The organism is Pseudomonas sp. St316 (genome assembly GCF_018325905.1).
Lineage (GTDB): Bacteria > Pseudomonadota > Gammaproteobacteria > Pseudomonadales > Pseudomonadaceae > Aquipseudomonas.
Map to the genome: position 1 here is coordinate 5,087,920 of NZ_AP021901.1, position 54,752 is coordinate 5,142,671.

58 protein-coding genes, 1 tRNA gene, 3 pseudogenes and 1 riboswitch (2 of these 63 only partly in view) are annotated in these 54,752 nt (G+C 60.5%); of the genes and pseudogenes, 26 read left to right on the plus strand and 36 right to left on the minus strand.

Going from position 1 to position 54,752, the window contains the following annotated elements; translation table 11 throughout:
- Positions 1-206: pseudogene (locus KI237_RS30630) on the minus strand (hypothetical protein) (it extends 99 nt beyond the left edge of the window).
- A 72-nt stretch (positions 207-278) separates the two neighbouring features.
- Between KI237_RS30630 and KI237_RS22610 the strand changes: the two are divergent.
- From KI237_RS22610 to KI237_RS22625, 4 genes are all read left to right on the plus strand, one after another.
- On the plus strand, positions 279-965 hold the full coding sequence (locus KI237_RS22610) for a spermidine synthase (RefSeq protein ID WP_212797135.1): 687 nt from the start codon (positions 279-281) through the stop codon (positions 963-965).
- A 48-nt stretch (positions 966-1,013) separates the two neighbouring features.
- Positions 1,014-1,388, plus strand: a complete 375-nt coding sequence (locus KI237_RS22615; protein WP_003184246.1) for a YajD family HNH nuclease — start codon at positions 1,014-1,016, stop codon at positions 1,386-1,388.
- 197 nt (positions 1,389-1,585) lie between these two features.
- The gene (locus tag KI237_RS22620; RefSeq protein WP_003198862.1) at positions 1,586-2,056 is read left to right on the plus strand and encodes an RNA methyltransferase; all 471 of its coding nucleotides are present in this window, start codon (positions 1,586-1,588) and stop codon (positions 2,054-2,056) included.
- A 77-nt stretch (positions 2,057-2,133) separates the two neighbouring features.
- Positions 2,134-2,511: a YgaP family membrane protein gene (locus KI237_RS22625; RefSeq protein WP_212797136.1), complete on the plus strand. Its 378-nt coding sequence runs from the start codon at positions 2,134-2,136 to the stop codon at positions 2,509-2,511.
- 111 nt (positions 2,512-2,622) lie between these two features.
- Here the strand turns inward: KI237_RS22625 and KI237_RS22630 are convergent, their stop codons facing one another.
- Together KI237_RS22630 and KI237_RS22635 are read right to left on the minus strand one after the other, a co-directional pair.
- A complete protein-coding gene (locus KI237_RS22630; protein ID WP_212797137.1) occupies positions 2,623-3,852 on the minus strand; it encodes a hypothetical protein in 1,230 nt (409 codons plus the stop codon).
- 31 nt (positions 3,853-3,883) lie between these two features.
- Entirely contained in the window at positions 3,884-4,333 is a 450-nt protein-coding gene (locus tag KI237_RS22635; RefSeq protein WP_018607524.1) for a YcgN family cysteine cluster protein, read from the minus strand.
- A gap of 160 nt (positions 4,334-4,493) precedes the next feature.
- Here KI237_RS22635 and KI237_RS22640 point away from each other — a divergent pair, with 160 nt between their 5' ends.
- Positions 4,494-5,087, plus strand: coding sequence for a nitroreductase family protein (locus KI237_RS22640; protein WP_212797138.1), 594 nt, complete (start codon positions 4,494-4,496; stop codon positions 5,085-5,087).
- A 221-nt stretch (positions 5,088-5,308) separates the two neighbouring features.
- On the opposite strand, the gene KI237_RS22645 is transcribed toward KI237_RS22640, so the two are convergent.
- From KI237_RS22645 to KI237_RS22670, 6 genes are all read right to left on the minus strand, one after another.
- Positions 5,309-6,241, minus strand: coding sequence for a D-2-hydroxyacid dehydrogenase (locus KI237_RS22645; RefSeq protein WP_212797139.1), 933 nt, complete (start codon positions 6,239-6,241; stop codon positions 5,309-5,311).
- A gap of 126 nt (positions 6,242-6,367) precedes the next feature.
- Positions 6,368-6,661 carry a YcgL domain-containing protein gene (locus KI237_RS22650; RefSeq protein ID WP_003198853.1) on the minus strand — a complete coding sequence of 98 codons (294 nt, stop codon included), beginning with the start codon at positions 6,659-6,661 and terminating at the stop codon, positions 6,368-6,370.
- A complete protein-coding gene (gene rnd, locus KI237_RS22655) occupies positions 6,658-7,791 on the minus strand; it encodes a ribonuclease D (protein WP_058543827.1) in 1,134 nt (377 codons plus the stop codon). Before rnd ends, KI237_RS22650 begins: the two co-directional genes overlap by 4 nt.
- A gap of 121 nt (positions 7,792-7,912) precedes the next feature.
- Complete coding sequence (locus KI237_RS22660; protein WP_212797140.1) at positions 7,913-8,554, minus strand: class I SAM-dependent methyltransferase; 642 nt, start codon at positions 8,552-8,554, stop codon at positions 7,913-7,915.
- Positions 8,555-8,622: 68 nt separating this feature from the next.
- A complete protein-coding gene (locus tag KI237_RS22665; RefSeq protein WP_212797141.1) occupies positions 8,623-10,272 on the minus strand; it encodes a phosphoethanolamine transferase in 1,650 nt (549 codons plus the stop codon).
- A 166-nt stretch (positions 10,273-10,438) separates the two neighbouring features.
- The gene (locus tag KI237_RS22670) at positions 10,439-11,806 is read right to left on the minus strand and encodes a glutamine synthetase family protein (protein WP_212800679.1); all 1,368 of its coding nucleotides are present in this window, start codon (positions 11,804-11,806) and stop codon (positions 10,439-10,441) included.
- A 536-nt stretch (positions 11,807-12,342) separates the two neighbouring features.
- On the opposite strand from KI237_RS22670, the gene KI237_RS22675 reads away from it, so the two are divergent.
- Positions 12,343-13,275 carry a LysR family transcriptional regulator gene (locus KI237_RS22675; RefSeq protein WP_212797142.1) on the plus strand — a complete coding sequence of 311 codons (933 nt, stop codon included), beginning with the start codon at positions 12,343-12,345 and terminating at the stop codon, positions 13,273-13,275.
- Positions 13,276-13,281: 6 nt separating this feature from the next.
- Here KI237_RS22675 and KI237_RS22680 read toward each other — a convergent pair whose 3' ends face one another.
- The 6 genes and pseudogenes from KI237_RS22680 to KI237_RS22705 form a co-directional block, all read right to left on the minus strand.
- Positions 13,282-13,644 (minus strand): 5-carboxymethyl-2-hydroxymuconate Delta-isomerase, encoded by a 363-nt coding sequence (locus KI237_RS22680; protein WP_212797143.1) that lies wholly within the window; start codon positions 13,642-13,644, stop codon positions 13,282-13,284.
- Between the two features lie 103 nt (positions 13,645-13,747).
- On the minus strand, positions 13,748-14,671 hold the full coding sequence (locus KI237_RS22685; RefSeq protein WP_212797144.1) for a LysR family transcriptional regulator: 924 nt from the start codon (positions 14,669-14,671) through the stop codon (positions 13,748-13,750).
- Between the two features lie 186 nt (positions 14,672-14,857).
- A pseudogene (locus KI237_RS22690) lies at positions 14,858-16,941 on the minus strand (DUF6311 domain-containing protein).
- Positions 16,938-17,273: a GtrA family protein gene (locus tag KI237_RS22695; RefSeq protein WP_212800680.1), complete on the minus strand. Its 336-nt coding sequence runs from the start codon at positions 17,271-17,273 to the stop codon at positions 16,938-16,940. The pseudogene KI237_RS22690 and the gene KI237_RS22695 overlap by 4 nt, the downstream one beginning before the upstream one ends.
- 44 nt (positions 17,274-17,317) lie before the next feature.
- Complete coding sequence (locus KI237_RS22700; protein WP_212797145.1) at positions 17,318-18,028, minus strand: class I SAM-dependent methyltransferase; 711 nt, start codon at positions 18,026-18,028, stop codon at positions 17,318-17,320.
- A 2-nt stretch (positions 18,029-18,030) separates the two neighbouring features.
- Entirely contained in the window at positions 18,031-18,999 is a 969-nt protein-coding gene (locus KI237_RS22705; protein WP_212797146.1) for a glycosyltransferase family 2 protein, read from the minus strand.
- 302 nt (positions 19,000-19,301) lie between these two features.
- Between KI237_RS22705 and KI237_RS22710 the strand changes: the two genes are divergently transcribed.
- The 3 genes from KI237_RS22710 (at position 19,302) to KI237_RS22720 (ending at position 21,026) form a co-directional block, all read left to right on the plus strand.
- The gene (locus tag KI237_RS22710) at positions 19,302-19,493 is read left to right on the plus strand and encodes a YegP family protein (protein ID WP_212797147.1); all 192 of its coding nucleotides are present in this window, start codon (positions 19,302-19,304) and stop codon (positions 19,491-19,493) included.
- Positions 19,494-19,748: 255 nt separating this feature from the next.
- Positions 19,749-20,555, plus strand: coding sequence for a helix-turn-helix domain-containing protein (locus tag KI237_RS22715; RefSeq protein ID WP_212797148.1), 807 nt, complete (start codon positions 19,749-19,751; stop codon positions 20,553-20,555).
- Between the two features lie 102 nt (positions 20,556-20,657).
- Positions 20,658-21,026: a cupin domain-containing protein gene (locus KI237_RS22720; RefSeq protein WP_212797149.1), complete on the plus strand. Its 369-nt coding sequence runs from the start codon at positions 20,658-20,660 to the stop codon at positions 21,024-21,026.
- Positions 21,027-21,037: 11 nt separating this feature from the next.
- Here KI237_RS22720 and KI237_RS22725 read toward each other — a convergent pair whose 3' ends face one another.
- The 3 genes and pseudogenes from KI237_RS22725 to KI237_RS31125 form a co-directional block, all read right to left on the minus strand.
- Positions 21,038-21,784 carry a phytanoyl-CoA dioxygenase family protein gene (locus KI237_RS22725; RefSeq protein ID WP_212797150.1) on the minus strand — a complete coding sequence of 249 codons (747 nt, stop codon included), beginning with the start codon at positions 21,782-21,784 and terminating at the stop codon, positions 21,038-21,040.
- A 13-nt stretch (positions 21,785-21,797) separates the two neighbouring features.
- The gene (locus KI237_RS31120) at positions 21,798-22,586 is read right to left on the minus strand and encodes a methyl-accepting chemotaxis protein (protein WP_502937136.1); all 789 of its coding nucleotides are present in this window, start codon (positions 22,584-22,586) and stop codon (positions 21,798-21,800) included.
- Positions 22,587-22,655: 69 nt separating this feature from the next.
- A pseudogene (locus KI237_RS31125) lies at positions 22,656-23,432 on the minus strand (HAMP domain-containing protein); the annotation flags it as partial.
- A 342-nt stretch (positions 23,433-23,774) separates the two neighbouring features.
- Here KI237_RS31125 and KI237_RS22735 point away from each other — a divergent pair.
- The 3 genes from KI237_RS22735 (at position 23,775) to KI237_RS22745 (ending at position 25,386) form a co-directional block, all read left to right on the plus strand.
- The gene (locus KI237_RS22735; protein ID WP_212797152.1) at positions 23,775-24,041 is read left to right on the plus strand and encodes a short-chain dehydrogenase; all 267 of its coding nucleotides are present in this window, start codon (positions 23,775-23,777) and stop codon (positions 24,039-24,041) included.
- A 459-nt stretch (positions 24,042-24,500) separates the two neighbouring features.
- Complete coding sequence (locus KI237_RS22740) at positions 24,501-24,917, plus strand: type II toxin-antitoxin system YafO family toxin (RefSeq protein ID WP_212797153.1); 417 nt, start codon at positions 24,501-24,503, stop codon at positions 24,915-24,917.
- Between the two features lie 178 nt (positions 24,918-25,095).
- Positions 25,096-25,386, plus strand: a complete 291-nt coding sequence (locus KI237_RS22745; RefSeq protein WP_212797154.1) for a type II toxin-antitoxin system Phd/YefM family antitoxin — start codon at positions 25,096-25,098, stop codon at positions 25,384-25,386.
- A gap of 209 nt (positions 25,387-25,595) precedes the next feature.
- On the opposite strand, the gene KI237_RS22750 is transcribed toward KI237_RS22745, so the two are convergent.
- The 6 genes from KI237_RS22750 to dapA form a co-directional block, all read right to left on the minus strand.
- Complete coding sequence (locus KI237_RS22750) at positions 25,596-26,192, minus strand: hypothetical protein (RefSeq protein WP_212797155.1); 597 nt, start codon at positions 26,190-26,192, stop codon at positions 25,596-25,598.
- A gap of 179 nt (positions 26,193-26,371) precedes the next feature.
- Positions 26,372-26,461 (minus strand) — tRNA-Ser (locus tag KI237_RS22755).
- 83 nt (positions 26,462-26,544) lie between these two features.
- Entirely contained in the window at positions 26,545-27,258 is a 714-nt protein-coding gene (gene purC / locus KI237_RS22760; RefSeq protein WP_025212375.1) for a phosphoribosylaminoimidazolesuccinocarboxamide synthase, read from the minus strand.
- 27 nt (positions 27,259-27,285) lie between these two features.
- Positions 27,286-28,044, minus strand: coding sequence for an MBL fold metallo-hydrolase (locus KI237_RS22765; RefSeq protein ID WP_212797156.1), 759 nt, complete (start codon positions 28,042-28,044; stop codon positions 27,286-27,288).
- Between the two features lie 4 nt (positions 28,045-28,048).
- Positions 28,049-29,164 carry an NlpB/DapX family lipoprotein gene (gene bamC, locus KI237_RS22770; RefSeq protein ID WP_212797157.1) on the minus strand — a complete coding sequence of 372 codons (1,116 nt, stop codon included), beginning with the start codon at positions 29,162-29,164 and terminating at the stop codon, positions 28,049-28,051.
- Positions 29,165-29,181: 17 nt separating this feature from the next.
- The gene (gene dapA / locus KI237_RS22775) at positions 29,182-30,060 is read right to left on the minus strand and encodes a 4-hydroxy-tetrahydrodipicolinate synthase (protein ID WP_212797158.1); all 879 of its coding nucleotides are present in this window, start codon (positions 30,058-30,060) and stop codon (positions 29,182-29,184) included.
- Positions 30,061-30,373: 313 nt separating this feature from the next.
- Between dapA and KI237_RS22780 the strand changes: the two genes are divergently transcribed.
- Positions 30,374-30,934, plus strand: coding sequence for a glycine cleavage system transcriptional repressor (locus KI237_RS22780; protein WP_003184325.1), 561 nt, complete (start codon positions 30,374-30,376; stop codon positions 30,932-30,934).
- A gap of 10 nt (positions 30,935-30,944) precedes the next feature.
- Positions 30,945-31,418, plus strand: coding sequence for a peroxiredoxin (locus KI237_RS22785; RefSeq protein ID WP_212797159.1), 474 nt, complete (start codon positions 30,945-30,947; stop codon positions 31,416-31,418).
- Between the two features lie 130 nt (positions 31,419-31,548).
- On the opposite strand, the gene KI237_RS22790 is transcribed toward KI237_RS22785, so the two are convergent.
- Positions 31,549-32,619: an AI-2E family transporter gene (locus tag KI237_RS22790; RefSeq protein WP_212797160.1), complete on the minus strand. Its 1,071-nt coding sequence runs from the start codon at positions 32,617-32,619 to the stop codon at positions 31,549-31,551.
- Between the two features lie 29 nt (positions 32,620-32,648).
- A complete protein-coding gene (locus KI237_RS22795; RefSeq protein WP_014337032.1) occupies positions 32,649-32,888 on the minus strand; it encodes a sulfurtransferase TusA family protein in 240 nt (79 codons plus the stop codon).
- Between the two features lie 98 nt (positions 32,889-32,986).
- Between KI237_RS22795 and KI237_RS22800 the strand changes: the two genes are divergently transcribed.
- A complete protein-coding gene (locus KI237_RS22800) occupies positions 32,987-34,420 on the plus strand; it encodes a M48 family metalloprotease (RefSeq protein WP_212797161.1) in 1,434 nt (477 codons plus the stop codon).
- A 62-nt stretch (positions 34,421-34,482) separates the two neighbouring features.
- Here the strand turns inward: KI237_RS22800 and KI237_RS22805 are convergent, their stop codons facing one another.
- The 4 genes from KI237_RS22805 to rpoE form a co-directional block, all read right to left on the minus strand.
- Entirely contained in the window at positions 34,483-35,913 is a 1,431-nt protein-coding gene (locus KI237_RS22805) for a DegQ family serine endoprotease (protein ID WP_212797162.1), read from the minus strand.
- A 233-nt stretch (positions 35,914-36,146) separates the two neighbouring features.
- The gene (locus tag KI237_RS22810) at positions 36,147-37,094 is read right to left on the minus strand and encodes a MucB/RseB C-terminal domain-containing protein (RefSeq protein WP_212797163.1); all 948 of its coding nucleotides are present in this window, start codon (positions 37,092-37,094) and stop codon (positions 36,147-36,149) included.
- 12 nt (positions 37,095-37,106) lie between these two features.
- A complete protein-coding gene (locus tag KI237_RS22815) occupies positions 37,107-37,694 on the minus strand; it encodes a sigma-E factor negative regulatory protein (protein WP_046065129.1) in 588 nt (195 codons plus the stop codon).
- A gap of 31 nt (positions 37,695-37,725) precedes the next feature.
- Positions 37,726-38,307, minus strand: coding sequence for an RNA polymerase sigma factor RpoE/AlgU (gene rpoE / locus KI237_RS22820; RefSeq protein ID WP_003172477.1), 582 nt, complete (start codon positions 38,305-38,307; stop codon positions 37,726-37,728).
- A 558-nt stretch (positions 38,308-38,865) separates the two neighbouring features.
- Here rpoE and nadB point away from each other — a divergent pair.
- Positions 38,866-40,482 (plus strand): L-aspartate oxidase, encoded by a 1,617-nt coding sequence (gene nadB / locus KI237_RS22825; RefSeq protein WP_063322532.1) that lies wholly within the window; start codon positions 38,866-38,868, stop codon positions 40,480-40,482.
- On the opposite strand, the gene KI237_RS22830 is transcribed toward nadB, so the two are convergent.
- Positions 40,451-40,903: a protein YgfX gene (locus KI237_RS22830; protein WP_212797164.1), complete on the minus strand. Its 453-nt coding sequence runs from the start codon at positions 40,901-40,903 to the stop codon at positions 40,451-40,453. The two genes, nadB and KI237_RS22830, sit on opposite strands and share 32 nt — an antisense overlap.
- Entirely contained in the window at positions 40,887-41,141 is a 255-nt protein-coding gene (locus tag KI237_RS22835) for an FAD assembly factor SdhE (RefSeq protein ID WP_003184348.1), read from the minus strand. The genes KI237_RS22830 and KI237_RS22835 overlap by 17 nt, the downstream gene beginning before the upstream one ends.
- Positions 41,142-41,290: 149 nt before the next feature.
- Here KI237_RS22835 and ygfZ point away from each other — a divergent pair, with 149 nt between their 5' ends.
- Together ygfZ and KI237_RS22845 are read left to right on the plus strand one after the other, a co-directional pair.
- Positions 41,291-42,232 (plus strand): CAF17-like 4Fe-4S cluster assembly/insertion protein YgfZ, encoded by a 942-nt coding sequence (gene ygfZ / locus KI237_RS22840; RefSeq protein WP_212797165.1) that lies wholly within the window; start codon positions 41,291-41,293, stop codon positions 42,230-42,232.
- A 35-nt stretch (positions 42,233-42,267) separates the two neighbouring features.
- A complete protein-coding gene (locus tag KI237_RS22845) occupies positions 42,268-43,089 on the plus strand; it encodes an HDOD domain-containing protein (RefSeq protein ID WP_212797166.1) in 822 nt (273 codons plus the stop codon).
- Positions 43,090-43,264: 175 nt separating this feature from the next.
- Here the strand turns inward: KI237_RS22845 and tctE are convergent, their stop codons facing one another.
- Together tctE and tctD are read right to left on the minus strand one after the other, a co-directional pair.
- Positions 43,265-44,656, minus strand: a complete 1,392-nt coding sequence (gene tctE / locus KI237_RS22850; RefSeq protein WP_212797167.1) for a two-component system sensor histidine kinase TctE — start codon at positions 44,654-44,656, stop codon at positions 43,265-43,267.
- Positions 44,649-45,320 (minus strand): two-component system response regulator TctD, encoded by a 672-nt coding sequence (tctD, locus tag KI237_RS22855; protein ID WP_003198779.1) that lies wholly within the window; start codon positions 45,318-45,320, stop codon positions 44,649-44,651. Before tctD ends, tctE begins: the two co-directional genes overlap by 8 nt.
- A 237-nt stretch (positions 45,321-45,557) precedes the next feature.
- Here tctD and KI237_RS22860 point away from each other — a divergent pair, with 237 nt between their 5' ends.
- The 5 genes from KI237_RS22860 to KI237_RS22880 all read left to right on the plus strand — a co-directional run bounded on the left by KI237_RS22860 (position 45,558) and on the right by KI237_RS22880 (position 49,881).
- On the plus strand, positions 45,558-45,740 hold the full coding sequence (locus KI237_RS22860) for a hypothetical protein (RefSeq protein ID WP_212797168.1): 183 nt from the start codon (positions 45,558-45,560) through the stop codon (positions 45,738-45,740).
- 82 nt (positions 45,741-45,822) lie between these two features.
- The gene (locus KI237_RS22865; protein ID WP_212797169.1) at positions 45,823-46,815 is read left to right on the plus strand and encodes a Bug family tripartite tricarboxylate transporter substrate binding protein; all 993 of its coding nucleotides are present in this window, start codon (positions 45,823-45,825) and stop codon (positions 46,813-46,815) included.
- 55 nt (positions 46,816-46,870) lie between these two features.
- Positions 46,871-47,332 carry a tripartite tricarboxylate transporter TctB family protein gene (locus KI237_RS22870; RefSeq protein ID WP_212797170.1) on the plus strand — a complete coding sequence of 154 codons (462 nt, stop codon included), beginning with the start codon at positions 46,871-46,873 and terminating at the stop codon, positions 47,330-47,332.
- A gap of 1 nt (position 47,333) precedes the next feature.
- Entirely contained in the window at positions 47,334-48,848 is a 1,515-nt protein-coding gene (locus tag KI237_RS22875; protein WP_212797171.1) for a tripartite tricarboxylate transporter permease, read from the plus strand.
- The gene (locus KI237_RS22880; protein ID WP_212797172.1) at positions 48,841-49,881 is read left to right on the plus strand and encodes an AbrB family transcriptional regulator; all 1,041 of its coding nucleotides are present in this window, start codon (positions 48,841-48,843) and stop codon (positions 49,879-49,881) included. The genes KI237_RS22875 and KI237_RS22880 overlap by 8 nt, the downstream gene beginning before the upstream one ends.
- A 110-nt stretch (positions 49,882-49,991) precedes the next feature.
- Here the strand turns inward: KI237_RS22880 and ung are convergent, their stop codons facing one another.
- Positions 49,992-50,684: a uracil-DNA glycosylase gene (gene ung, locus KI237_RS22885; RefSeq protein WP_212797173.1), complete on the minus strand. Its 693-nt coding sequence runs from the start codon at positions 50,682-50,684 to the stop codon at positions 49,992-49,994.
- A 131-nt stretch (positions 50,685-50,815) separates the two neighbouring features.
- Here ung and dspII point away from each other — a divergent pair, with 131 nt between their 5' ends.
- Complete coding sequence (gene dspII, locus KI237_RS22890) at positions 50,816-51,928, plus strand: enoyl-CoA hydratase/isomerase DspII (protein ID WP_212797174.1); 1,113 nt, start codon at positions 50,816-50,818, stop codon at positions 51,926-51,928.
- Between the two features lie 196 nt (positions 51,929-52,124).
- On the opposite strand, the gene KI237_RS22895 is transcribed toward dspII, so the two are convergent.
- A complete protein-coding gene (locus KI237_RS22895; protein ID WP_212797175.1) occupies positions 52,125-52,514 on the minus strand; it encodes a hypothetical protein in 390 nt (129 codons plus the stop codon).
- 304 nt (positions 52,515-52,818) lie between these two features.
- A riboswitch (guanidine-I (ykkC/yxkD leader) is annotated at positions 52,819-52,920 on the plus strand.
- Positions 52,921-52,980: 60 nt separating this feature from the next.
- Between KI237_RS22895 and KI237_RS22900 the strand changes: the two genes are divergently transcribed.
- Together KI237_RS22900 and KI237_RS22905 are read left to right on the plus strand one after the other, a co-directional pair.
- Complete coding sequence (locus tag KI237_RS22900) at positions 52,981-54,048, plus strand: putative urea ABC transporter substrate-binding protein (protein WP_212797176.1); 1,068 nt, start codon at positions 52,981-52,983, stop codon at positions 54,046-54,048.
- Between the two features lie 15 nt (positions 54,049-54,063).
- Positions 54,064-54,752: the 5' portion of an ABC transporter permease gene (locus KI237_RS22905; protein WP_212797177.1), read on the plus strand. Its footprint extends 127 nt past the window's final position; only the first 689 of its 816 coding nucleotides appear in the window; it begins with the start codon at positions 54,064-54,066; its stop codon lies beyond the right edge, outside the window.

The window sequence follows — 54,752 nt, forward strand, 5'->3', positions numbered from 1 at the left end:
GATGGGGGCAGCAGGGGCGGCCCGCCGCTTCCGGGGGCAACCTTGGGCACACCGCTGGGGGTGACCGGCGGATAGGGCATGGGGGTGGCGGTGCCAGGCGACCCGGGAATGCTCGGTGGGTTGACCGGAATCGTCGGTTGTTGAGCCTGTGCGTCACTTATAGAGAGCGCCGCCAGGGCAATGGCCGTTAGAATGATGCACTTCATCAATGGCTCCGTGGCTATTGTCTGCTTTAAGGCTAGTCGTTACCGCGCGGTTTGCCCTCCTACGAGATTTCCATGAAACGTTTCGTTCTGCTCGACACCACGCCCATCCCTGATAACGGCGGTGCCCTGTGCCTGTTCGAGTACGGCGAAGACTTCGTCATCAAGATCCAGGGCGGCGACGGCGGGCAGTTGATGAACACCCGCATGCACGGTTCCGAAGATGCCCTGGCAGAGATTCCCTGCCGCAAGGTGGCCGGTCGTCCTGGCTCGCGCGTGCTGATCGGTGGCCTCGGCATGGGCTTCACCCTCGCCTCGGCACTCAAGCACCTGGGCAAGACCGCCGAAGTGGTGGTGGCCGAGCTGGTGCCCGGTGTCGTGGAGTGGAACCGTGGCCCCCTGGGAGAAAAGGCCGGGCGGCCGCTGTCGGACCCGCGCACAGTGATCCGCATGGAGGACGTGGCCAAGGTGCTGCAAACCGAACCCCAGGGTTTCGACGCGATCATGCTCGATGTCGACAACGGCCCCGAAGGCCTGACCCAGAAAGCCAACAGTTGGCTGTATTCGGCCGGTGGCCTGGCCGCCTGCGCCAAGGCCCTGCGGCCCAAGGGCGTGCTGGCGGTGTGGTCGGCCAGCGCCGACCGACAGTTTTCCGACAAGCTGAAGAAAGCCGGTTTCAAGGCCGAAGAAGTGCAAGTGTTCGCCCATGGCAACAAAGGCACCCGCCACACCATCTGGATTGCCGAGAAGCTCAAGGGCTGAGCTAAACTCTGTCCAACCGTCATCCGTCTTGTCTACAAAGGTGAACCCATGAGTTCGTCAACACCACCGTCCAACACCGCCAAATTGGACCGCATCCTCGCCGACGCCCAGCGCGATCGGGAGATGGGCTACCGCGACAAAGCCCTGAAAATGTACCCCCATGTCTGTGGCCGCTGCGCCCGTGAATTTTCCGGCAAGCGCCTGAGCGAACTGACCGTTCACCACCGCGACCACAACCACGACAACAACCCGCAGGACGGTTCCAACTGGGAACTGCTGTGCCTGTACTGCCACGACAACGAGCACTCGCGCTACACCGACCAGCAATATTTCGGCGACGGCTCCCTGAGCACCCCGAAAATCGCCAAGGCGACCCACAACCCCTTCGCCGCACTGGCCGGGTTGATGAAAAAAGACGAGTAATCCAGCGTTGTGGCGAGCCCCGTTTTGTGGGAGCAAGGCTTGCCCGCGATGAAGCCGATGCGGTCTTTCAGAAACCGAGGTGCCTAGTTCGCGAGCAAGCTTTGCTCCCACAGATTGTGTGAGCCATACATCTCGAACCTGACCACCCTCCCCCATTCCCCGTATAATCGCGCCTTTTCCCCAAAGGCACCCCGCCCGTGGCCAACAAACGCTATAGCTGCATCGGTCTGTTCAACCCCAAGTCACCGGAAAACGTCGGTTCGGTCATGCGTGCCGCCGGCTGCTACGGCGTGGCGTCGGTGTTCTACACCGGCAAGCGCTATGAGCGTGCCGCCGACTTCGTCACCGACACCAAGAAAGTCCACTACGACATCCCGCTGATTGGTATCGACGACCTGAAGAAAATCCTGCCCCTGGGCTGTGTGCCCGTGGCCGTGGAACTGGTGGAAGGCGCCCGTCCGTTGCCCGAATACACCCACCCGGACCGGGCGCTGTACATCTTCGGCCCCGAAGACGGCTCGCTGGACAAGGACATCCGCGATTGGTGCGAAGACGTGGTGTACATCCCCACTACCGGCTGCATGAACCTGGCCGCCACGGTCAACGTCGTGCTGTACGACCGCATGGCCAAAGGCAACAACACCCGTTCGGGGCCACAATTCCGCTGATCGGCGCAACATTCGATTGAACAAGGCAATCGCTCGGGCAGTCAGCTTTATACCAATCCCCACACCGGAGACAGATCATGAGCGATAACAACCCGTTCGAGCCGATTGAGACCACCCCTTTCCAATCCCATCCGCCACAAAACGTGCATGGCTGGGAACGCATTGGCTCACTGGCCGGCGGTGTGCTGATGATGGGCAAGGGCTTGCGCCGTGGCGGTGTGCTCGGCCTGGCTCAACTGGCGATCGGTGGCATGGCGCTGGCGCGGGGGATCACCGGGCATTGCTCGGCCAAGGCCTTGCTGGAAAAGAACCGTCAGAACTTCAACAGCGCCCGCGCCCGCATCGAGCAGGCCGGTGAGGAGCTGGGTCGCCTGAAGGCCAATGCCGAGGCGGCAACCAGTACCGCTACGGTGACGGGGAATGATTCGTTGGATTCGCCGAAGGCTGGGCTCTGATTTTGCAGTGCCGCTGATGGCCTCATCGCGAGCAAGCTCGCTCCCACAGGGGACCGCATTCCAGTGTGGAAGCGAGCTTGTGTGGGAGCGAGCTTGCTCGCGATAGCGGTGTCACTGAAGTAACCGAGTATCCAGCACAGTAGAGCTCCCCTCCAGGATGCTTTCGCTGAGCTGCACAAATTCCTGGGTGTCGACCGTTTCCAAGCGCATCGCCCCCTGCAACACATCATCCAGCGAACGCTTGTTACGGGTTTTCAGGCGAATCTCGCGGTCCAGCTCCTGCAGCAGCAACACCGCCTTGGCCACTGCCGCGGGGCTGATCTGTTCGCCGCGCAAGGTGGTGACGCCCTTGCTGTCGCGGGCAAGCCGGTCATTGAGGGTCTGATAGCGCTCATCACTCACGCCACCGGCGCGGCGCAGCAATTCGATGGCGTAGTACTCGGTCAGCCCCTCGCTGATCCAGTCGCTACGATCATGATCATTGACCCGGGCCAGCGCCTGCACCAACTCCCGCAACAACGGGCTACTACCGCGCTCGCTGACCAGCGGCGGACGGCTGTGCAGGTAGATCGAGTCGTGGCCGGCCTGGGCCCCACGCCACAACGGATCACCGGCGCCGACAATCAGCAACTTGGCCGGATGGCGCGGCACCAGCGCTTGTACCTGCGGCCAGACGAATGTCAGCAGCGTCAGCACATCCATCCGGCGCATGCCTTGGCCTTGGGGCGAAGCCACCGTCACCTCGGTTTCGCCCAGACGGGTACGGCGGCTACCCAGTTTGCCGGCGAGCATCCAGCCCGTGGGGCGGTCGAACAGGCGCGAGGGGTTGTCGATGCGAAAGCGTTGCTTGCCGATGCGCGGCCAAGGCGTCTCGATGCTTTTCCAACCATCAGGCAATTCAACCTCAAGACGGGCCACCAGTTCGACGCCGTCCTGCTGGTCGAGCTTGGCCGACGGCACCAGCTCATCGCCCCGCAGCAATGCCCACGTCGGGGTCATGCGGGTTTCGTAGGTACCCGTCTTGCGCGCATGGCTGATGCGCACCCGGTAGCTCAGGCTGGCCTTGTCGGCTGACGGGCGCCAGACACCTCGCGCCTCTTGGCCAGGAGTGAGTTGCCATTGGCCGTCGGCCTTGAAATCGCTGTAGCGACTGCCGTCGCCGAGGTCGAAATCCAGGCTGCGCACCGCCGAACCCCGGGCCAGCGTCAGGCGCACTTCGGCCTGATCGCTCTTGGGCAACAGGTGCACGTGATAATCCAGATCGACTTTCTGCGCCGCCCACAGCGGCCCGCACATCGCCAGCAGCCCGGCGGCCAGCATCCGTTTCAATCCTGCTGCCATGGGTTCTCCCTGAAGTGCGCCGCCCGATGGCTCAGCCGGCACGGAAAATCAGATGATCTTCCCAATCGTCTTCCGGCACGCTGCCTTCGGCCAGCATACGCCCGGACTGGGAAATGCGTTCGTGGTGCACGGCATCGCGATCACCGCAGACCAGGTGGTGCCACAACGGCAAGTCCTTGCCCTCGCTGACCAGCCGATAGCCACAGGTCGGCGGCAGCCACTTGAACTCATCGGCCTTGCCCGGTGTGAGCTGGATGCAGTCGGGGACAAAGTCGCGACGGTTGGGATAGTCGGTGCACTGGCAGGTTTTCAGGTCCAGCAGTTTGCAGGCGATGCGCGTGTAGTAGACGCTGTTGTCGTCTTCGTCTTCGAGTTTTTGCAGGCAGCACAGGCCACAGCCGTCGCACAGCGATTCCCACTCCTGCAGATCGAGCTGATCGAGGGTTTTGCGTTTCCAGAACGGTTCGACTTTGGCGGCCATGGCTCAAGCATCAACATCAGGTGGTGAGAAGGCCGACAGTCTAGTGCCCGGACCTCGCCAGGCCAAGCATTGGCGACTGTCGGTATGCAGGGGCTTGTCAGGTCGCGTGGCGGGACGTAGGTTGCTTCATTTATCTTCCCGAACCCAGTCAGGTAAGCCCATGAGCACCAACCCTCGCATCGCCGACTACGCCATTGACCCCCAGTTCATCGAACGCTGGTCGCCGCGCGCCTTTACCGGCCAGAGCATTGCCGAAGAAACCCTGCTGGGCTTTTTCGAAGCCGCACGCTGGGCACCGTCGGCCTACAACTCCCAGCCGTGGCGTTTCCTGTATGCGCGCCGCGACACGCCGAATTGGGAGCGTTTCCTGGGCCTGCTCAATGAATTCAACCGCGGTTGGGCCCAACACGCCTCGGCACTGGTGATCATTGTTTCGAAAACCACTTTCGCGGTGCCCGGCGCCACTGAGGAAACCCCGGCGCAGTCCCACACCTTCGATACGGGCGCGGCCTGGGGCCACCTGGCGCTGCAAGCCAGCCTCAGCGGCTGGCACACCCACGGCATGGCCGGTTTCGACCAGGAGTTGACCCGCAAGGAACTGAAGATCCCGCAAGGCTACGCCCTGCACGCCGCCGTGGCGATCGGCAAGCTGGGGGACAAATCGACGCTGGCCGAATACCTCCAGGCCCGTGAAGTCCCGAGCCCGCGTCGGCCGTTAAGCGAACTGGTGGCAGAAGGCAATTTCAGCCTCTGATGCGACACAGGCCTTATGTGGGAGCGAGCTTGCTCGCGATGGCGGCGTGTCAGTCACATTGATATCTACTGACGCACCGCTATCGCGAGCAAGCTCGCCCCCACAGTGGGTCTCCAGCGCCTACAAATCCACGGTCACCCACAATTCCTTGCTCGCGATGGCGGTCTTTCAGGCACATCCATACCGGCTGGCCCGCCCCAAAAGGGGCATCGCAGCAGGTTTCAGTAGCCCCGGCTGAAGTCCACTTCACCGCGCAACGCTTCACCCGCCTGGTAGGCCCGCAGGTTTTCCAGGAACAACTGCACCATCATCGGTGGCGAGGTCGGTGCCGAGCTGTGGCCGGTCAGCAGCAGGCCCCAGGCGGTCCAGAAGGGGTGGCGCTGTGGCAGCGGCTCCTGGCGACAGACGTCGATCACCGCACCGGCCAAGTGCCCTTCCTTCAGGGCTTGCACCAGGTCCGCGTCCACCACCGCTACGCCACGGCCGACGTTGATGAACAACCCCGTCGGCTTGAATTGCTTGAACAACGCCGCGTCATAGATGTCATGGGTATCCGGCGTATTGGGCAGCAGATTGATCACGTAATCCACTTCGCCGACCAGGCGTGGCAAGTCCTTCAACGCTCCGACTTCGATAAACGGTGCCAACGCCCTCGCTTCGCTGGCGATGCCATACAACTGCACGCCGAACGGCGCCAGGAACTGCGCCACGCGTTGGCCGATGTCTCCGGTCCCGACGATCAACACCTTGCGTCCGGCCAGGCCTTGTCCCTGGCGATTGTCCCACTTGCGCTCGACCTGGCTGACCAACCGTGCCAGCACCTCACGCTCATGGCCGAGCATGTAGGTCAGCACGTACTCAGCCATCACCTGGCCGAAAATGCCCACCGCACGGGTCAGGCGGTAATTGCGCGTCAAGCCTTCGGCCAGCAACGGCGTGATACCCGCCCAGGTCGATTGCAGCCAGCTGGGTCTATGGCCTTGACGCAACAGGGTCGCCAGCAGATCGGGCTGGCCGAGCCAGACCGGACAATCGGTGGCCAGTCGCGACAACTCGGCGGAGTCGCCGCTGGTCAGGACTTCAATATCGGGTGCCGCTTGACGCAAAAGCTGGGCGTACACCGGGTGGTCGTGTTCGGCAATCAGAACGCGCATGAATCAAACCTTTCAAAAACAGTGCAGACAACCGCCGACAGAGTGTCGCTCCATCCCTGCGATCGTCGTCAATAAACCCTTCCAGTGTTTTTCCAAAGGCCCCCAGAACAGGCGCCTCAGAGACCGTCAGACCGGGTCGTTGCGGCGCAACAACTCTTCGGGCAAATGCTCGATGTATTCATCTTCGGCCGGCGGCATTTGCAAGTGATAGCCCTGGGTATCGAGGTTTTCCAGCACCTTGTTGATGTCCTCCCGGGACAGCGCCCGCTCGGGGCTCAGCACCAGGTCGAAGGCATGGATCGCCTTGCCAAAAGCCGCCATCAACGGCTCAGGTACACGCTCCAAGGCATCACTTTTGAGCACATACAGGTACATCTCGTTTTTCTTCGAGCTTCGGTAGATGGAGCAAATACGTTTCAAGGCTGTTCTCCGGCAGTGGCCAGGCTGTCGAGCAGCGCCTGGCCCATCAATTCGCGGCGCCAGCCACGCAGCGAATCAGGCAATTGGTAAGGGCCCTCGGGGAAGCCGCTCTTGATCAGCGCTTCGAGGGTTTTCTTGCGCAGCATCAGCTCCGGGGCAATTTCCAGGCGCTCGGCTTCTGCCTGCCCCAGCGCCCGCAGACGCTTGACCAGCGCCGAGGCCTCGATGGGCAATGGCTCGGCCACGGCCGGCGGCCATTGCTCGGGCGGCACGCTGGCGGCGCGCTGGATCAGGTCCAGCAGAAACTGGCCGTCCTGGCGCACGGTGCGCGGGTGCATGTCTTCGATTTTCGCCAACGCGCCGAGATTATCCGGCTGGGTACGGGCCAAGGGCCACAGCGAATGCTCGCGAATGATGCGATTGCGCGGCAGGTCACGGGCCCGCGCCTCACGTTCGCGCCAGGCGCACAGTTCGCGCAGCACGGCCAATTGGGCACGGGACAGCTTCCAGGCGAGCTTGGCCTCGCGGTAGACCTCGTACGGGTCGACCTCGCGACGCAGGTTGGCCACCAGTTCGGCGCCGTCCTCCAGGACCCAGCGGTATTTTTCGTCGCAAAGCTTCGGGCGCAACAGTACGAAAACTTCTGCCAGGTGCACAGCATCCTCTGCCGCGTAGCTGATCTGCGTCTCGGACAGCGGCCGTTGCAACCAGTCGGAACGGGTCTCGCCCTTGGGCAACTCGATACCCAGCACTTCCTGTACCAGCCGCGAATAACCCATGGAGAAACCCAGGTTCAGGTAGGCGGCGGCCAATTGAGTATCGAACAGCGGCGCAGGCAGGCTGCCGGTCAGGCGCAGCAGCACTTCAAGGTCTTCGCTGCAGGCGTGCAACACCTTGAGCACCGCCGGGTTTTCCAGCAGTGCGGCCAAGGGTTGCCAATTGTCGATGGTCAAGGGGTCGATCAGGTAGGCACGCTTGCCGTCGCCGATCTGCAATAAACCGGCAATAGGGTAAAAGGTGTCGACCCGCATGAATTCGGTGTCGAGGGCGACGAATGGCAACTGCTGCCACTCGGCGCAAAACTGACCGAGGCTATCGTTGTCGCGAATCCAGTGAATATCGATGGCCACACGGCTCTCCCTTGAAGAATGGCGCGCAGTATATATCGCCGCTGGCGATTGCGAGCATCCATAGAGCAGCAGCCTAAGAGAAATCGCCTGCGAAAAAGCAAGAATAGTCCTACATCAGGACTTAACCGGTCTTACGCAATACATAAACACGCGTCAGTGCGAAACCGGGCAGGAAATCCTGATGCCAGAGCACGCTAAACCCCGCCTGGCGAAACTCGGCTTCGAGACTGGCCTTGTCGGCCAGGCTCCGTTGCGGCGCCTGGCCGATCTTGAGGCGTCCTTCGATTTGCACCGAAACGATCACCGTGTCGCGACTGACCCGATGAAATTCGCGCAACAGCGCCAGGCGATGCTCGCTGGCGCTGACGTGGCGAAACAGTTGCAGACAACAAATACAATCGACCGCGTTGGCCGACAGCCCGATGGTGAATGCTGAACTCGGGAAGGTCTTGACCCGTTGGAGCAACGCGCCGCCATGGTGGGTGAGCGCATGTTCGAGCATGTCCCGCGATGGGTCCGCTGCCAGGATGACCCGATTGGCGTGCTCGGCCAGCACCGGCCAGAACCGCCCCGCGCCACAGGCCACATCCAGCACCAACCCGGGCTCGCCCGCCACCTTCAAAGCGTTGCGCACCATGTGCTCGTCGCGCCAGAACGCCAGGCGCAAGCGTCGAGACGCCGGCCGACAGCAAACCTGTGCATGTTCCTGGTCATGCTGCCTGGCGAACTCAAGCTCGACGGTGGATGGGGGTAGCCCGGACATACGAACGGCTCTTGGAATTGGATGGATGACAGGTTAAACAACGCTGCGTGAAAAAAAGGTCCAGGCCATCACTCCCGGGCCAGGACACCGTCAATCACCGCACCGCGGCAGCTGGCGAACAGGTCCAGGTCCCGGTTGTAGACCTGGCTGTTGACTTCCAGCAGCCCGAGCATCGAGTGAAACAGGTTGTCCTGGCTCAACGGCTTTTGCCGACTCAGTTGCAGGCAATGGGTGTCGACCGAAAAAGACTTCTGATAGCTGTCGGAAAACCAGGCCAGCATCGCCACGTGTTTCTGTTGCTCCGGAGCGAGCATGTAGGGCGTGCCATGGAGAAACAGGTTGTACTCGCCCAAGGACTCGCCATGGTCCGACAGGTACAGCATGGCCGTATCGACCTTGTCCTGGTTGGCCCGCAGCAGATCGATCAGGGTCGAGAGCACATGATCGGTGTACACAAGCGTGTTGTCATAGCCGTTGACGATGCTCTCGCGGCTGCAATTGTTCAGCGCGTTGCTTTCGCACACCGGGGTGAAATGCTCGTATTCCTTGGGATAGCGCTTGAAGTATTCCGGCCCGTGGCTGCCCATCTGGTGCAGCACCAGCACGGTGTCCTTATCGAGCGTGTCGATGAAATGCTGCAGCCCCTGGAGCAGAATCTCGTCGCGGCACTCGCTGTTGGCACACAGGTTTGGATCCTTCAGATTGCTCACATCCTGCACGGTGACCCGATCACAGGTGCCCTTGCAGCCAGACTGGTTGTCCCGCCAGATCACCTCCAGCCCGGCGCGCTTGAGCACATCCAGCAAGCCCTCTTCATTCTTGGCGATGCTGGCGTCGTAGTTCTTGCGCCCCATGTTGGAAAACATGCAGGGCACCGACACGGCGGTTTCGGTGCCGCAGGAATGCACGTCGGTGAAGGCGATCAGGCCGGCCTCTTTGTCCAGTTTTGGTGTGGTATCGCGGTTATAGCCGAGGATGCCGAAGTTCTCGGCCCGGGCACTCTCACCCACCACCAGCACGGTCAGGGATTTGCGGCCGTGGGTTTGCCAGGCGGGATTGCGGCTCGCGTCCTCGCCCAGCGCGATGAACGGTTGCTTGGCCGACGCGACCTGCTCACGCAAGTAGCCGAGCGAAGCACCGATGTAATTGCTCGGCACGACCATCAAGCGCAACTCGTGGTGGTTGCGAAACAACGAAGACAGGCCTTGGTAGTTGGCCAGGGCGACCACGCCGATCACCGCGGCCGAGGCCACACCGACCAGCAATTTACTTAATAACTCTTTGGGCCAGCGACGGTAGCTGATCGGGGTCTTGAACAATAACCAGCAAGGCAGCACCCCCAATAACCCGAGGTAGATAAATAACTTCAGCGACAACAGATCGCGGACTTCCGTGGCATTGGTTTCAGCAAAATTGCGCAACATGCCGGCGTCGATCAATACGCCGTATTGGGCCATGAAATAGGCGACACCGGCACTGATCAGGAACAACAGCATCAGCACGGGCTTGAGCAGCGGACGGAAGGCCACGAGCGTCAACACCAGGTTGAACGCGCTGAAAATCATCAGGCCAAACGCCGCGCACATCAGCAGGCCACGAGCGTCAGCCGTGGTGATCGCCAGCAAGTGTTGCCAGAGAACGATATTGAAGCCCACTAACAAAAAGGCACTGGCGGCCAGTGTCACCCACTCGGGGCGCACGGCTTTAATAGTCAGCATGATGGTTGGCGGCTTCCTGAAAGTTGCTCTTTGAAAAAGACGTGCCGCAGGAAAATGTGAAAAATTCGTTTCCTACGGCAGCACAAACTTTAGGTAGCTCACCATCAATTTTTCGTGAAAAAGTTGCGACTAAATAATTATTTAAGAAACCGGTCGCCAGCCGGTTTCACGCCTGATTCAGGTACCAGCGCCAGTCCTGCTCCCCGACTTCCCCCATGAATTGACGGTATTCGGCGCGTTTGACCGCCAGATAAACGCCAAGAAACTCATCGCCAAACGCTTCCCGCGCCCAGGCCGATGCCTCAAGGGCACGCAGGGTGGTGAGCCAGTCAGTGGGCAGCAGCTCGGTCGCCTGGGCGTAGCCGTTGCCTTCGACAGGTTTCCCCGGATCGCACTGTTCACGTAGGCCGTGATGAATGCCGGCCAATATCGCCGCCGCAGCCAGGTAAGGGTTGGCATCGGCACCGCAGATACGATGCTCGATGTGCCGCGAGAACGCCGGACCGCCCGGCACCCTCAGGCTCACGGTGCGGTTGTCCACGCCCCAGGTCGCCGCCAGCGGTGCGTAGCTGTTGCTTTGGAATCGCCGGTAGGAGTTGGCGTTCGGACAAAACATCAACAGCGAATCGAGCAAGGTGTCGAGCATCCCACCCACCGCCTGGCGCAACAGCGGCGTGCCGTCGGCGGCTTCACTGGCAAACAAATTGTGACCATCACGGTCCGCCAGGCTGACATGCATGTGCATGCCGGAGCCCGCCAGGTGATCGAACGGCTTGGCCATGAAACAGGCCTGCATGCCGTGCTTGTGGGCAACGCCCTTGACCAGTCGCTTGTAGCGCACCGCTTCATCCATGGCTTGCAAGGCATCGCTGCGATGTTCGAGGGTGATCTCCACTTGTCCCGGTGCGTATTCGGAAATGGCCGTCCGGGCCGCAATGCCTTGCAGCTTGCACGCAGCGTACAGGTCAGCCAGGAACGGCTCGATCTGCTCCAGCTCGCGCAAACCGTAGACCTGGGTGGCGCGCGGTCGGCCACCGTCGGCATCCCGCGCCGGTTGTGGCCGGCCTTGGTTGTCGCGTTGCGCGTCCAGCAGATAAAACTCCAGCTCCGCCGCCATCACCGGGTAATAACCGTCGGCCTGCAAGGCCTCGATCACCCGGCTGAGCAGATAACGCGGATCGGCGATGGTCGCCGGCATTCCTTCCTGGGGATGCATGCTGACCTGCACGGCGGCCGTGGGAATCAATCGCCACGGCATGCGCTGCAAGCTGCCGCTGAGGGGATAGGCGCGGCAATCGATGTCACCGACGTCCCACACCAGCCCGGAATTGTCCACATCATCGCCATTGACGGTCAGCCCGAGAATCGTACTGGGCAGTGGCCGGCCGCTTTCGAAAACCGCCAGCAATTCGTCCCGATGCAACAACTTGCCCCGGGGCACGCCGTTGTTGTCGAGGATGAACAACTCGAACAGTTCGATATCAGGGTTCTGCGCAAGAAACGCCTCGGCGTGTTGCACGGGCGCGAAAGAAATTTTGGCAAGGCTCATGAGAAGGCTCGTATTTCCATGTCGGACGGGCGACAAGGCACCGTCAGTCCGTGCTCGCCATTAAGCGAGCACTGCGAATGATCAACAGGTAATGCGAGTATCTGGAGGACGGGCATGACGACAATGCCAGAGCGCCCAAAAGGCCAGCTCGGAGGGCAACGCACAGAGGATTGGGGCCGTGGCAGGCGTGAATCGACCGACCGGATCGACCGCGGCAGATGAAGGGTATTGGAATGCCAGGGGCCAACGGTCCATGAGCGCATCACAAGAAACACATCGGGCAAGCGTCCCACAGCACCCTGGGAGGTTAAACCTGGATTTGATGGAACTAGGATCGCAGCCAACTAAACATAGGCAAACCAAACAGTCGTTGATCGACACGTCGTGTTCGCTACATTATCTGTCCCGTTCCCGACCATGAAAGCGCCTGCCTGGCATTCTCTTGGCACGATCGTTCCGTTAGGATCGTCAGCCTGGTTTGCGCAAAATCCGCGCAAGGAGCACAGCGAGAGACAGAACGGATGCTGAACAGTAACTCCCTCAGAAAGCTCGACATGCAAGACCTCATGGTGTTTAGCGCCGTGTACGAACAAAGCAGTGTCACCGGCGTGTCCGAGGCATTGTGCGTCAGTCAGTCAACCGTCAGTTATTGCCTCAAGAAACTGCGAACCTGCTTCGAAGACGAGCTATTCATCAACACCCGCACCGGCATGCTTCCGACCTATAAGGCCGAGGGCATGTACGACCATGTGCGTGCCATTTTGCAAAGCATCAACCGGTGCCATGCCGGCACACCCACCTTCGATCCAACCCGGCAAGCCACTACCTTCAATATTTGCGCGCCGGAATACTTCGAACAGCTGATCCTGCCGCAACTGCTGCAAGGTTTCGATTACGCCAATCTGCCGCTGGTGGTGAACGTACACAAGCTCGAAGCCGACATTCCCGCCGAAGAGTTGCGCGACGGCAGCCTGGACCTGGTGATCTGCTTCGGCCCGAACTTGCACAGCAACCATGCCGATTTCAAATCCCGACCGTTGCTGGAGGAGGACCTGGTTTGTGTCGTGGATAAACGGGCGACGCCACTTGAGCCGCAATTGAGCCTTCAGTCTTTCGTACGGCGCCGACACGTGTTTCCGACGCCCTGGTCGTCAGCGACCAACATGGTGGACGGTTGGCTGTCGCAGCAGGCGCAACAACGCCAGATTGCCGCACGCGCCAACAGCTACAGTGCCGCACTGAAGATGATCACCGGCACCGACTTCATCCTGACCCTGCCCCGCCGCATCCAGAAACTGCTGGCCAACGAGGCGATCTTCAATCATCACGAAGCGCCCCAAGGCCTGCCGGGGTTCACCCTGAACATGCAGTGGAGCCTGGCCGTCGATCAGGACAGTGCCAACGCCTGGCTGCGCGAACAGATCATCAAGGCCTGCGCCGCACGCGACACCTGATCGTCATTAACCGATCAAGGCCTTGGCATACGGGACTCGATCGATGTCGAGGATTTCCACGCACAGTTGCACGCTAACGTCGGCCGGCCATGGCCCCAGCTCCTGGATCACGGCCAGCAGGCTATCGGCCAGTTGCTTCTTGATTTCCGGCGAGCGACCGCTCAGCAAGGCCAGCTTCACGTGCACGAAACCCCGCTCGCCCAGCCCAGTCCCCACCCGGAAAGTCTCGAGCTTCACGGCCCGGCTCTTGATATCCAGCTCGGCAGCGAATTGACCGGAAGCCACTAGCGCATTGTTCAGGCGCAGCAGTGCAACATCGGCCTTCAGCTCGGGCAGGTTGGCGGTGTACTCCATGTGCAGGTGAGGCATGCGTTCGACTCCGATTCGAAAATATGACGAGGTGGTTTCAGCCGTCACAACCTTACCTCGACTTTCTTCATTGAGGCAGGTTTTGTTTCGCCACAGGCCAGTGTCAAGCGTGCGTCGAGGCCCCGCGCTCGCCCATGAAGGCCTCCAACCGCGACCGCAACCAGCGCTCGGCCGGGTCACTGTCGACATGGCTAAGCCAGACCATGGACAAATCCAAGGTCGGAGTCTTGAAGGGGAAGGGTTCATTGAATAGCTGCCCCGAGGCGGCCATGGCGGCGGCGGTGTAGTCCGGCAGGCTGGCGATCAAGTCGGTGCCGGCCAGCAACGCCGGTAATGCGCTGTATTGCGGCACTGACAACACGACCTGGCGCGTGCGTCCGATCTCGGCCAGCCATTCGTCAACAAAACCGGCGACATTCGCGGTATGGGACACCAGCACGTGAGGTCGCGCGCAATACTCGTCCAGGGTCAACGGGGTGTCCGACGCATCGGCGCGCAGCACGCGGGGCTGGATATGTCGTAACAGCTTGCGCTTGGCATTGGCCGGCAGCCCGCGAGTCTGGCTGATACCCACGGTGATGTCGCCCGATGCCAGCAAATCGGGGATGCGCCAGTAATCGACGTGCTGGACCACGAACACGATTTGCGGCGCCTCTTGCCGCAGGCTGCTCAACAGGGGCGGCAGCAGGCCGAACTCGACGTCGTCCGACAGACCGATGCGAAACGTCATGGTGCTGCTGGTGGGGTCGAAATCGTGGGTCAGGCTCAAGGCCATCGACAGCGAATCGAGCGCGGGTGACAGATGCAGGATGATTTCCTCGGCCCTTGCCGTCGGCTCCATGCGGTGGCCGACGCGAATGAACAACGGGTCGTTGAACATCTTGCGCAAACGATTGAGTGCCGAGCTGATGGTCGGTTGGCCCAGGAACAGTTTTTCCGCCACCCGTGTCACGTTACGCTCAAGCATCAGCGTTTCGAAAACCACCATCAGGTTGATGTCGGCCTTGCGCAATTCGTTGCGGTTCATCCACTGTCCCCGATCTCTTGATGGGATGCAGTGTAGGAACGCCAGGGGCTGCGCGTCTATGCGCAAAAAGACTGGGTGCCTGCGTAATACCATCCATTCAAAGGATTGGAAGAGGTCCCTTGTTTTGTCGCGAGGCTCTTGTGGCGCCTGGTAACAAGGGGCATGTCCAGCAGGCCCCTTTAAAAACTACTTAACCGTCAGCGATTTCAACCCCAGCGCCATGACTCGCTCATCTCCCCCAACCCCAGCGTCTTGGGGCTAATGGCATCGGGTAAACGAAAATGCACGCGCAACTGCCCTTGCGCGCCAATCGCTTCACGAATGGCCGGAGTCAACGGCCATTCAAGGGTGTTGTCCTGCAGGCGCGTGAACTGCGTCGACAGCACCTCAACCCCGTTGATCGAGACGTCCACTCGCTGGCGCGCGTGCTGGGGTTGTACGAACGCCGCCGCTTCGATCGAAATGGCGCGCGCTTCTGGCGGTATGCGCAACACAATCTCAGCCTCGGTCCCTTCCGACCAGGTGCCCCAATCCTCGACACGCCCCCAGCCGCTGGCCAACATCGGGTTGATTCGGCTGAACACCTGGCGCTCGCCGATCTTCACCTGCAGGTCCAGCGTCTCAACGGCAAACGGTGGGCATTGGGCACATGACTTCCAACCCGGCGCCAGCACCACGAGGCCATCGATACGGGTCAACAGGTCGGTCTGGCGATTGACGGTCTTCGCTGCCTGGAGCGCGGCGCCAGGGTCGAGGATGAACAGCGAATCCGCTGCATACTCGCCGCTGGCAAGCATCTGCGCGGCGCGGCGCTGGGCTTGCTCGATCTCCCGGGTGCCCATGCGCCCCAGGTACACGCCATCGGTTTTCAACCCGTGCTTCAGAGCGTATTGGCTGGTCAGCAGCCAATTTTCCGGCTGGTTCTGCGGCAGCAGCGTCCGGACTTTCGAATAATGGCTGGCCGCACTGGACCAGAACGGATCATTCATGGACGTAGGCCAACTGGAGGCGACCGGCATCATCCGGCTCTGGCGCAGGCCGGCCCATCCGGCGCGGGTATCCAGGACTTGTACCACCAAGGCGATGGCCAGCAGACACACCGCCACCCGAGGCTTGTTGCCGCGGATCACCAGGAAAACCACGACAAACACAATGGCGTAGAACACCGGCCAGAACATCCGACCGGCCGCGCGAAACACGTTCGCCAGCATTTCAAGACTGTTGGGCAGCCAGTAATGCACATTCAGCATGCCGATACCGAGGGTGTTGGTCAGCGAAAAAAGTGTCAGGCCAATCAACGCCCACAGTAACAGTCGTCGGTGACGCACGGCGCTGACCACACCGGTATTGCCTTGCAGCAAGGCTACGCCAGCGCAGATCGCCAGCATCAAAACGCCCAAGCCCAGGTAATTGAAGCCCTCGTAATCGCCCGGCCCCTGAGGCATGTCACGCAACAGGTACGACCAGCCACTGGGATTGACCAGCGACATGACGTTCAGGCGATACAACCCATAACCACCCGCTATAGTCCCGCCGCCCACGCTGAAATAACCTGCCTGCCAGCAGCAGAACGCGACGAGCAGGAACAAGCCACACAGCTCGACCAAGGCATCGCGCCGGGATAGCCGGGCCTTGACGACCCTGCTGGCAAGATCGGCCAGCCAGATCAACGCAACCATGGCCAGCAGATACGCATGCACCAGCGCGGTGACGGCCAACAGCCCGCCCCAGGCCAGCCGACGCTTCTCCAGGCCAGGTCGCAGTGCCAGGTACAGGGCCGCCAGGATCAGAAAGTGCCCGGACAGCGACAGGTGCCCGCCCATGCGCAGAAACATCGGCGGCGAAAACACAAACAGGGCCGCCCCCAACAACCTGATCCACACCGACGGCGTCAGCAGGCCGACGAGTTTCCAGGCGAACCAGGCTTGCAGGATGAAACAGGCCAGCAACCACAGGCCGAAATACTGGAACGTCTCGGGAAGCCAGGCGTTGAAGGGCTTGAACAGAAATGCCAGCAGCGGATTGGAGTCGGAGAAAATGATGCCGTTGCCCAACTCCAAACCGTAGGAAGGGTTCATGCCCAATGGAAAGGTCCAGGGCGAACTGCGGAAAAACGCCCAGCCCATGTAATGGGTCGCCGCATCGCCCTCCCCCAACCAGGCGATGTTCGTCGGGTCCAGGACCCGCGGGCCGATCACCAGCAGGAATGCCAGCGCGCCCAACAGGATGGGTAACAGGCAAACCCAGTAACGCTCACCACGAACGGTCATCGATACGTCCAGAAATTATGCAGAATGAAGGTGAACACCGGGATGATCAGCGCCACGGCTGCGATGCCCGCCAGGTAATCCAGGCCGACACGTTGGGCTACCCAGGCAACCAGCATCGCCAGCCCGAGCCCGCCGATCGATACCACGACGAAACGGCCGAGGGTGCGGCCATGCAAGCGGCTGGAAAAACTCCAGAGGGTGTTGATCAGGTACGACACCACGGTCGCCACGACGAAGGCGAAACCATTGGCCAGCGGAGGGTTCGCCAGGATCAGGTGCACAAAAAGCACAGCAGCCACCACATGGACTGCGGTGACGAGCAGGCCGGTCATGGCAAAGCGCAAGGCACGTCGCAGCAGCGGCGAGTGCGTCCAGGTCACGGCTTCTGCGCCAAGCAGAACACCGTCAGGCCGGCCATACGATTGGCGCCCATGATCGGACGTTCCAGGCTGCACAGTGACCTCAACACGCCATTGACCAGCGGATGATGGCGCGCAAGCTGCGACTTGACCGGGGCTCCGGACGCCTTGCGCTGCAACAGGCGCAGGCCGGCAGCAATGGGAAATACCAGGCCGAAGTAATACGCACCTTGCTGGACCCGCAAACCGGCCTGTGCCACGACGGTTTCCAACTGTCTGAGGGTGTAGCGGCGCTTGTGCTCGAGAAAATCGTCATGGCCGCTCCAGAGGAACTGGAACGCCGGCACGGTAATCAGGAAGCGGCTGCCGGACGGCACTTTGTCGACATACGACTTGAGCAGGCCCACGTCATCGTCCACGTGCTCCAGCACATCCATCAGCAGCACCAGGTCGGCGTCCAGCGAGTCCACCGCTCGACGATAGCGCACCGGTTTCCCGGCGGTGCTGGCATCGGAGTCGGCCGGGTAACTGATGTCCACGCACCAGGCCTGGGCCGTTGCGGTATGGGTCAGCAGGTGATGGGAAAAAAACCCCGACCCGGCACCCACGTCCAGCAGCGTATTGGCCGAAGTGCCCTTGAGCATGTGCAGCATGGCCCGCGCTTTCGACCGGTAGTACCAATGCTGCCCGATATCGGGGCCCAGGATGTCGGTTTCCTTGAGGTCCATGGTCAGTCCTTGGCGTCATAGATGCGCCGCACCAGGAAAACCGGTCGGCGCTTGGATTCGATGTAGGTGCGGCCCAGGTACTCACCCAGCACGCCGATGCCAATCAGTTGCAACCCGCCCAGGAACGTGACCGCCACCATCAGCGAGGCATAGCCCGGCAGGTCCACCCCGGAAACCAGGGTTCGCAGTACGATGAAAATGGCGAACGCAAAGGACACCAGCGACACGCAAAGCCCCAGGTACGTCCAGATACGCAGCGGTTCGGTGCTGAAGCTGGTGATGCCCTCAAGGGCAAAATTCCACAGGCGCCAACCATTGAACTTGCTTTCGCCGGCCGCCCGTTCAGGCCTGACGTAGTCCACGTAGGTGGTCCGGAATCCGACCCAGGCAAACAGCCCTTTCATGAAGCGGCGCGACTCAGGCAGGGTTTGCAGGGCCTCGACCACGCAGCGATCCATCAAGCGAAAATCGCCGACATTCTCCGGCAGCTTGTGGTCAGCGATTTTATTGTGCAGCCGGTAGAACCCGTTGGCGGAAACCTGCTTGGCCCAGGAGTCGGAGTCGCGGTTGATCCGATGGCCCAGCACCACTTCGGCACCGTTGCGCCAATGGGCGATCATTTCCAGGATCACTTCGGGAGGGTCTTGCAGATCGACATCGATCGGCACCACCGCCTGGCCACGGGCGGCTTGCAGGCCGGCACTCAACGCCGCCTCCTTGCCGAAGTTGCGGCTCAGGTCGACGACTCGGATGCGCGGATCGGTCTTCTGCCGTTCCAGCAGCAGCATCAATGTGTCGTCCACGCTGCCGTCGTTGACGAACACCAGCTCCAGGCTCACCAGCGCTTCATGGGCAAAGACCTGATCGATCCTGGCCATGAACACATCGATGGACTGGACTTCGTTGTAGACCGGAATGACAAGCGAAAGCGCTAGACGACCTTGCAGATCCGCTCCTGGATATTCAGTCACTTGATGGCTCTTTTTCTTATTAGTGTTTTCAGTCCCATTGGCTTGCGGCCCTAGGCGTCGAAACGTATTAAGCAGGACCTGGCAGGGCAACGCAAGGATCAAACCGGAACTTCAGCGGACTGCATGTTCGCAACATGACTTTTTTCCTACAGAAAGTCGAACACCTGATCCGGGCTCACACCCAGCAATATTTGATAACCAATGGAAACGAATTTCCCGTAGCCAAAACCACCCACTTGGCTAGGCTGGCAGCCACATGTCCAACGCATGTCATGACTGAATGAATCGCAGGGAGCGAACCGATGTATTTTGAAATCTATCGACAGACCCGAGGTACCCCGAGCACCGGAAAAGGCCAATGGCGCTGGCGCTTGAGAGCCGGCAACCACGAAACGATCGCCAGCGGCGAATCTTATATAAACAAGAGTGACTGCCTTCACGTCATCGGGCTGATCAAGAATGTCCAGGGCGAAACGCCTGTAAAGGAGATCTGACAGCGCCGCGTGGGCTCTGTAGGAACTGGCGAAGCCTGCGATCTTTTGATCTTTATCTTGATCTTTCGCTTGAGATTCAACTATCAGAGGAAAGATCGCAGCCTCGTTGCACTCGACAGCTCCTACGCAGTGGCTACACAGCACCGGCGGACGCAACCATGCGAGAGCAATTTCCGGCCATAGGTTCAGCTTTTTTGCTGTAACGAAGGTTTTCAGGCAGGTAGGGTATGCGGACAAAAGCAGGAGGCCGGTGCAATGACTCGATCAATCCATAACCGCGACTGGCTGGTGCGGGCGCCCGAGTCGAGGAAAATGGAGCGCATCGAGGCCTATTTCAGCGGGCATGGCTACACCACCCATCGCCATGACACCTACGCCATCGGGATCACACTTTCCGGCGTGCAAAGCTTCAACTATCGCCACAGCAAACGCCACAGCCAGCCCGGCGGCACCATCGTCCTGCATCCGGACGAGGTGCACAATTGCGAAGCCGGGACGAGCGAGGGGGTTCGCTACGGGATGTTCTACATAGAACCGTCGGTGATCCAGCACGTGCTGGGGGGTAAGCCATTGCCCTTCATCGAAGGAGGATTGTCCAGCGACCCTCGCCTCAATATCGCGACCCGTCGACTATTGAACGGCCTGGATCATCCCCTCGATCCGCTGGAGGAAGAGGACGCCATCTACGATGTGGCCCAGGCACTCGACATCGCGGCCGGCAACCGACGTGGGCGGCGACTGATCGACTACCCAGCGGCGGAGCGTGCCCGCCTGTTCATCCACGATGCCCTCGACCAGGTGATCACACTGGATGACCTGGTGCAGGCAAGCGGCCGGGACCGATGGAGCCTGTCCCGGGATTTCCGGGCGCTGTACGGCACCAGCCCCTATCGCTACATCACCCAGCGTCGCTTGAACGAAGCCCGGCGCCTGGTATTCCACGGCATGCCGTTGAGCGAAGTGGCCCTGGCCTGTGATTTTTTCGATCAGAGCCACATGACCCGGCTGCACACACAGGCCTTTGGTATTTCACCGGCACGCTGGCTGAAAATGCTGCGCTGAAGGCATAAGCTGCGCACGGCAAAAAGCTGCACGATCATCCAATACGCACCCAGGCTCCGACAGTAAGGTACGGCTCACCATCCACCAGAGGAGCATGCCTCGATGACCCACTACGCCCCCATCAACTTCGCTCAGAAATACGCACTGTTCCACGAACAATGGGCACCGAAAGTCGTGGCCGAAATGAATGACTACCAATTCAAGATCGTCCGGCTCGAAGGCGAATTCATCTGGCACACCCACGCCGATACGGATGAAACCTTCATCGTGCTGGAGGGCGAGTTGCGTATCGACTTTCGCGACGGTGCGGTGACCCTAGGGCCGGGCGAAATGTACGTGGTCAAAAAAGGTGTCGAGCACAAGCCCAGCGCCGCACGCGAAGTGAAACTGCTGCTGATCGAGCCACGTGGCGTCCTCAACACCGGCGAGCAAACCAATGAGCGAACGGCGGTCAATGATGTGTGGATCTGACTGGGCCAGGCTCAATCGTATTCAGCTTCCTGGTGATCGCCTAACAACCGCCGCTGACGAGGTGTCGCGACAGCCAGGACCACAGGATTGAACTGCCAATTCAAATAAGGTGAAAATTTCTGCGCGACCATCCGCCGGCCATAGTGCACTTGGAGCATGTAACGCGTGCGGTCGGCGGTGCGGTTATCGCTACCGGCGTGCCATAACTCACTGCGCAGTACCAGCACATCACCCGCCCTGCACAGCACCGGCTGCGCGGGGCGCCCTTGCCACTGCGTTTCGCCCTTCACTGGCGCCCGGCCGGCTTTGTGGCTGCCCGCAATGACCTGGGTCGGGCTCAGGTCGATGTCGATGTCATCCAGGTAAAACTGCGCGGTAAAAACCTGCATCGGCAGTTCAAAGGCAGGGTCGGCCAACAGTTTTGGCGGCAACTCCATCACCAGGTAATCCAGATGCAACGGCGCCCCGGTAAAACCGGGATGGCAGCGCCAAGCCGTTTGGCCGACGACATGGCAATCATCGCCCAGGGCTGCATCGGCCAGTTCGATCACCCCGGCCATATCCAGGAGCGGCAGCCAGAACGGATCGCGATTGAACACACATTTGTAATGATCGATGACGCCGCTGTAGTCCCAATGCAGGGGCTTCAACTGGTCGATGGCATGGCGCAGGTCGGCGATCTGCCGGGCATCCAACACGCCCTGCATCAGGACGAAACCGTCCTTATGCAGGGCGTGCAGCTGCTCTTCAATCGACACGACACCACCTGCTTCAGGTGCGGAAGCGGCCGGTCAGTTCTGCCAGGTTTCTCGACAGGCTGGACAGCTGTTGGCTGGCCTGCATGCTCTGGGCAGAGTTCGCCGCCGCTTCGTTGGACAAGTCGCGGATGTCGGAGATGTTACGGGCGATCTCTTCGGTGACGCTGCTCTGCTCCTCACAGGCGTTGGCGATCTGCGCGGCCATGTCGTTGATCCGCTGGATCGAGCCACTGGTACCACTGAGCACCTGATCGACACCCGCGGCGCGCTCGACGCTGTCACGGGCCTTGCTGCTACCGACTTGCATGGCTTGCACGGCCTTGGCGACACCGCTTTGCAGGCGCTCGATACGCACCTGAATGTCCTTGGTCGAATCCTGGGTGCGCGCCGCCAGGGCCCTGACTTCGTCGGCCACCACTGCGAAACCGCGGCCTTGCTCGCCTGCCCGAGCCGCCTCGATGGCAGCGTTCAGCGCGAGCAGGTTGGTCTGTTCGGCAATGCCCCGGATGACCTCAAGCACGGCACCGATGCTGGAGGTTTCCTGGGCCAATGCCTCGATGGTGCCCGAAGCGCTCTCCACTTCCAAGGCCAACTGACGGATCGATTCAATGGTGCTGTTGACCACCTCGGTGCCGTCGCGAGACTGACTGCTGGCTTGCTGGGCGGCGTCCGAAGCGTTCACGGCATTGTGCGCCACCTCATGCACCGCAGCACTCATCTGGGTCGCGGCGGTACTGACCTGGTCGAGCGCCGCATGTTCGCTGCTGATCAGTTGATCATTGGTCGCCGCCATATTCGCCATGGCGCGCGCCGCGGCATCGACCTCCCCGGTCACCCGGCCCACTTCGGCAATCAACGGCTGCAGCTTATCGAGGAAGCGGTTGAACGCACTGCCAAGCTGGCCCAACTCATCAGCCGAACGCACCTCAAGACGGCCCTTCAGATCGCCACCGCCCTCGGCGATCTGTTCGACACGGTGCAGCAGTCGACGCATTGGACGCAGCACGACCATCGGCAAGGCAACGATCAGCAGGATGCAACCCAACAGACCCACCAACAAAATACCGCCCTGTTGCACTCCAACCGCCTGACCATGATCAATCGCCGCCTGCCCCTCGCGCTGCGATGCGTCGTCTTCCAGCTCACCCAACTTGTCGATGGCATCACGCATGATGTCGAACTTACTTTCGCCGTCACCAAAACTCAGCGCACTGGCGGCCTGCGGGTTGCTCGCAGCCTGCTCGACAACCTGCCGCGAAACCTGCGACCACTGTGCAAAACGATCATTGAACTGACTGACCAGCGCCAACGCCTCGGCACTCGGTTGCATCGCGGCATACTTCTGCACACGATCATAAGCTTGCTTCAGATTGTCCCGATGACTGGCACGCAGCGCCTCGGAATGACTGCCCGCATTGCCCCCAAGCAGGCTGCGCTCGGCAACAAAGGCCTGGTAGAGATCACGATCGGCGTTGAGCAACAGGCTGATGGCCGGCAGGTAGCGCTTGGTCAGTTGCGTACTGGACTCAGTCACCTGGCCGATGCCCCGCATGCCCGACCAGCCCATCAGCACCAACAACAGTGCCAGGAATGCAATGGGCAGGGTGATTTTCCAGCGAAAGCCCAGATCGGCGAAAAACCGCAGCATGGGGTGACACTCCTTTCATGGGGGTTAACTTGCCTATCGGCAGCCATGCCTTGAGCTATAGACCATTAGTCCAATTGTTACAAAGCTTTGGGTGTTGGGAAGGCCGTGGTCATGCAGGTTGCGGAGGGGGTTGGGCGGGATAAAAAAGGTGGGAAAAGTCATTGCAGCGGGGAGTTTTCTGACATTTCTCGCCCACAAAATTTAGGGAATTTTCTGACTCATCATCTGATTGATGATTTTTCCAGCGAGGGCCTATAGTCCAAACGTCATTCGTAAGAGCGGCTCGGGTTTGGCGACTCGATGACAAATGGTAAGAAGGCCCTCAATTAAATGGTGTTTGAAATGAATAGATATATGGCTCTTACCAGTAATGCCGACGATCAACCTCTCTTCGTCGATACCTCTGCGCCTTTGCACATCCTGCTCGACACGGCAGGCTATAGAATTCGCGCGGTCACCCAGCTTTTAGAGAACCTCGCCATGCGAGGGGATATTCCGAGTGACTCAGTGGTCCTTCAGGATTTTGCACAACTGTGCTGCATTCCGTTGAGGGATGGTTGCGATGTACTCAATGTCATAGCCCGACGGTTGGATGCAGAACCGGTCTAATTCAAAGCCCTCTCACGGGGTAATGCCGATCAGCTAAGTGGATGCCTCGAGGAAACACACAAACCGTGGCGAGGGAGCTTGCTCCCGCTGGGTCGCGAAGCGACCCTGTTTTGGGGCTGCAGCGCAAGCTCCCTCGCCACAAGATAATTGCCCGTTTTTATTTCGCTTAACTGTCTGGCACTACTCTCACGGGGCCCATCTCGTCGAAACGAGCATGGTCCAATGACACCGAAACCCTCCGGTTTGCCCGGACTCGATTAATCACATAAGCTGATCAGCATGAATGCACAAACCTCGGAGGCTCCGATGGCTACCACAAAAAAAGTCGAGAAAGCGCGCAGGAAAGTCACTCACGAAGAGCTGACATTTCTTGATGTTCGACAAGCTGCACGTGATGGTCAGAAAGTGTTCGATAAATTTGTAATCACTGGCAAGCTTCCTATTACCAAGTAGGCGTGGATGCCAGCCGTTAAAATTTCCGCACTTTTTGAAGAGACACAGAACTGGAAAAATATTGCCGCACACTTTTATAACTACAAAGTGTGCGGGGAAGTCCCGGCTATCTTTGGCAGGGATGAAAAGCTCGATCTGAACGATATGTATCATATCCATCTCGCGAGCACCGCAGAAACACAAGCTCGCTGGGCCCGGATCGACCGTCAGTACTATCGCACTGCCTTAACAGAAGATCCTGATAACGATTTCTGGCTTATCTATGCCTATGATGATTTCAAAGAGGCGTACCTACTGCTGACGATCACTGGGCCAGACGCCCATAATCGAAAGGAATGGGGATCGTTTTTACGTACGATTCATAGCGATATCGTGGAACCTTGGATTGTAGGAAAAATCTCTTTCCCAGAGCTAGATGACTGACGCTATATAACCCAATCAAAGGAAACGGGGGACAGACCGTTTCCCCCGACTGCTTGTCCAAGTGGACGTGGATCAGGTGTCCAAATGATCGTGGGCTGAGTGTCCAAGTGTCGTGGAGTCCGCAACACATCCTGGTATGCGACGTTTTTTATGTGCGATATTTGTTCGGAGACAAATCATGGCAGCGTTGCTTGAACGAGCTGAACAGGCCGTATCGGTTACCGCAATGGTTCGCGGCTTTAGCGCGAAGCTCAAAGAAGTATCAAGTCGCGCCACTGACCGCTTGGTCATATTCAAAGACAATGAACCGGCAGCCGTCATCATAAACGTAGAAGCCTATCAAGAGATGCTTGATGAGCTGGAAGACTTGCGCATTGAGGCGATTGCACGTGACCGACTGGCTAATTTCGATCCACAAACGGCCATTTCTCACGCAGATATGCGTGCGAGGTACGCCAAGAAAGACTAAAGATTTTCGATGGTTTGGGGAGTCACGTATCACCCGGATACCGAGGCTGACTTCGATCAGTTGGGATCCGCAGCGGCGAACAGGGGAAACGAGGGACAGACCACGATTTTGAGTTCACTTGTGACCTCTCCTCTTCATAATCGTGGTCTGTCCCCTTGTCCCCTTTCGAACCGTAAGGCCTTAGGGCGTTACGGCTCGAAGCTATTGAATTATCTTTCACTTACTGCTGGGGTTACGGGCAACTCATCGATTCCTTGTAGCTCAACGGCAGTAGGAGAGCCTTTGATCGGCCCTAGGACAATTTCGTCCAGCCCATTCTCACGCTTAAAACTATAGATCGTCTGTCCAACCCATTTCTCAGTTTTGGGAAGCGCTTGTCCATTCTGTTTGGCGACCCAGCTCGATCGATACTTCCCATATAGAGACCCAGGATAATCGACCCTCAAAGCGTCATCGATCTTGGTTTTGAGCTCGTCAGGCGTGCACTCTGTCGTTGGGGTGAAAAATCCGCGGTTTTGGCAGGACATTCGAAACAACACAGGCGCGAGTTTGACGGCATCAACCGTTACTCGAATGAAATAGGCATTCGCCAGATCAAAATGATATTCGCTTTTAGGAGTGCCAGGACTGTACAGAAGCGAGCAACAATCCTTCGCATACTTCATGGGCTCAGCTCCTTGAGCCAGAAGCTGTTTATACGTGAAAGCTTCGGCCGTCCGAATGATGCTGGCAGGACCTTCCGCAAAGCTGGGGACGGGCGCAGCCAGTACCAAAAGCGCACCGAGAGGCGAGAACATGAGCCGCATTATCGAATCCTTGTGAACGGTTGGAGAGGCAACAAAACCAATCTACAAGATTGGCCGGCACTGCCTCCTTTGCACATGCGGGTTTCCCTTATGCCCTAAAAATGCCCTAAACGAAACGCTACAAACGAAAAAGCCCCTGAAATGTTCAACCATTTCAGGGGCTTAGTCATACACAATAATGGCGGAGAGATAGGGATTTGAACCCTAGGTACTGTCGCCAGTACAACGGATTTCGAATCCGTCCCGTTCGGCCACTCCGGCATCTCTCCAGTGGCGCGCATCATACCAGCACATTCGCCGGAAGCGAACCCCCGAGCGAAATTTTTTCCGTGCTATCAGATGCTTGCGTCGATTACAGCGGCACACCCAGACGCTGGGCGACTTCTTCGTAGGCTTCGATGACGTCACCGAGGCCCTGGCGGAAGCGGTCCTTGTCCATCTTCTTCTTGGTGTCCTTGTCCCAGAGGCGGCAGCCGTCCGGGCTGAATTCGTCGCCCAGGACGATGGAGCCGTCGCTGAACACACCGAATTCAAGCTTGAAGTCCACCAGCAGCAGGCCGGCGTCGTCGAACAGCTTGGTCAGCACTTCGTTGACCTTGAGGGACAGCTCCTTCATGCGGGCCAGTTGCTCGGCGGTACCCCAACCGAATGCCACGACGTGGGATTCGTTGATGAACGGGTCGCCCTTGGCGTCGTCCTTCAGGAACAGCTCGAAGGTGTAGGGGTTGAGCTTCATGCCCTCTTCCACGCCCAAGCGCTTGACCAGGCTGCCGGCGGCGTAGTTACGCACGACGCATTCGACCGGGATCATGTCCAGCTTCTTGACCAGGCATTCGTTGTCGCCCAGCAGCTTGTCGAACTGGGTCGGCACGCCGGCGGCTTCGAGTTTCTGCATGATGAAGGCGTTGAACTTGTTGTTCACCATGCCCTTGCGGTCCAGTTGTTCGATGCGCTTGCCGTCGAACGCCGAGGTGTCGTTGCGAAACAGCAGGATCAAGCGGTCAGCGTCGTCGGTCTTGTAAACCGACTTGGCTTTGCCGCGGTAGAGTTCTTCACGTTTTTCCATGATGGGCTCCGCTTGCTAAGTAGTGGGCTAGGCGATATGTCGCCAGTCGAGCCCTGAATCTTGATCGGCCAATTGCAGCCAGTCCGGGTCGCACCCAAGGGTGTCGACAAAACATTGCCGGGCCAGCTGCGGCAGGTTGTTCTTGCTGCTCAGATGGGCCAGGACCAGGTGTTGCAGGCCTTGCCAGCCCAACTCGGCCACCAGGAACGCTGCCTGGTGGTTATTCAAATGTCCGTGCTCCCCGCCTACCCGCTGCTTGAGAAAGTACGGGTAGTAACCACGGGCCAACATGTCGCGACAGTGGTTGGACTCGATCATCAATGCATCGAGGTCCCGGTAACTGTCCATCACCCTGTCGCAATACGACCCCAGGTCGGTCAGCAGCCCAAAGCGCCGCTCGCCGTCGCTGAACACATATTGCGTCGGCTCCCGGGCATCATGCGCCACGCTGACCACGCTGATATCCAGGCAACCGATGCGCAGTTGCTCGCCACCGGCCACGAAGCCGGCTGGCTCAATGGGCTTGCGCAGGCCGTCCAGTGTCCCACGACTCAGGTACACCGGCAGATTGTAGCGCCGAGACAGCAAACCCACGCCATGCACGTGGTCGGCATGTTCGTGGGTCACGAGTATCGCGCTCAGTTGCGCCGGGTGCACACCCAGGCGCAACAGGCGCTTCTCGGTTTCCCGCAGGGAGAAACCACAATCGACCAACACATACGTGCCGGCGCTGGCTACCAGCGTGCCGTTCCCTTGGCTACCGCTGCCGAGAACGGCAAAACGCATCGGATCAGCCCAGGTTGTCCTGAATCACACCCAACACCTTGCGGGCCACATCCGCCGGCGCCACGGTGTTGATGTTCTTCTCGACGGTGACCTGGACGTTGTCGCCGACCTTGCTCAGGCGAACCTGATAACGCTCGGCGCGAGCCTCGATTTCTTCCTTGTCCGGCTTGCTGCCGAACAGGCCACTGAAGAAGCCAGGCTTCTCGTCTTTCTTCTCGGCCTTTTCAGCGAGGTTGATGTAGTAAAGGCCCAGGCTGCGGTTGATGTCTTCAACGCGCCACTCACCCTGCTCCAGCGCACGGCCAACGCTCGACCAGGCACGGTCCAGGTCGGAGCCGACGTTGAGCACCGGGTTGCCGCTGCCGTCTTCGCTCAGGCTGACGCGGCTCGGCGCATCGAATTCCTTGGACGCCAGCATCGAGACCGAACCGCCCTGCTCTGCGGTACGACTCATGCTGGCAAGCATGTCGTCCACCAGCGCAGCGTCGAGGCCGGTATTGACCGAACGGTTGGTGAAAGCCACGTCGGCGGTGCTGCCGGCAGGCCGCTCGGCGCTGACCACATAGACTTCACTGGTGTTGCGCTGCACGCCCGGCTCGATACGCACCCGCACGCGGGTTTCGGCGTCGGCCGCGACACCGGCGGCGCTCATGCGCTTGGCCATGGCGGCAGACAGTTCATCGGAGCGCTGCCAGGTGGTGGTGAATTCGCCAGTTTGTGGGCGCTGTTCGTCCAGGCGGAAACCGTTGTCCTGGAAGAACTGGATCGCCACGGGCCAGACCTCGGCCGGTGGATGCTGGCCCATGACCCAGCTGGAGTCGCCACTCTTCTGCAGGGTGTAGTCGCTGGCATCGGCCACGGCCGACAGCGGCTGTGGACGTGGGACGATGTATTCGCCCTTGACGCTATCGTCGGCTACGTTGCGCGGGATCGGCAGCAACGGATCCAGGCGCTTGGCAACGCTGACGTCTTGCGGCAGTTGCATCGGTGCAGTCTGTTGCGCCTGCAGGTAATCGCTACCACGGTCGCGGAAGTAACCTTCCGGTCCCCAGATCCATCCGCAGCCGCTGGTGCTGGAGATAATCAAGGCAAGTGCGGAAAGTCCGGCCATTCGCTTCATGCGTTGTACTTCCTCAATTAAACCAGGACGCCGGACTGGCGCAGGGCCTGCCGCAGCGGTTCGTGACAGGGGGTGCTCAGCCAGGTCAGTGGCAGGCGGATGCCTTCGTGCATCAGGCCCATCTCAACCAAGGCCCACTTCACCGGAATCGGGTTGGCCTCGATGAACAGGTCCTTGTGCAACGGCATCAGTTTTTCGTTGATTGCCCGTGCAGTCTCGGCGTCGCCCTTGAGCGCGGCCTCGCACAGGTCGGCCATTTCGCGCGGGGCAACGTTGGCAGTGACGGAGATGTTGCCCTTGCCACCCATCAGGATCAGCTCGACGGCTGTCGGATCATCACCGGACATCACGATGAAGTCCTTGCTCACGCCATCGAGGATGGCCTTGGCGCGCTTCATGTCGCCGGTGGCTTCCTTGATGCCGATGATGTTCGGCACGGTGGACAGGCGGATCACGGTCTCGGCCTGCATGTCGCAGGAGGTGCGGCCGGGAACGTTATAGAGGATCTGCGGGATGTCGACGGCTTCGGCAATGTGCTTGAAGTGCTGGTACAAGCCTTCCTGGGTCGGCTTGTTGTAGTACGGAACGACCAGCAGGCAGGCGTCGGCACCGGCTTCCTTGGCGTTGCGGGTCAGCTCGACGGCCTCGCGGGTCGAGTTGGCGCCGGTGCCGGCGATGACCGGAATGCGACCGTTGACCTGCTTGACCACGGCACGGATGACTTCGATGTGCTCATTGACGTCGAGGGTTGCCGACTCGCCGGTGGTACCGACGGCGACAATGGCATGGGTGCCGTTCTCAAGGTGGAAGTCCACGAGTTTGCTGAGGCTGGCCCAGTCAAGATGCCCTTGTGCATCCATGGGTGTGACCAGTGCCACCATACTGCCCGCAATCATGAAACCGCTCCTGCCGGAAAAAGAGAGCGGTAATGGTACTGGCGCCAAGATGCTTGTACAAGCGAACTACCATTCCCCTTGGCGATGGTTTTCGCTACCCTTCAGGCTTTGATCGGTACCGACAAGCTCATACGCCGGTTTCCAGCCTCCGTTTTCGTCGCCGCAAGCCCCGATCCCGGGTTTGTCCTGGTGCGTTCCTGCTGTCGTGGAATGCAGCGCAACCCCGGGCACAAGGCTTGAGCTCTTCGTTTCCGGACCTGGCGCTGTGTCGAGCGGCAAAGGTACCGACCGCTCATCGCTTTAGGAATGCTGCATGTCCACCCCCACAGTCCGCGAACAATTCCTTGTTATCAGTGCCCTTGGCGCCAACCCCATGGAGCTGACTAACGTCCTGTGCCGCGCCAGCCATGAAAATCGCTGCGCCGTCGTGACCTCACGCCTGACCCGTCATGGCGAATGCAGTGCGCTCGTGCTCGAGATCTCCGGCAGCTGGGACGCCCTGGCTCGCCTGGAAGGCAGCCTGCCGGTGCTGGCCAAGAAGCATGCGTTCACCGTCAACGTGGTGCGTAGCGCCGCGTTGGAGAACCGTCCCCAGGCCCTGCCCTACGTGGCCTACGTGAGCTCGGCCTATCGTCCGGACATCATCAACGAGCTGTGCCAGTTCTTCATGGACCATCACGTCGAGCTGGAAAACCTGACCTGCGACACCTATCAGGCCCCACAAACCGGCGGCACCATGCTCAATGCCACGTTCACCGTGACCCTGCCGGCAGGCACCCAGATCAGTTGGCTGCGCGATCAGTTCCTGGACTTCGCCGATGCGATGAACCTGGATGCCCTAATCGAACCGTGGCGCCCACAAAACCCAATGTAAGGAAGCGTTCATGGCCGTTGCCGTCGACCAGCCGGTTACCGATTTCCAGGCACCCGCCACCAGCGGGCAAACCGTCAGCCTCGCCGCCCTCAAGGGCAAGCAGGTGGTGATCTACTTCTACCCCAAGGACAGCACCCCCGGCTGCACCACCGAGGGCCAGGGCTTTCGCGATCAGTACGCGCAGTTCCAGGCCGCCAACACCGAAGTGTTCGGCATCTCCCGGGACAGCCTCAAGTCCCACGAGAACTTCAAGTGCAAACAGGAATTCCCGTTCGAGCTGATCAGTGACAAGGACGAGGCCGTCTGCCAGCTGTTCGATGTGATCAAGCTGAAAAAGCTTTATGGCAAGGAATACCTGGGCGTTGATCGCAGCACATTCCTGATCGACAAGAACGGCGTGCTGCGCCAGGAATGGCGTGGCGTGAAGGTGCCGGGGCATGTGGATGCGGTGTTGGCGGCGGCTCAGGCCCTCAACAAAGGCTGAAATTTTCGCTGCCTGTACTGGCGCTATCGCGAGCAAGCTCGCTCCCACACTGGATTTGTGGTGTTAATAAATCCAGTGTGGGAGCGAGCTTGCTCCGGGCGGCGTTCCGACGATGAGGCCATCAATCCCGCTACAACAGCGGCGCCACCACCGGCTCCTTGCTCGGCCACGCATCCAGCACCGCCTTGAACAGCGTCGCCAGGGGTATCGCAAAGAACACCCCCCAGAAGCCCCACAACCCGCCAAACAGCAGCACCGCACAGATGATCGCCACTGGATGCAGGTTCACCGCCTCGGAGAACAGCAGCGGCACCAGCACGTTGCCGTCCAGCGTCTGGATGATCCCATAGACCGCCATCAGGTAGATGAACTGGTCGCTCCAGCCCCACTGGAACAGCGCAATCAAGGCCACCGGCACGGTCACTACCACGGTGCCGACGTAAGGCACCACCACCGAAATGCCCACCAACATCGCCAGCAGAGCAGCGTAATTGAGCCCCATGCTCACGAAACCGATATAGGTCACGCCGCCGCAGATGAAAATCTCGATGACTTTGCCGCGAATGTAGTTGGCGATCTGGCGATTCATTTCCTGGGCCACCCGAGTGATCAGCGCTCGCTCCCGAGGCAGGTAGCCCCGCACCCAGCGCCCGATCATTTCCCGGTCCTTGAGAAAGAAAAACACCAGGATCGGCACCAGCACCAGATAAATCATGATGTTGACCAGCAGCGGCAGGCTGGACAACGAAAACGTCAGCGCCCACTGACCGAACTTGCCAATTTGCCCGCGCACCACGTCGATGGTCTGCAGAACCTGCTCATCGGACACCAGGTGCGGATAGCGCTCGGGCAGCAGCAACAGCAGCGATTGCCATTTGGCGAGCATCCCCGGCAATTCGTTGAACAGCGTCACCAACTGGTGCCAGAGCAGCGGCACGATCACGACGATGAACAGCACGAGCAAGCCCATAAACAGGGCGAACACCAACCCGACCGCCACGGCCCCCGGCAGCCGCAGGCGCTCCAACGTGGTGACCAGGCCCTGCATCAGGTACGCCAGCACCATCCCCGCCAGCACCGGCGCCAGCATGCCGCCCAGGGTCAGCACGGCGGTAAAGGCCAGGAACAGTAGAACAGCCAGGACCACCGCCTCTTCATCGGAGAAGTAGCGCTGGATCCAGTCGCGTAACACTTTGAACATTAAAAATCCTTAAGAAACGCTGTCGGTTTTCAGGCCTTTTTCAGCCAGTAACGGTAGACGCCGTTATCGTCTTCTTCACGCAGCAGCGTATGACCGGCCAACCGGGCGAAGGTGCGGAAATCACGCTGGGAGCCCGCATCCGTGGCGATCACCTTGAGCACGCTGCCGCTGGCCAGGCGATTGAGTTCCAGCTTGGCCTTGAGCAACGGCAACGGACAGTTCAGGCCGCTGGCGTCCAGTTCGGCATCGTGGGCTACAGCATCAGTCATGGGTTCACTCCGCGGCAGATCGTTGAGCGGCCTAGAATATCTGGTCCCGGGCCCGGTGTCCGGCTACAGTAAGGTCTTTGTCGACTAAGGCTTCGTGCATGACATTTCTGCGCCCCACCCTGCTGACGCTTGCTTGCCTGCTTGCCTCACCGGGCTTCGCCGACGACCTGCCGTCACTTGGCGACGCCAGTTCTGCCATCGTCTCGCCCGAACAGGAGCACCAGCTGGGCCGCGCCTGGCTGGCCCTGCTGCGCAGCCAGGTTTCACAGCTCAACGATCCACAACTCAAGGACTACGTCGAATCCAGCGTCTATAAGCTGGTGGAAACCAGCCAGGTCAACGACCGACGCCTGGAGTTCATCCTGATCAACAGCCCGCAGCTCAACGCCTTCGCCGCACCTGGTGGAATCGTCGGGGTCAACGGCGGCCTGTTCCTCAATGCACAGACCGAAGGCGAATACGCCTCGGTCATGGCCCACGAACTGGCGCACTTGTCACAACGCCACTTTGCCCGCGGCGTCGAAGCCCAGCAGCGCATGCAAGTGCCAATGATGGCGGCGCTCTTGACCGGCATCGTGATTGCCGCCGCCGGTGGCGGTGACGCCGGGATCGCGGCCATCGCCGGGACCCAGGCCGCCGCCATCCAGGAACAACGGCGCTTCTCACGCCAGAACGAACAGGAAGCCGACCGCATTGGCATCCAGAACCTGGAAAAGGCCGGCTACGACCCGCGGTCCATGCCGACCATGTTCGAGCGCCTGATGCGCCAGTACCGGTTCGACGCCAGGCCCCCGGAATTCCTGCTGACTCACCCGGTAACCGAATCCCGGATCGCCGACACCCGCAACCGCGCCGAACAGGCCAAGCCGGGCGGCATCGAGGACAGTGTGCGCTATCAACTGATTCGCGCGCGGGTCCAGTTGATCTATGAAGAAACCCCGGGTCTGGGCGCCAAGCGCTTCCGGGCACTGCTGGATGAGAACCCGAAGAACGACGTGGCGCGCTATGGCCTGGCGATCGCGCAGATCAAGGGCGGCCAGTTGAATGAAGCACGGGAGAACCTCAAGCCATTGCTGGCCAAATCGCCCAACGAGATCATCTACAACCTCGCCCAGGTGGACCTGGACATCACCAACAACAAACTGGCCGACGCTCAATCGCGCGTCGACCGGATGCTGAGTCAATACCCGGGCAACTATCCGCTCAACCAGGTACGCGTCGATCTGCTGCTCAAGCAGAACCGCCCCGCCGACGCCGAGAAGGCCCTGGAATCCTTGCTCAAGACCCGCCCGAACGATCCGGACGTCTGGTACATGGTGGCCGAGACCCGCGGGCTGTCGGGCAATATCATCGGCCTGCATCAGGCTCGTGCCGAGTACTTCGCACTGGTAGGCGACTACCGTCAGGCCATTCAGCAGTTGGACTTCGCCAAACGGCGCGCCGGCACCAATTTCCCTCTGTCGTCACGCATCGACGCCCGGCAGCGGGAACTCATGGAGCAGGAACGCATGGTCAAGGACATGATGGGCTGAGCATTTGCCAGACAATAAAAAACCGCCTCTATCGAGGCGGTTTTTTTTGAGCTGCTAACCGGTCATTCGGCCAGCTTGAAGGTGATGAAGCTTGCACGCCCCTGACGCAGGACCCGCATCGAGACCGAACGATTCTTCGGCAACGCCTTGGCGATGTCGGTGAACTCCTTGGCGGAACCGATGGCCTGGTTGTTCAGGTGCGTAATGATATCGCCCGGCTGAAGACCGATCAGGGCGGCAGGACCATCCTGCACCTCCTTGATCACCACACCGCCCTGTAGCTCCAGGGTGCGCTTCTGCTCTTCGGTCAGCTCGGCCACAGCCACGCCAAGACGGTTGCTGCTGCGCTCGACGCCAGACTTGGGCAGCGAATCCAACTCCTTGCCTTCTTCAGGAATGGCGCCGACGGTCAATTCGACGTTCTTGCGCTTGCCTTCACGAATCACTTCCAGATTGGCCTTGGCACCGGCCTTGAGGGCACCCACCAAGTGCGGCAGGTCGGCGGACATGACGATCGGCTGACCGTTCATGCTCAGGATCACGTCACCCACTTGCAGGCCGCCCTTGGCAGCCGGGCCACCTTCCTGGATCTGCGCCACCAGCGCACCGGCCGGTTTTTCCAACCCGAACGACTCGGCCAGGTCCTTGTTCACTTCCTGAATGACCACGCCCAACCAGCCGCGGCTGACCTTGCCTTCGCTTTTCAGTTGGTTGGACACGTCCATGGCAACGTCGATCGGAATCGCGAAGGACACGCCCATGAAGCCGCCCGAACGGGTATAGATCTGGGAGTTGATGCCGACGACCTCACCCGCAAGGTTGAACAGCGGGCCACCGGAGTTACCCGGGTTGATCGGCACGTCGGTCTGGATGAACGGCACATAGTTTTCGTTCGGCAGGCTACGACCGATGGCGCTGACAATCCCCTGGGTCACGGTGTGGTCGAAGCCGAACGGCGAACCAATGGCCACGACCCATTGGCCAGCTTTCAGGTCCTGGGATTTGCCCAGCTTGAGCACGGGCAGATCCTTGCCTTCGATTTTCAACAGCGCCACGTCGGAACGTGGATCGGTGCCGATCAGCTTGGCCTTGAGCTCGCTGCGATCGGCCAGACGTACCAGGATTTCGTCGGCATCGGCGATCACATGGTTGTTGGTCAGGATGTAGCCGTCAGAAGAAATGATGAAGCCCGACCCCAAGGATTGCGCTTCGCGTTGGCGACCACCGCCGGGTGAACGCGGCTGTTGCGGCATGCCGCGCTCGAAGAACTCGCGCAGCATGGGCGGCAAGCCTTCCAGGTCCGGCATCTGCTGGTCCGATACACGGCGATCCGGCAGCTTCTGGGTCGTGCTGATGTTCACCACGGCGGGCGAAGCCTGCTCGACCAGTTGCGTGAAATCAGGCAGTTCAACCGCCATGGCAGGAACGGCCTGGCCGAGCACAAGCACGGTGGCAAAAATGGAGAGATAGGTTTTCAAGCGTGGTATCGACATACGGCTCCCGTTACGACGAGCATGGTTAAGCGATATGGAGCAAGGAATACCAGGAAAAGATACGCCGGTATTTTTGTTCCGGGAACAGACAAGGCCAGGGCCGAGCGGCCCTGACCTATAGAAAAAAAACTGGGTTTTTGCAAATGAAAATGCTGACAGGAAGTTTCGGCATTTCGATCAAGCCCTGGCGTCATCAGCCTCTTGCGCAATCGAATCCCTCCGCAGCCAGCAGGCTATTGAGTCGCCGTGACGTCGGAACGCATGGAAAGCGCAATCCGTTCCGCCGTACCGATAGGAATCTCACCGACCACCGTGACCATCATCTCGCCCTGAGGCGTCGTGAGCCTACGGGAAACGGCAGCGGTCGGGCCGAGCTGAGTACGGGTATCGGTGGCGTTGGCACCGTTCAACGGCTCCAGGAACACCGAGAAACGCGCCAGGCCATCGTCGTACATCAAGCTGTTGACCTGGACCTGGGTATCCGGGTCCTTGCGCACAGCACTGCTGGACAGTTCGAAGCCAGGCGGAAGCCAGTCCGAGTGCCAGGTGGCTTTCACCGCGACGAGCTTGGCGGAATCCGGCACGACAGCCTTGCATTCGGCGCTGACTTGCAAATCACCGTCTGTCGGCGCAGCGACGTTCAAGCGGGTGAACTGGAAACGTTCGAGCAACTGGCCCTTGTCATTGAGCAACAAGGACTTGAGCGGCAGGCCGGTCTCTTTGTCCAGGTGCAGCTCGAAGCCATAGCGATGCTGATCCTTGGGCGTCAAAGATACAATGACCGCTTGGCGTCCAGCCACGCGCGACTTGCCAATGACGGCCAGGTCATACCAATTCTTGAGTTTTTGCGGATCGAGCGTACGTGAGGTGCCGTCAGGTGTATTGCCCAGCCCCGCGATCAAGGAGCCACTGACGCATTGAGTATGCCCATCAATGCGCAGGACTTCCTGTGCCGAGCCATCGAGCTGGAGTAACCGCTCGCGGACTTTGCCATCCTGGACGCGATGCCAGATGTTATGGGTAGAAAAACTACCGTTGCGCTCGTAAACGAAAGTGCCCTGGAAGCTCTGCTGTTGCTCGGCTTGACTCAGGCGGCTCAACCAATCCTGAGCCTCATCGGCATGGGCTGGAATCGCACACCAGCCACCAAGCAGAAGCGTGAATAGAGGTATGGCGCGCAATGGTTTTCCTTATTAACGGTTTTCCAGGCTAGCTGCACGGGCGTAAGGCAGCGCGCTTTCAGTACCTTTCAGGGCAGCTTGCTGAGCATGCTGACGCAGGTAGTTGGGCAGACGCTGATCATGCCAGCCGGGTTGGCCTTGCAGAACACCATTGACCATCGGGCCTGCGGTTTCCGAGCCTTCGCTGTAACCGGCCAGTACCGCTGGGCCTTTGACCTGTGGAGCGACCAGGCCTGGCTGGTTGGACTGCTGCGCCATCTGCACGCCGGCAATCTCATCCTGATTGTACAGGCGCACACCGGCCAGTACGGCCACGGTGACCGAAGCGGCTACCGCCAGGCGACCCAGGCTGCGCCATGGTCCGCGAGAAGCTTTTGCCGGTACGGCTTCGTCAGCCAATGCAGCAGAAACGGCCGCAGCGATGTCCAGGCGTGGAAGCAACAAGTCCTTGTGCATCACAGCCCGGGCGATCTGGTAACGAGCCCAGGTCTCACGGGTTTCAACATCGTCGAAGGCATTCAATACCCGACGCAATTCCAGTTCGTCCGCTTCGTTATCCATCACTGCGGACAGCGATTCCTGCAGGGCTTCACGACTCATGGCGTTCCTCTCTTGGCTGTCGCCGCTGTCTCTAGTTTTCCTGCAACAAAGGTTGCAGGGCTTTATCAATGGCCTCCCGAGCGCGGAAGATCCGGGAGCGCACGGTGCCTACAGGACATTGCATGACGCTCGCAATGTCTTCGTAACTCAGACCGTCGAACTCACGTAAAGTTAAAGCCGTACGCAAATCTTCGGGCAATTGCTGGATGGTTCGATGGACAGTGCCCTCAATCTCATCCCGCAGCAACGCGCGTTCTGGTGACTCGAGATCCTTGAGGCCATGATCGCCATCATAGAACTCGGCATCCTCAGAACTTACATCACTATCCGGCGGCCGGCGGCCGCGTGAAACCAGATAGTTTTTCGCCGTGTTAATGGCGATGCGGTAAAGCCACGTGTAAAACGCGCTGTCCCCGCGAAAATTACCAAGTGCGCGGTAGGCCTTGATGAAGGCTTCCTGAGCGACATCCTGCGCTTCATGGGTGTCGTGCACGAAACGCACGATCAACCCGAGAATTTTGTGCTGGTACTTAAGCACTAGCAGATCGAAAGCTCGCTTGTCGCCGCGTTGGACGCGCTCGACCAGCTGCTGATCCTCTTCCTGGGTTAGCATGAACACTCCTCGATAAGCTCGAAGGAGGCTTGCATTACTAATTGACCGGGCTTGCAAACATAGACTCGGGCTTTTCGCAAAAGTTCTCCCCCTTCCAAGCAAGTTTCCGGCGCGCTCTGATCTCGGCACGCACGAAAAACGCAGCAGGAGATTCCCCGGCTGCGCGAATAATCTGTCACCGGGCCTGACGGCAGAGACTCCAATCGAAATCTTGCACCAACCCGACGCTGCTCCCTTTTGCAGACAACCGTCTATTGAACGTAGGCGCTTGGCAAAAGTTCCCGCTATTTATAGCGCTGTACACTGAAGATCAGGCAACCGTGATGAGATAAACAGCGTTCTGTCCTCGAAACGGCGGCCTTATCCACTTTTTACCAAAACCGGTGATCCGACGAAGCGTGTCGCTTTTCTGTCACGCTGGTTTCACATTGCCATGAATGCCCGGCTATTGTGCCGATCCCCCCTCTATATACTAGTGGGCTGCGTGGCTGCCTGACCCGTTGAAGCGGTGTCTTGCGCCAACCCCGACCCGGGTCGCCTTGAGCGGAAACCATTCGAATGAGCCAACAGTTTCAACACGATGTTCTGGTAATCGGCAGCGGAGCCGCCGGATTGAGCCTTGCACTGACGTTGCCTGCGCATTTGCGCATTGCCGTACTGAGCAAGGGCGACCTGGCCAACGGTTCGACCTTCTGGGCCCAGGGTGGTGTCGCCGCCGTGCTGGACGATACCGACACCATTGAGTCCCATGTCGACGATACCCTCAACGCCGGCGGGGGCCTTTGCAATCCACAGGCGGTGCGTTTCACCGTGGAACACAGCAGGGAGGCCATCCAGTGGCTGATCGACCAGGGGGTGCCGTTTACCCGTGACGAACAGTCGGGCACCGAAGACGGCGGTTTCGAGTTCCACCTGACGCGCGAAGGTGGCCATAGCCATCGGCGCATTATCCACGCGGCCGACGCTACCGGTGCGGCGATCTTCAAGACCCTGCTCGCCCAGGCGCGACTGCGGCCGAACATCGAGTTGCTGGAACAGCGTGTTGCGGTCGACCTGATCACCGAAAAACGCCTGGGCCTGGACGGTGATCGCTGCCTCGGTGCCTACGTGCTCAATCGCGGCACCGGTGAAGTCGACACCTACGGCGCGCGCTTCGTCATCCTGGCATCCGGCGGCGCAGCGAAAGTCTACCTGTATACCAGCAACCCCGACGGCGCCTGCGGCGATGGCATCGCCATGGCCTGGCGTTCGGGTTGCCGGGTGGCGAACCTGGAGTTCAACCAGTTCCACCCCACCTGCCTCTATCACCCGCTGGCCAAGAGCTTTCTGATCACCGAAGCCCTGCGTGGCGAAGGTGCACACTTGAAGCTGCCCAACGGCGAACGCTTCATGCAGCGCTTCGATCCACGCGCCGAACTGGCCCCGCGTGACATCGTCGCCCGGGCCATCGACCATGAAATGAAGCGCCTGGGCATCGATTGTGTCTACCTGGACATCAGCCACAAGCCCGAAGCGTTCATCAAGAGCCACTTCCCGACGGTGTACGAACGCTGCCTTGAGTTTTCCATCGACATCACCAAGCAGCCGATCCCGGTGGTGCCGGCGGCGCATTACACCTGCGGTGGCGTGATGGTCGACCAACAGGGCCGTACCGATGTGCCCGGCCTGTACGCCATCGGCGAAACCAGCTTCACCGGCCTGCACGGCGCAAACCGCATGGCCAGCAACTCGCTACTGGAATGTTTCGTCTACGCCCGCTCGGCGGCGGCAGACATCCTGGCGCAATTGCCGCAGATTGCCGTTCCAGCCGCCCTGCCCTCGTGGGACGCCAGCCAGGTCACCGATTCGGACGAAGACGTGATCATCGCCCACAACTGGGACGAACTGCGGCGATTCATGTGGGACTATGTGGGCATCGTGCGCACCAACAAGCGCCTGCAACGGGCACAACATCGGGTGCGTTTGCTGCTGGATGAAATCGACGAGTTCTACAGCAACTATAAAGTCAGTCGCGACCTGATCGAGCTGCGCAACCTGGCCCAGGTGGCCGAACTGATGATTCGCTCGGCCATGGAGCGCAAGGAAAGCCGGGGGCTGCATTACACCCTCGACTACCCGAACCTGCTACCCGAAGCGCTGGACACTATCCTGGTGCCGCCCACCTACGCCGACTGAACTTGAGCCGCACCCGCAGGCGCCGATGGACATCCGGCGCCAGCGCGTCGCGCGGCACACACAGCGAGCGGACCCGCCACTCACCCTGCACGCGAAAACGCAGCACGATAATCATCGGCAGCGCCAGGCTATCGGGACGCAGTTGCACAGCCTGCCACCCATCGGCCCGGCTCCAGAGCTGCCAGCCAGCGGCATTACGACGCAACCCGCAGAAAGCGCGGCGATGGGTCAGCACTACATGTCGGGGGATCACCCAGGTACCATGGGCCAGGCACAATACGATGCCAAGCGCTGCGAACCAGGATGGGACGGACAACAGGAACAACGAACCCAGGGCGAACACCTGGGCCAGCAGATAGGCCGCCAGCAGTTGCCCGGAGGCCTGCCAGCGGCATTCGAAGCGATTACTTGGGTTGGACACGGTCCAGAATCATCCGGACCATGCGCTGCAACTCAGGGTCTTCGGATTCGCTGCGCTCCATGAACCAGCCGAACATGTCCTGATCCTCGCATTCGAGCAGGCGGACATAGCACGCGCGGTCCACTTCATTGAGATGGGGATAAACCTCTTTGACGAATGGCACCAGCAACACGTCCAGCTCAAGCATGCCTCGGCGGCTGTGCCAGTAGAGGCGATTCAGTTCAACATCTTCGACCATGGAGCGCTCCTCAAATAGAGCGCAAGTATACAGGCCCCGCCGCAGTGGAACAGACGGCTTTGGTCGGCCACCACCGATCCTTTGTGAACTACCCATTTCAAGGGCGCCCCCTTATGATGTCTACCAGACCTTTTACCCTGCGATGACCCATGGCTGATTCCGCTTTTTTCTGCACCCTGTCCCACGAAGGCGTCCTCGCGGTCCGCGGCGTGGATGCGAGCAAATTCCTGCAAGGCCAATTGACCTGCAACCTCGATTACCTGAGCGACAGCCGGGCCAGCCTCGGCGCCCGCTGCACCCAGAAAGGCCGGATGCAATCGAGCTTCCGTATCCTGCTCGAAGGCGACGGCGTGTTGATGGCCATGGCCACCGAATTGCTCGAACCGCAACTGGCCGACCTGAAAAAATATGCCGTGTTCTCCAAATCCAAGCTCACCGACGAAAGCGCAGCCTGGGTTCGCTTCGGCCTGGAAAACGCCGACAAGGCGCTGGCCGGCCTGGGCCTCGAACTGCCGAGCGACACCGACAGCGTGGCACGACATGAAGCCTTGATCGCCATCCGCGTATCTCCCGGTCGCACCGAATTGTGGGCCCCCGCCGAACAGGCACAGACGCTGCGAACCCGCCTGGGCGCAGAACTGGCCGAGACGGACCTGAACCCCTGGCTGCTGGGCCAGATCCGCGCCGGAATCGGCCAGGTCATGCCGGCCACCCGCGAACTGTTCATCCCACAGATGCTCAACCTGCAAGCCGTCGGCGGCGTCAGTTTCAAGAAAGGCTGCTACACCGGCCAGGAAATCGTCGCCCGCATGCAATACCTGGGCAAGCTCAAGCGACACCTGTATCGCCTGCAACTGGACGCCAGCGAACTGCCGGAGCCCGGCACAGCGCTATTCTCCCCCACGCATGGCAGTTCCATCGGTGAAGTGGTGATTGCCGCCCGCGGCGAGGGAAACATTGAACTGCTGGCGGTATTGCAGGCCGAAGCAGCAGAAGACAACAATTTGCACCTTGGTACCTTGGAAGGCCCACGCCTTCAATTGTTGGACCTGCCTTACGAACTGGATCGCGACCGCGAAATCCAGCGCTGATCGCAGCATTTGCCGCAATACCCTAGAGAACCGAAATGAGCGATTTGGCGGATAAGGTCCAACGGGATTTGGTGCAGGCCATTGATAACGATGACTTGGTTCTGCCGACATTACCGGAAGTGGCTCTGCAGATTCGCCGGGCCGCCGAAGACCCGGAAATCAGCGTCAGCAACCTGAGCAAAGTGATCGGCCGCGACACGGCCCTTTCGGCACGCCTGATAAAAGTGGTCAACAGCCCGCTGTTGCGCGCCGCCCAGGAAGTCACTGACCTGCACACGGCCATTACTCGGCTGGGCGTCAACTACAGCAGCAACCTGGCCATCGGCCTGGTCATGGAGCAGATTTTCCATGCCCGCTCCGAGGTGGTGGAACTGAAGATGCGCGAAGTCTGGCGCAAGAGCCTGGAGATCGCCGGCGTCAGCTATGCGCTGTGTCGCGGTTACACCCAACTCAAGCCCGATCAGGCCGCGCTGGGTGGGCTGGTGCACCAGATCGGCGTGCTGCCGATCCTGACGTATGCGCAAGACAACAATGAATTGCTGTCGGACCCGGTCAGCCTCAACCATGTCATCGAAACGATTCACCCGGTGCTGGGGGATAAACTACTCAGCGTCTGGGAGTTTCCGGAGCGGTTGGTGAAGCTGCCGGGGCTGTATCTGGATTTCACCCGCGATTCCAAGCAAATCGATTATGTCGACTTGGTGCAGGTTGCGGCGCTGTATTGCTACAAGGACTCCGACCATCCCCTGAGCCAGGTCGATCTGTTCTCGGTCCCGGCTTTCAGGAAGCTGGGCATCGACCTGGACAACAAGGCCCGCTGCGCGGATATCGAGGAAGCGCGGTCGATGTTTTACTGAACAAGCCCATCGACTGGAATCTGCTGCCTATTGTGGCGAAGGGATTTATCCCCGCTGGGTTGCGAAGCAGCCCCCAGAATTTATCTGTCACCGCAGCGTGCCAGCCGAGCTGTAGGGGCCGCGTCGCGACCCAACGGGGATAAATCCCCTCGCCACAACGGTGCCCACACAAGACTCAATCTGTGCCGGGTACAAAACTCACCCGCACCTTCAACCCACGCTCCTGCCCGTCGTGCAAGGTGATCTGCGCCAGGTGAGCGCGACAGATTTCGCCAACGATCGCCAACCCAAGACCCGAGCCTGCCACTTGCTGATTGCGTCGATAGAAGCGTTCGAACACCCGATCACGCTCGTGCAGGGGGATGCCTGGCCCGTCGTCTTCCACTTCCAGCACCGCCGGCGCGGTGACCCGCAGGATCACGTTGCCGCCGGATGGCGTATGCGCCAGGGCGTTGTCCACCAGGTTGCTCAACAACTCGTTCAACAAGGTCGGCTCGCCCCGCAGCCATACCGGCTCGTCGGCTTCCAGGGCCAGCGCCACCCCTCGGGCATGGGCCAGCGGGGCCATGGCCATGCCCAACTCACGGGCCAACTGGCTGAGATCAAGCAGTTGCGCGCCGCCCTCGGCAATGGCCCGGGCACCGTTTTCCACACGCGCCAAGGACAGCAATTGGTTAGCCAGGTGGGTTAGCCGGTCAGTGCCCTGGGCCGCACTTTCCAGGGTTTCACGCCAGGTCGCCGGTTCACTGGCACGCAAGCCCAGCTCAAGACGCGCCTTGAGCGCGGCCAAAGGTGTGCGCAGCTCATGGGCGGCATCGGCGATGAACTGCGCCTGACGCTCGAATTGCCCACGCAGACGCTCGGTGAAATGGTTGAGGGCCCGCACCAGCGGCCATAATTCGTGCTGCACTTCCACCAGCGGCAACGGCCGCAGATCGTCCGACTGGCGCTCCTCCACCGCCGTGCGCAAACGCTCCAGCGGGCGCAGCGCCGCGCTGACTGCAAACCACACCAACAGCAGCGCGCCCACGGCCAGCATGCCCAGGCGCAACAGCGTGTCGGCCATCAGGCCACGGGCCATGCTGACCCGCGCTTCTTCGGTCTCCGCCACGCGTATTTCCGCCATGCCGTTCATGTTCGGCTCACTTACGGGCTTGAGCAGGCTGACCACCCGCACGCTCTGCCCGTGATACTGAGCGTTATAGAAGCGCGCCAGGGCCGGATAATCGTCCGTGCGGGGCGTCCCGGGCGGCGGGCCGGGGAGATTTTCGTAGCCGGAAATCAACTTCTTGTCGATGTCATTGACCTGGTAATAGATGCGTCCGGCGCTGTCGTAGGCGAATGTATCCAGGGCCACGTAGGGCACATCCGCGCTGAGGCTGCCATCACGCTGCGACAGGCCCGCGGCGATGGTCCGGGCCGAGGCCAGCAAGGTCCGATCGTAGGCGGTGTCGGCAGCCTCGCGACCGTTCCAGTAGGCGCTCAAACCGCTGGCAAGCATCAACACCACCAGCAGCAGTGCGAGGTTGCGAAGCAGCCGCCAGCGCAGGCTGTCGGGCTTATGCATTGCGATTTTCCAGCAGGTAGCCCAGGCCGCGGAACGTCACGATCGCCACCGCATGACCATCGAGTTTCTTGCGCAAGCGATGGACGTAGATTTCGATGGCGTCTGGGCTGGCCTCTTCGTCCAGGCCGAACACTTGGGCCGCCAGTTGCTCCTTGCTCATCACCCGCCCCGGCCGGGCAATCAACGCCTCCAGCACGGCTTGCTCGCGGGATGTCAGGGTCAGCAGTTCGTCATCGAGGGTAAAGCGGCGGGTGTCCAGGTCATAGACTAGCCCGCCACAACGCTGCTGGCGTTCGCCGCCCAGCACGCTGCGACGCAGCAAGGCCTTGACCCGAGCCTCCAGCTCAGTGAGCTCGAATGGCTTGGCCAGGTAATCGTCGGCCCCCAGGTTGAGGCCATGGACACGGTCCTTGACGTCGCTGCGGGCGGTCAACATCAGCACCGGCAACGTCTTGCCACGGGCCCGCAGACGCGCCAGCACCTCGAACCCGTCCATGCGCGGCAGCCCGACATCGAGCACCGCCACGGCGTATTCCTCGCTGCTCAAGGCCAGGTCGGCCGCAACGCCATCGTGCAGCACGTCCACAGTCAAACCGGTGCTCTTGAGCGCCTGGGCAACGCTTTCGGCGAGCTGCAGATGGTCTTCGACGAGCAGAACACGCATGGGTTATTCCTCGATTCAGGGATGGCCGGCGCCATTCTTTGGCGCGGAGTTTACAGCCGCATCCGCCACTGTGAAGCCAAAAAACACGCTGAAAGCTTTTGAAAGGTTAGCGAAAGGTTGGGCGATTAGAGTCCGTTCACGGTTAGTTTCGACTACCCGCTGCGACGCCCTATCGCAAACGAAAAACGCCCCGAAGCGTTTTCGCCCCATAAGAACAATAAAAGCGGAGTATTGACCATGCAGTCCATGCAGCTCCAGGCCTCAGTGCCCACTCGCCCTTCTCGCTTCAACCAGGCCATCGCGGCCGTACAGATCAATGACATTGCCCAGGCCGACAATCGCGCCTTGACGTCATGCTGCGCCACGGATTTCGGCACGCCCGTCATCACAAGGCCAGGGATCATGGACCGCGATCGCTAATGGACCTTTTGCCGCCTTACCTCAAGGGCCGGCAAAACCCGATTCTGCACCCCACACAACAACAACTCCTGTGGAGACGATAATGAACCTATCACTGCGTAAAGTAGCCCTGGCCGCCGGATGCCTGATGTTCGCCGGGCAGTTGCTCGCCGCTGACCCATCCAAAGAGCCCAAGCGCCCCGAGTGCATCGCGCCGGCCGCCCCTGGTGGCGGTTTCGACTTGACCTGCAAACTGGCGCAAAGCGCGCTGGTCAATGAAAAACTGCTGACCAAACCCATGCGCGTCACCTACATGCCCGGCGGTGTCGGTGCGGTGGCCTACAACGCGGTGGTTGCACAGCGTCCGGCCGATGCCGGCACACTGGTAGCCTGGTCCAGCGGTTCGTTGTTGAACCTGGCCCAAGGCAAGTTCGGCCGTTTCGATGAAAACGCCGTGCGCTGGCTGGCCGCCGTTGGCACCAGCTATGGCGCCATCGCGGTGAAGAGCGACTCGCCGTACAAGAATCTCGACGACCTGGTACAGGCCCTGAAGAAAGACCCAGGCTCCGTAGTCATCGGTTCCGGTGGCACCGTGGGCAGCCAGGACTGGATGCAAACCGCGTTGATCGCCAAGGCTGCCGGTATCGATCCGCGCAAACTGCGCTACGTGGCCCTTGAAGGCGGTGGTGAAATCGCCACTGCCCTGCTCGGTGGTCATATCCAAGTGGGCAGTACCGACATCTCCGACTCCATGCCGCACATCCAAAGTGGTGACATGCGTCTGTTGGCAGTGTTCTCCGATAAACGCCTGGACGAGCCGGAAATGAAGGACATTCCAACGGCCCGTGAACAAGGCTACGACATCCTCTGGCCGGTGGTCCGTGGCTTCTACCTCGGGCCAAAGGTCAGCGACGAAGACTACGCCTGGTGGAAAGACGCTTTCGACAAACTGCTGGCTTCCGAAGAATTCGCCAAGCTGCGTGACCAGCGCGAACTGTTCCCGTTTGCCATGACCGGCCCGGAACTGGATGCCTATGTGAAGAAACAAGTGGCTGATTACAAGGTGCTGGCCAAAGAGTTCGGCCTGATCCAGTAACCGTCTCTGTTCTCGCAGCGGCGCTGGCACTGCCGGCGCCGCCCAGGAGTTAGTCATGCTCACCCTCCAACGTATTTTTGCCGCAGTGCTGCTACTGGCCTGTATCGGCCTGGCGCTCATGGCTTGGCCCTATCAAGCCGCCTTTTCCTACGAACCGGTCGGCCCCCGCGCCTTTCCCTTGCTGATGCTCGGGCTGATGGGGCTGGCGCTGCTGTACATGCTGTTTCGGCCTACACCCATCGTGCACAGCGAAGAGGACCCGCAACTGGACCGTGAGACCCTGCAGAAAATCGGCATTTGCGTGGTGCTGCTGCTGGTCTTCGCCGGGACCTTCGAGCCCCTGGGCTTCATCGTCGCCAGCATCCTGATCGGGGTGCCGATGGCACGCCTGTATGGCGGTCGCTGGGTGCCGAGCGCGGTGATCATCAGCCTGATGGCCATCGGTCTTTACCTGTTGTTCGACAAGCTGATGGACGTGCCGCTGCCCCTGGGCCTGCTCGACGTCCTGGAGAATTGATATGGATACCCTGAATTATCTCGGCCAGGGTTTTGGCGTTGCACTGACCCCCTACAACCTCGTCACGGCCCTGACCGGCACCTTGATCGGCACCGTGGTCGGCCTGCTGCCGGGCCTGGGGCCGATCAACGGCGTGGCCCTGCTGATCCCGATTGCCTTCGCACTGGGGCTGCCGCCGGAGTCGGCGCTGATCCTGCTGGCGGCGGTGTACCTGGGTTGCGAGTACGGCGGACGCATCAGCTCGATCCTGCTCAACATCCCCGGTGAAGCCTCCACCGTGATGACCACCCTCGACGGCTACCCGATGGCCCGCCAAGGCCTGGCCGGGGTGGCATTGTCGCTGTCGGCGTGGAGTTCGTTCATCGGCGCATTCATCGCTACCTGCGGCATGGTGTTGTTCGCACCGCTGCTGGCCAAATGGGCGATTGCCTTCGGGCCGGCGGAGTATTTCGTCCTGATGGTATTCGCCATTGTCTGCCTCGGTGGCATGGCCGGCGACCGACCGCTCAAGACGTTCCTCGCGGCGCTGATCGGCCTGTTCCTGTCCTGTGTCGGGATCGATGCCAACAGCGGCGTCTACCGCTTCACCGGTGACAACATTCACCTGACCGACGGTATCCAGTTCGTCGTGCTGGTGCTGGGCCTGTTCTCTATCAGCGAAATCCTGTTGCTGCTGGAAAAAACCCATCGTGGCCAGGAGGCAGTGAAAGCCACCGGGCGGATGATGTTCAACTTCAAGGAAGCAGCGTCGGTCTTTACGGTGAACCTGCGTTGCGGCGTACTCGGTTTCATCATGGGCGTGTTGCCGGGCGCCGGTGCGACCCTGGCCAGTGCCGTGGCCTACATGACCGAGAAACGCATTGCCGGCGCGGGCGGCACCTTCGGCCAGGGTGACAAGCGCGGCCTTGCCGCCCCGGAAACGGCCATTGGCGGCGCAGCCTGCGGTGCGTTGGTGCCGATGCTGACCCTCGGCGTTCCCGGCTCGGGCACCACCGCAGTGATGATCGGCGCGCTGTCGCTGTACAACATCACCCCCGGTCCCCTGCTGTTCCAGCAACAGCCGGACATCGTCTGGGGCCTGATCGCGTCGTTGTTCGTCGCCAACGTCATGCTGGTGATCCTCAACATCCCGATGATCCGTATCTTCACCCGCATCCTGGCGGTGCCGAATTGGGCGTTGGTGCCGGTCATCGCGATCATCACCGGGATCGGTGTCTATGCGGTACATGCCACCACGTTCGACCTGTTCCTGATGATCGGTATCGGCATCTTCGGTTACATCCTGCGCAAGTTGGATTTCCCGCTGTCGCCGGTGCTGCTGGGCTTCATCCTCGGTGGCCTGATGGAGCAGAACCTGCGGCGGGCGCTGTCGATTTCCAACGGTGCGCTGGAGATCCTCTGGTCGAGCCCGATCACCTTCGGCTGCTGGGTGCTGACGGCGATCATGCTGTTCATGCCATTGCTGCGGATCTGGCGTCGTCGCGCCGCACAACGTCGCGCCCTGGCCAATGTCTGAAACAACCTTCAGACAATGGTGGGGAACACCGCTGGTCGGCCTGGCCGGCGGTTACCTGGCCAGCCTTATCGGCTGGCCTTTGCCCTGGATGGTCGGCTCGTTGTTGGCGATCATCCTGGTGCGCTGCCTGACGCCGTGGCAGTTGATGGAAATCCCCGGCGGCCGTAAATGCGGCCAATGGGTGGTGGGCATCGGCATCGGCCTGCACTTCACCCCCGTGGTGATGGAGCAGGTATTGAGCCACTTCGGCCTGATCTTCTTCGGCGCGCTGATCACCAGCGTGTCCAGCGTGGTGAGTGTCTGGCTGATGCGTCGCACCGGCGAGGACCGCGCCACCGCGTTTTTTTCGAGCATGCCGGGCGGTTCCGGCGAAATGGTCAACCTCGGCGCCCGCAACGGCGCGGACCTCAGTCGTGTTGCTGCGGGCCAGAGCCTGCGGGTGCTGGTGGTGGTGCTGTGCGTGCCGGCGGCGTTCAAGTACCTGTTGGGCGAAGGCGCCCCGGTGCAACACGCCACCACGGTGGACTGGCTTTGGCTGGCGATCCTGTTCCCGGCGGGCGCCCTGCTCGCCTGGGTCTGGGAGCGCTTGCGCCAACCCAATCCCTGGTTGTTCGGGCCATTGCTGGTCAGTGCGGCGGTGAGCGTCGGTTGGGACCTGCACATCGGCCTGCCCAATGGCGCCAGCCAGGTCGGCCAATGGTTGATCGGCAGCGGATTGGGTTGTCATTTCAACCGGCAGTTCTTTCGTCGGGCACCATCGTTCATGGGCCGCACGTTGGTGGGCACGGTGTTGACGATGCTGATCGCCACGCTCGCGGCCCTGGGCCTGAGCAGCCTGACTCATCTGGATTTGCGTTCGCTGACATTGGGCATGATGCCCGGTGGCATCGCCGAGATGAGCCTGACGGCGCAAACGCTGCAACTGTCGGTGCCGCTGGTGACGGCGTTGCAGGTGATGCGCTTACTGTTCGTGCTGTTTCTGGCGGAGCCGCTGTTCAGGTATTGGACGCGCAGGCCGGGTTCGGACATATAGACCCAGTTGCCTTCATCGCGAGCAAGCTCGCTCCCACATGGGATCTGTGATGCACCATAGAACCCTGTGGGAGCGAGCTTGCTCGCGATGGGGCCTGCATTGCCAACCGCTTAAACCGGCGGCAACCGCCAATCAATGGGCGCCTCGCCATGTTGCTCAAGGAATTTGTTAGTCCGACTGAAATGCCCGCACCCCAGAAAACCCCGATAAGCCGACAACGGCGACGGGTGGACCGAGGTCAGCACCAGGTGTTTGGTGGCGTCGATCAGCTTCTGCTTGCTCTGGGCATGAGCGCCCCATAGCAGAAAGACCAGGTTCTGCTGGTGCTCGCTGACCACTTCGATGACCCGGTCGGTGAAGTGCTGCCAGCCCTTGCCTGCATGGGCGTTGGCGTTGGCACGCTCCACGGTCATGGTAGTGTTGAGCAGCAACACGCCCTGGTCGGCCCAGCTTTGCAGGTAACCGTGATTCGGGATGTCGATGTTCAAATCGCGCTTCAGTTCCTTGTAGATGTTCACCAACGACGGTGGCGCCGGCACGCCCGGTTGCACCGAGAAACACAAGCCATGGGCCTGGCCCGGGCCGTGGTACGGGTCCTGGCCGAGAATCACCACCTTGACCTTGTCCAGCGGCGTGGAGTTGAGGGCATTGAAAATCAGCGGTGCCGGTGGATAAATCTCCTTGCCGGCGGCGTATTCCCGACGCAGGAATTCGCGCAACTCTGCCATGTAGGGCTGGTCGAACTCGGCACGCAGTGCCTGCTTCCAGCTCGGTTCGAGTTTGATACGGTCGTCAGCAGTCATGGTTGCATCCGGTAAAAACAATGGGCGCACCCTAGGAAAGCCTACATGGCTTGTCAATTGATCTGACGCAGAACCGGCACTTTCCTACGCAGCAGTCATACTGATCATTCAAATTTCTGATCGAGGTCCCGATGAATCTGCACTTCGAAGAACTCACCGGCATCGACGGTGCCCGTATCGGCATCGCCACCCTGGACGCCGAAAAATCCCTGAACGCCCTGTCCCTGCCGATGATCAACGCCTTGCGTGAGCGTCTCGATGCCTGGGCCCGGGAGCCGCAGGTCGTTTGTGTGTTATTGCGCGGCAATGGTCCCAAGGCATTTTGCGCCGGCGGTGAAGTGCGCAGCCTGGTGGAGGCCTGCCGCGCCCATCCCGGTGAAGTGCCGCCGCTGGCTGCGCAATTCTTCGCGGCGGAATACCGCTTGGACTTCAACCTGCACACCTACCCAAAACCCCTGCTGTGCTGGGGCCACGGCTATGTATTGGGCGGCGGCATGGGGCTGTTGCAAGGCGCCAGTACCCGCATTGTTACACCGAGCAGTCGCCTGGCAATGCCGGAGATCAGCATCGGCCTGTACCCGGATGTCGGCGCCAGTTGGTTCCTGTCGCGCCTGCCCGGCAAGCTCGGGCTGTTTCTCGGCCTGACCGGCGCCCACATGAATGCTCGGGATGCCATTGACCTGGGCCTGGCCGACCGTTTTTTGCTGGATGAACAACAGGACGACCTGATCGAAGGCCTGCTGCAACTCAACTGGCAGGAACAGACCGAGATGCAACTCAACAGCCTGCTCAAGGCCCTGCAACAGGAAGCTGTCGGCCAAATGCCCGAAGCCCAATGGCTGCCACGTCGGCAGAAAATCGATGAATGGCTTGATGTCAGCGATGTGCGCTGTGCCTGGAAAGCCCTCAGCCTGCTGGTGGACCACTCGGACCCACTGATCGCCCGCGCCGCCAAGACCATGACCGAAGGCTCGCCCTTGACCGCTTATCTGGTCTGGGAACAGATCGCCCGTGCCCGGCATTTGTCATTGGCTGGCGTGTTCAGGATGGAATACACCTTGAGCCTCAACTGCTGCCGCCATCCGGAATTCAGCGAAGGCGTGCGCGCGCGGCTGATCGACAAGGACCACAAGCCCCGTTGGCACTGGCCGGACATCAACCATGTGCCCGAAGCGGCGGTCGAGGCGCACTTTCACAAAGTGTGGGAGGGGCGGCATCCGTTGGCGGATTTGTCGAATGAGTAAAGAACCTGGGTGAGCCCCTGTGGGAGCGACGCCCGGTGGGAGCAAAGCTTGCTCGCGATAGCGGTATACCCGTCACCACGAGGCAGACTGATCCGTCATCGCAAGCAAGCTTTGCTCCCACAAGTGTTATCCCGTCGGGTTTATTGCAGGCACAAAAAAAGCGGCGCTCAATGCGCCGCTTCTTGTTGCCCAAAGATCAGCGGTGGCTGCCCCGTCCATCGTGATCGCCGCGTCCCCGATGATCACGTCCGCCTCGACCGCCTCGGTCGTCATTCCAACCGCCCCGGTTATGGCCGTCCCAGCCACCCCGATTCGGATAAGACCGGTACGCCGCTCGCGGTGGCGAGTAGTAGCGTGGGCCTTGTTGGTAGTAACGCGGTGCCGAGTAATAGCGCGGCGCCGGTTGGTAATACCGCGGTGCGTAATAGCCACGCGGAGCCGAATAATAACTCCCGCCACCGTAATAGACCGGCGCCGGTGAGGTGTAGACCTCGGAACGGTAGTAGCTCGAGTCTCCGTCGTAATAAGGCACGCATGCCGAAAGAGTCAAACCGAGAAACGCAATGAGCAGCAGTCGTCGATACATGGCGGCCTCCTGGACCGCGAATGGGCCACATCAGCGACGCTGATGGGCGGCAGCCAACTTTGTGTGACTGACGCATATTCAGACAGCAAATTCGGAATCTGGTGCGATGCGGCAACAACTAGAAACATGTCGCTCGTCGCCCTCTTCCAGTGCGCGACGGCACCACAAACAAGCACAAATGCGCCTTCAGTCATCCCTTACCAACACCTGCCCTCTCTGGCCCGGGCCTTTGCCCGAATTGGCACGGCTCTCGCTTTAACAAATTCCGTGCAGGAGTCATCACAGGTTCGCGGCACCACAATTTGCAATGGCTGACTAGGGTTCCGGCTCGCTTCTGGCGAGTGGCTGGTCCGAGAGTTGGCGACCTCCAGTTGAGGTTACACGGCGGGACAAAAGCCCGGGAGACAAGCCACCGTTCGCGGTGCCGCGTTGCTCCTGTCCGCCCTTGATCAACTGGAGAACCACCATGCTCAAGCTTCGTCTGTCCGCCCTGCTGCTTGCCGCCCTCTCGGCCCTCGCGAGCTTCTCATCCGCCGCCGCCCAAAAAGACCACTTCAGCGTCTGCTGGACCATTTACGCCGGTTGGATGCCCTGGGAGTATGCCGGTAGCCAAGGCATCATCGATAAATGGGCGAAAAAATACGGCATCCAGATCGATGTCGTGCAGCTCAACGATTACGTCGAATCCATCAACCAGTACACCGCCGGTCAGTTCGACGGCTGCACCATGACCAACATGGACGCCCTGACCATTCCCGCCGCCGGCGGCGTGGACAGCACCGCGCTGATCGTCAGTGATTTCTCCAACGGCAACGACGGCATCGTCCTCAAGGGCGAGGGCAAGAAAGTCGCCGACCTCAAGGGCATGGACGTCAATCTGGTGGAACTGTCGGTGTCCCATTACCTGCTGGCCCGCGCCCTGGATTCGGTGGGTCTCGCCGAGAAAGACTTGAAAGTCGTCAACACCTCCGACGCTGATATCTCTGCCGCCTTCAACACCGACCAGGTCAAGGCCGTCACCACCTGGAACCCGATGCTCTCGGACATCAAGGCCCAGCCCGGCGTGAGCGAAGTGTTCAACTCCAGCCAGGTTCCCGGCGAAATCATGGACATGATGGTGGTCAACACCCAGACCCTGCAGGACAACCCGGCCCTGGGCAAAGCGTTGACCGGTGCCTGGTTTGAAGTGGTGGCCCTGATGAACGCGAAAAACGCCGCGAGCAAGACCGCGCTGGAACACATGGCCAAGGCCTCGGGCACCGACCTGGCCGGTTTCCAGGCACAACTGGACACCACCAAGCTGTTCGCCACGCCCAAGGAAGCCCTGAGTTTCGCCACCAGCGAACAACTGCCCGCCACCATGGGCAAGGTGGCCGCGTTCTCGTTCCAGCACGGCTTGTTGGGTGAAGGTGCCAAGAGCACCGACGCGGTCGGCATGACGTTCGCCAATGGCGTGACCCGCGGCGACAAGGCCAACCTCAAGCTGCGCTTTGACCCGACCTACGTACAGCTGGCCGCCGACGCCAAGCTGTAAACCGGAGGACCTGGCATGCGCCTGATCAACCGCTACCCGGATCGTCCCAGCCGCTTGTTGCTGGTGATCCTGCCCTTCGCGCTGGTGTTGTTCGCCTACTTCATGGGCTCGGCCGAACGGTTGACGGACAACCCCAACGACAAGCTCCTGCCCAGTGCCGTGCAAATGGCCGATGCGGTCAAACGCCTGGCCTTCAGCGCCGATGCCCGCAGCGGCGAATACCTGCTCTGGCAAGACACCGCGTCGAGCCTGCGGCGGTTGGCCATCGGCCTGGGCATCAGCGCCCTGGCCGGGCTGTGCCTGGGCATCGCCGCCGGCACGTTGCCGCTGTTTGGCGCGCCGTTATCGCCGCTGCTCACGGTGGTGTCGATGGTGCCGCCGCTGGCGATCCTGCCGATCCTGTTCATCGTCTTCGGCCTGGGCGAACTGTCGAAAGTGATGCTGATCGTGATCGGCATCACACCGTGCCTGGCTCGCGACCTGGAGCAGCGCGCCCGGGAAATTCCGCCCGAGCTGCTGATCAAGGCCCAGACCCTCGGTGCGTCGACCTGGACCCTGATGCTGCGGGTGGTGCTGCCGCAACTGCTGCCGCGCCTGTTGATTTCCCTGCGCCTGATGCTGGGGTCGGCCTGGCTGTTTCTGATCGCCGCCGAAGCCATCGCCTCCACCGATGGGCTGGGCTATCGGATTTTCCTGGTGCGTCG

What these genes read in the sequence shown, in the direction of transcription:
- KI237_RS22740 (WP_212797153.1), top strand. Translation starts at nt 24,501, where the DNA reads ATGCCAGCCGTTAAAATTTCCGCACTTTTTGAAGAGACACAGAACTGG.
- KI237_RS22625 (WP_212797136.1), top strand. Translation starts at nt 2,134, where the DNA reads ATGAGCGATAACAACCCGTTCGAGCCGATTGAGACCACCCCTTTCCAA.
- KI237_RS22765 (WP_212797156.1), bottom strand. Translation starts at nt 28,044, where the DNA reads ATGCGTTTTGCCGTTCTCGGCAGCGGTAGCCAAGGGAACGGCACGCTG.
- dspII (WP_212797174.1), top strand. Translation starts at nt 50,816, where the DNA reads ATGAATCTGCACTTCGAAGAACTCACCGGCATCGACGGTGCCCGTATC.
- KI237_RS22615 (WP_003184246.1), top strand. Translation starts at nt 1,014, where the DNA reads ATGAGTTCGTCAACACCACCGTCCAACACCGCCAAATTGGACCGCATC.
- KI237_RS22735 (WP_212797152.1), top strand. Translation starts at nt 23,775, where the DNA reads ATGAATAGATATATGGCTCTTACCAGTAATGCCGACGATCAACCTCTC.
- KI237_RS22870 (WP_212797170.1), top strand. Translation starts at nt 46,871, where the DNA reads ATGCTCACCCTCCAACGTATTTTTGCCGCAGTGCTGCTACTGGCCTGT.
- KI237_RS22610 (WP_212797135.1), top strand. Translation starts at nt 279, where the DNA reads ATGAAACGTTTCGTTCTGCTCGACACCACGCCCATCCCTGATAACGGC.
- nadB (WP_063322532.1), top strand. Translation starts at nt 38,866, where the DNA reads ATGAGCCAACAGTTTCAACACGATGTTCTGGTAATCGGCAGCGGAGCC.
- KI237_RS22640 (WP_212797138.1), top strand. Translation starts at nt 4,494, where the DNA reads ATGAGCACCAACCCTCGCATCGCCGACTACGCCATTGACCCCCAGTTC.
- KI237_RS22745 (WP_212797154.1), top strand. Translation starts at nt 25,096, where the DNA reads ATGGCAGCGTTGCTTGAACGAGCTGAACAGGCCGTATCGGTTACCGCA.
- KI237_RS22680 (WP_212797143.1), bottom strand. Translation starts at nt 13,644, where the DNA reads ATGCCTCACCTGCACATGGAGTACACCGCCAACCTGCCCGAGCTGAAG.
- purC (WP_025212375.1), bottom strand. Translation starts at nt 27,258, where the DNA reads ATGGAAAAACGTGAAGAACTCTACCGCGGCAAAGCCAAGTCGGTTTAC.
- ung (WP_212797173.1), bottom strand. Translation starts at nt 50,684, where the DNA reads ATGACTGCTGACGACCGTATCAAACTCGAACCGAGCTGGAAGCAGGCA.
- KI237_RS22630 (WP_212797137.1), bottom strand. Translation starts at nt 3,852, where the DNA reads ATGGCAGCAGGATTGAAACGGATGCTGGCCGCCGGGCTGCTGGCGATG.
- KI237_RS22900 (WP_212797176.1), top strand. Translation starts at nt 52,981, where the DNA reads ATGCTCAAGCTTCGTCTGTCCGCCCTGCTGCTTGCCGCCCTCTCGGCC.
- KI237_RS22865 (WP_212797169.1), top strand. Translation starts at nt 45,823, where the DNA reads ATGAACCTATCACTGCGTAAAGTAGCCCTGGCCGCCGGATGCCTGATG.
- bamC (WP_212797157.1), bottom strand. Translation starts at nt 29,164, where the DNA reads ATGAAGCGAATGGCCGGACTTTCCGCACTTGCCTTGATTATCTCCAGC.
- KI237_RS22720 (WP_212797149.1), top strand. Translation starts at nt 20,658, where the DNA reads ATGACCCACTACGCCCCCATCAACTTCGCTCAGAAATACGCACTGTTC.
- KI237_RS22780 (WP_003184325.1), top strand. Translation starts at nt 30,374, where the DNA reads ATGTCCACCCCCACAGTCCGCGAACAATTCCTTGTTATCAGTGCCCTT.
- ygfZ (WP_212797165.1), top strand. Translation starts at nt 41,291, where the DNA reads ATGGCTGATTCCGCTTTTTTCTGCACCCTGTCCCACGAAGGCGTCCTC.
- KI237_RS22795 (WP_014337032.1), bottom strand. Translation starts at nt 32,888, where the DNA reads ATGACTGATGCTGTAGCCCACGATGCCGAACTGGACGCCAGCGGCCTG.
- KI237_RS22895 (WP_212797175.1), bottom strand. Translation starts at nt 52,514, where the DNA reads ATGTATCGACGACTGCTGCTCATTGCGTTTCTCGGTTTGACTCTTTCG.
- KI237_RS22660 (WP_212797140.1), bottom strand. Translation starts at nt 8,554, where the DNA reads ATGTCCGGGCTACCCCCATCCACCGTCGAGCTTGAGTTCGCCAGGCAG.
- KI237_RS22835 (WP_003184348.1), bottom strand. Translation starts at nt 41,141, where the DNA reads ATGGTCGAAGATGTTGAACTGAATCGCCTCTACTGGCACAGCCGCCGA.
- KI237_RS22665 (WP_212797141.1), bottom strand. Translation starts at nt 10,272, where the DNA reads ATGCTGACTATTAAAGCCGTGCGCCCCGAGTGGGTGACACTGGCCGCC.
- KI237_RS22695 (WP_212800680.1), bottom strand. Translation starts at nt 17,273, where the DNA reads ATGACCGGCCTGCTCGTCACCGCAGTCCATGTGGTGGCTGCTGTGCTT.
- KI237_RS31120 (WP_502937136.1), bottom strand. Translation starts at nt 22,586, where the DNA reads ATGGCGAATATGGCGGCGACCAATGATCAACTGATCAGCAGCGAACAT.
- KI237_RS22785 (WP_212797159.1), top strand. Translation starts at nt 30,945, where the DNA reads ATGGCCGTTGCCGTCGACCAGCCGGTTACCGATTTCCAGGCACCCGCC.
- tctE (WP_212797167.1), bottom strand. Translation starts at nt 44,656, where the DNA reads ATGCATAAGCCCGACAGCCTGCGCTGGCGGCTGCTTCGCAACCTCGCA.
- KI237_RS22815 (WP_046065129.1), bottom strand. Translation starts at nt 37,694, where the DNA reads ATGAGTCGTGAAGCCCTGCAGGAATCGCTGTCCGCAGTGATGGATAAC.
- KI237_RS22675 (WP_212797142.1), top strand. Translation starts at nt 12,343, where the DNA reads ATGCTGAACAGTAACTCCCTCAGAAAGCTCGACATGCAAGACCTCATG.
- KI237_RS22800 (WP_212797161.1), top strand. Translation starts at nt 32,987, where the DNA reads ATGACATTTCTGCGCCCCACCCTGCTGACGCTTGCTTGCCTGCTTGCC.
- KI237_RS22845 (WP_212797166.1), top strand. Translation starts at nt 42,268, where the DNA reads ATGAGCGATTTGGCGGATAAGGTCCAACGGGATTTGGTGCAGGCCATT.
- KI237_RS22700 (WP_212797145.1), bottom strand. Translation starts at nt 18,028, where the DNA reads ATGGACCTCAAGGAAACCGACATCCTGGGCCCCGATATCGGGCAGCAT.
- KI237_RS22875 (WP_212797171.1), top strand. Translation starts at nt 47,334, where the DNA reads ATGGATACCCTGAATTATCTCGGCCAGGGTTTTGGCGTTGCACTGACC.
- KI237_RS22685 (WP_212797144.1), bottom strand. Translation starts at nt 14,671, where the DNA reads ATGAACCGCAACGAATTGCGCAAGGCCGACATCAACCTGATGGTGGTT.
- KI237_RS22860 (WP_212797168.1), top strand. Translation starts at nt 45,558, where the DNA reads ATGCAGTCCATGCAGCTCCAGGCCTCAGTGCCCACTCGCCCTTCTCGC.
- KI237_RS22880 (WP_212797172.1), top strand. Translation starts at nt 48,841, where the DNA reads ATGTCTGAAACAACCTTCAGACAATGGTGGGGAACACCGCTGGTCGGC.
- KI237_RS22750 (WP_212797155.1), bottom strand. Translation starts at nt 26,192, where the DNA reads ATGCGGCTCATGTTCTCGCCTCTCGGTGCGCTTTTGGTACTGGCTGCG.
- KI237_RS22635 (WP_018607524.1), bottom strand. Translation starts at nt 4,333, where the DNA reads ATGGCCGCCAAAGTCGAACCGTTCTGGAAACGCAAAACCCTCGATCAG.
- KI237_RS22790 (WP_212797160.1), bottom strand. Translation starts at nt 32,619, where the DNA reads ATGTTCAAAGTGTTACGCGACTGGATCCAGCGCTACTTCTCCGATGAA.
- KI237_RS22645 (WP_212797139.1), bottom strand. Translation starts at nt 6,241, where the DNA reads ATGCGCGTTCTGATTGCCGAACACGACCACCCGGTGTACGCCCAGCTT.
- dapA (WP_212797158.1), bottom strand. Translation starts at nt 30,060, where the DNA reads ATGATTGCGGGCAGTATGGTGGCACTGGTCACACCCATGGATGCACAA.
- KI237_RS22715 (WP_212797148.1), top strand. Translation starts at nt 19,749, where the DNA reads ATGACTCGATCAATCCATAACCGCGACTGGCTGGTGCGGGCGCCCGAG.
- KI237_RS22805 (WP_212797162.1), bottom strand. Translation starts at nt 35,913, where the DNA reads ATGTCGATACCACGCTTGAAAACCTATCTCTCCATTTTTGCCACCGTG.
- rpoE (WP_003172477.1), bottom strand. Translation starts at nt 38,307, where the DNA reads ATGCTAACCCAGGAAGAGGATCAGCAGCTGGTCGAGCGCGTCCAACGC.
- tctD (WP_003198779.1), bottom strand. Translation starts at nt 45,320, where the DNA reads ATGCGTGTTCTGCTCGTCGAAGACCATCTGCAGCTCGCCGAAAGCGTT.
- KI237_RS22710 (WP_212797147.1), top strand. Translation starts at nt 19,302, where the DNA reads ATGTATTTTGAAATCTATCGACAGACCCGAGGTACCCCGAGCACCGGA.